The sequence below is a fragment of the Ruegeria sp. HKCCD7181 genome (assembly GCF_057221055.1).
Map to the genome: position 1 here is coordinate 1 of NZ_JBWVBC010000016.1, position 57,671 is coordinate 57,671.

At 56.0% G+C, this 57,671-nt stretch carries 48 protein-coding genes; 36 read left to right on the top strand and 12 right to left on the bottom strand.

The genetic code is table 11. The features are described from left to right. Window positions 1-119: 119 nt before the first annotated feature. Window positions 120-956 (top strand): hypothetical protein, encoded by an 837-nt coding sequence (locus tag AC2TCY_RS21455; RefSeq protein WP_480850608.1) that lies wholly within the window; start codon window positions 120-122, stop codon window positions 954-956. Window positions 957-1,114: 158 nt separating this feature from the next. Here the strand turns inward: AC2TCY_RS21455 and AC2TCY_RS21460 are convergent, their stop codons facing one another. The 4 genes from AC2TCY_RS21460 to AC2TCY_RS21475 all read right to left on the bottom strand — a co-directional run bounded on the left by AC2TCY_RS21460 (window position 1,115) and on the right by AC2TCY_RS21475 (window position 5,799). Then, a complete protein-coding gene (locus AC2TCY_RS21460) occupies window positions 1,115-1,891 on the bottom strand; it encodes an SDR family NAD(P)-dependent oxidoreductase (RefSeq protein WP_480850610.1) in 777 nt (258 codons plus the stop codon). 58 nt (window positions 1,892-1,949) lie between these two features. Further along, window positions 1,950-2,891 (bottom strand): ABC transporter permease, encoded by a 942-nt coding sequence (locus AC2TCY_RS21465; protein ID WP_480850611.1) that lies wholly within the window; start codon window positions 2,889-2,891, stop codon window positions 1,950-1,952. A gap of 33 nt (window positions 2,892-2,924) precedes the next feature. Then, window positions 2,925-4,439 carry a sugar ABC transporter ATP-binding protein gene (locus tag AC2TCY_RS21470; protein WP_480850613.1) on the bottom strand — a complete coding sequence of 505 codons (1,515 nt, stop codon included), beginning with the start codon at window positions 4,437-4,439 and terminating at the stop codon, window positions 2,925-2,927. 61 nt (window positions 4,440-4,500) lie between these two features. Beyond that, a complete protein-coding gene (locus AC2TCY_RS21475; RefSeq protein ID WP_480850615.1) occupies window positions 4,501-5,799 on the bottom strand; it encodes a sugar ABC transporter substrate-binding protein in 1,299 nt (432 codons plus the stop codon). A gap of 385 nt (window positions 5,800-6,184) precedes the next feature. Between AC2TCY_RS21475 and AC2TCY_RS21480 the strand changes: the two genes are divergently transcribed. Further along, window positions 6,185-6,580 carry a MarR family transcriptional regulator gene (locus AC2TCY_RS21480; RefSeq protein WP_480850616.1) on the top strand — a complete coding sequence of 132 codons (396 nt, stop codon included), beginning with the start codon at window positions 6,185-6,187 and terminating at the stop codon, window positions 6,578-6,580. 317 nt (window positions 6,581-6,897) lie between these two features. Here the strand turns inward: AC2TCY_RS21480 and AC2TCY_RS21485 are convergent, their stop codons facing one another. After that, a complete protein-coding gene (locus tag AC2TCY_RS21485; protein WP_480850618.1) occupies window positions 6,898-7,191 on the bottom strand; it encodes a hypothetical protein in 294 nt (97 codons plus the stop codon). Window positions 7,192-7,389: 198 nt separating this feature from the next. On the opposite strand from AC2TCY_RS21485, the gene AC2TCY_RS21490 reads away from it, so the two are divergent. Continuing rightward, window positions 7,390-9,111, top strand: coding sequence for an ABC transporter substrate-binding protein (locus tag AC2TCY_RS21490; RefSeq protein ID WP_480850619.1), 1,722 nt, complete (start codon window positions 7,390-7,392; stop codon window positions 9,109-9,111). Here the strand turns inward: AC2TCY_RS21490 and AC2TCY_RS21495 are convergent. After that, entirely contained in the window at window positions 9,105-10,727 is a 1,623-nt protein-coding gene (locus AC2TCY_RS21495; RefSeq protein ID WP_480850621.1) for an FAD-dependent oxidoreductase, read from the bottom strand. The genes AC2TCY_RS21490 and AC2TCY_RS21495 overlap by 7 nt on opposite strands. 247 nt (window positions 10,728-10,974) lie before the next feature. Here AC2TCY_RS21495 and AC2TCY_RS21500 point away from each other — a divergent pair, with 247 nt between their 5' ends. The 21 genes from AC2TCY_RS21500 (at window position 10,975) to AC2TCY_RS21600 (ending at window position 35,010) form a co-directional block, all read left to right on the top strand. Then, a complete protein-coding gene (locus tag AC2TCY_RS21500) occupies window positions 10,975-12,132 on the top strand; it encodes a substrate-binding domain-containing protein (protein WP_480850622.1) in 1,158 nt (385 codons plus the stop codon). Between the two features lie 57 nt (window positions 12,133-12,189). After that, complete coding sequence (locus AC2TCY_RS21505) at window positions 12,190-13,269, top strand: aldo/keto reductase (protein WP_480850624.1); 1,080 nt, start codon at window positions 12,190-12,192, stop codon at window positions 13,267-13,269. Window positions 13,270-13,284: 15 nt separating this feature from the next. Then, complete coding sequence (locus AC2TCY_RS21510; RefSeq protein ID WP_480850625.1) at window positions 13,285-13,809, top strand: VOC family protein; 525 nt, start codon at window positions 13,285-13,287, stop codon at window positions 13,807-13,809. 370 nt (window positions 13,810-14,179) lie between these two features. Beyond that, window positions 14,180-15,538 carry a M24 family metallopeptidase gene (locus AC2TCY_RS21515; protein WP_480850627.1) on the top strand — a complete coding sequence of 453 codons (1,359 nt, stop codon included), beginning with the start codon at window positions 14,180-14,182 and terminating at the stop codon, window positions 15,536-15,538. Between the two features lie 52 nt (window positions 15,539-15,590). Then, window positions 15,591-16,499: an NAD(P)-dependent oxidoreductase gene (locus tag AC2TCY_RS21520; protein WP_480850628.1), complete on the top strand. Its 909-nt coding sequence runs from the start codon at window positions 15,591-15,593 to the stop codon at window positions 16,497-16,499. Then, a complete protein-coding gene (locus AC2TCY_RS21525; RefSeq protein ID WP_480850629.1) occupies window positions 16,496-17,950 on the top strand; it encodes an NAD-dependent succinate-semialdehyde dehydrogenase in 1,455 nt (484 codons plus the stop codon). The genes AC2TCY_RS21520 and AC2TCY_RS21525 overlap by 4 nt, the downstream gene beginning before the upstream one ends. Before the next feature lie 24 nt (window positions 17,951-17,974). Beyond that, on the top strand, window positions 17,975-20,170 hold the full coding sequence (locus tag AC2TCY_RS21530) for an alpha-ketoacid dehydrogenase subunit alpha/beta (protein ID WP_480850630.1): 2,196 nt from the start codon (window positions 17,975-17,977) through the stop codon (window positions 20,168-20,170). A 1-nt stretch (window position 20,171) separates the two neighbouring features. Further along, window positions 20,172-20,717 carry a VOC family protein gene (locus tag AC2TCY_RS21535; RefSeq protein WP_480850631.1) on the top strand — a complete coding sequence of 182 codons (546 nt, stop codon included), beginning with the start codon at window positions 20,172-20,174 and terminating at the stop codon, window positions 20,715-20,717. Window positions 20,718-20,729: 12 nt separating this feature from the next. Continuing rightward, window positions 20,730-21,998 carry a pyruvate dehydrogenase complex dihydrolipoamide acetyltransferase gene (locus tag AC2TCY_RS21540; protein WP_480850633.1) on the top strand — a complete coding sequence of 423 codons (1,269 nt, stop codon included), beginning with the start codon at window positions 20,730-20,732 and terminating at the stop codon, window positions 21,996-21,998. A 328-nt stretch (window positions 21,999-22,326) separates the two neighbouring features. After that, complete coding sequence (locus tag AC2TCY_RS21545) at window positions 22,327-23,457, top strand: substrate-binding domain-containing protein (protein ID WP_480850634.1); 1,131 nt, start codon at window positions 22,327-22,329, stop codon at window positions 23,455-23,457. Between the two features lie 65 nt (window positions 23,458-23,522). Continuing rightward, window positions 23,523-25,013, top strand: coding sequence for a sugar ABC transporter ATP-binding protein (locus tag AC2TCY_RS21550; RefSeq protein WP_480850636.1), 1,491 nt, complete (start codon window positions 23,523-23,525; stop codon window positions 25,011-25,013). 13 nt (window positions 25,014-25,026) lie between these two features. Continuing rightward, window positions 25,027-25,989 (top strand): ABC transporter permease, encoded by a 963-nt coding sequence (locus AC2TCY_RS21555; RefSeq protein ID WP_480535095.1) that lies wholly within the window; start codon window positions 25,027-25,029, stop codon window positions 25,987-25,989. Then, complete coding sequence (locus AC2TCY_RS21560; protein ID WP_480850637.1) at window positions 25,989-26,963, top strand: ABC transporter permease; 975 nt, start codon at window positions 25,989-25,991, stop codon at window positions 26,961-26,963. The genes AC2TCY_RS21555 and AC2TCY_RS21560 overlap by 1 nt, the downstream gene beginning before the upstream one ends. 17 nt (window positions 26,964-26,980) lie before the next feature. Continuing rightward, window positions 26,981-27,760: a glucose 1-dehydrogenase gene (locus tag AC2TCY_RS21565; protein WP_480850639.1), complete on the top strand. Its 780-nt coding sequence runs from the start codon at window positions 26,981-26,983 to the stop codon at window positions 27,758-27,760. A 17-nt stretch (window positions 27,761-27,777) separates the two neighbouring features. Beyond that, complete coding sequence (locus tag AC2TCY_RS21570) at window positions 27,778-28,545, top strand: SDR family NAD(P)-dependent oxidoreductase (RefSeq protein ID WP_480850641.1); 768 nt, start codon at window positions 27,778-27,780, stop codon at window positions 28,543-28,545. An 11-nt stretch (window positions 28,546-28,556) separates the two neighbouring features. Next, complete coding sequence (locus AC2TCY_RS21575; protein WP_480850643.1) at window positions 28,557-29,624, top strand: 2,3-butanediol dehydrogenase; 1,068 nt, start codon at window positions 28,557-28,559, stop codon at window positions 29,622-29,624. After that, window positions 29,621-30,457, top strand: a complete 837-nt coding sequence (locus tag AC2TCY_RS21580; RefSeq protein ID WP_480850644.1) for an NAD-dependent epimerase/dehydratase family protein — start codon at window positions 29,621-29,623, stop codon at window positions 30,455-30,457. The genes AC2TCY_RS21575 and AC2TCY_RS21580 overlap by 4 nt, the downstream gene beginning before the upstream one ends. Then, window positions 30,454-31,455 (top strand): Gfo/Idh/MocA family protein, encoded by a 1,002-nt coding sequence (locus AC2TCY_RS21585; RefSeq protein ID WP_480850645.1) that lies wholly within the window; start codon window positions 30,454-30,456, stop codon window positions 31,453-31,455. Before AC2TCY_RS21580 ends, AC2TCY_RS21585 begins: the two co-directional genes overlap by 4 nt. Beyond that, window positions 31,452-32,450: a zinc-dependent alcohol dehydrogenase gene (locus tag AC2TCY_RS21590; protein ID WP_480850646.1), complete on the top strand. Its 999-nt coding sequence runs from the start codon at window positions 31,452-31,454 to the stop codon at window positions 32,448-32,450. The genes AC2TCY_RS21585 and AC2TCY_RS21590 overlap by 4 nt, the downstream gene beginning before the upstream one ends. Window positions 32,451-32,518: 68 nt before the next feature. Then, window positions 32,519-33,913: a dihydrolipoyl dehydrogenase gene (gene lpdA / locus AC2TCY_RS21595; protein ID WP_480850648.1), complete on the top strand. Its 1,395-nt coding sequence runs from the start codon at window positions 32,519-32,521 to the stop codon at window positions 33,911-33,913. 260 nt (window positions 33,914-34,173) lie between these two features. Beyond that, window positions 34,174-35,010 (top strand): hypothetical protein, encoded by an 837-nt coding sequence (locus tag AC2TCY_RS21600; RefSeq protein WP_480850608.1) that lies wholly within the window; start codon window positions 34,174-34,176, stop codon window positions 35,008-35,010. Window positions 35,011-35,531: 521 nt separating this feature from the next. Here AC2TCY_RS21600 and AC2TCY_RS21605 read toward each other — a convergent pair. The 5 genes from AC2TCY_RS21605 to gntH (AC2TCY_RS21625) form a co-directional block, all read right to left on the bottom strand. Beyond that, complete coding sequence (locus AC2TCY_RS21605; RefSeq protein WP_480850650.1) at window positions 35,532-36,212, bottom strand: IS6 family transposase; 681 nt, start codon at window positions 36,210-36,212, stop codon at window positions 35,532-35,534. Window positions 36,213-36,588: 376 nt separating this feature from the next. Further along, window positions 36,589-38,172 (bottom strand): sulfatase-like hydrolase/transferase, encoded by a 1,584-nt coding sequence (locus AC2TCY_RS21610; RefSeq protein ID WP_480850651.1) that lies wholly within the window; start codon window positions 38,170-38,172, stop codon window positions 36,589-36,591. A 433-nt stretch (window positions 38,173-38,605) separates the two neighbouring features. Beyond that, complete coding sequence (locus tag AC2TCY_RS21615; RefSeq protein WP_480850653.1) at window positions 38,606-39,730, bottom strand: HupE/UreJ family protein; 1,125 nt, start codon at window positions 39,728-39,730, stop codon at window positions 38,606-38,608. 151 nt (window positions 39,731-39,881) lie between these two features. Beyond that, a complete protein-coding gene (locus AC2TCY_RS21620; RefSeq protein WP_480850654.1) occupies window positions 39,882-41,669 on the bottom strand; it encodes a hypothetical protein in 1,788 nt (595 codons plus the stop codon). 88 nt (window positions 41,670-41,757) lie between these two features. After that, window positions 41,758-42,954: a guanitoxin biosynthesis MBL fold metallo-hydrolase GntH gene (gene gntH, locus AC2TCY_RS21625; RefSeq protein ID WP_480850656.1), complete on the bottom strand. Its 1,197-nt coding sequence runs from the start codon at window positions 42,952-42,954 to the stop codon at window positions 41,758-41,760. 114 nt (window positions 42,955-43,068) lie between these two features. On the opposite strand from gntH (AC2TCY_RS21625), the gene AC2TCY_RS21630 reads away from it, so the two are divergent. The 12 genes from AC2TCY_RS21630 to AC2TCY_RS21685 all read left to right on the top strand — a co-directional run bounded on the left by AC2TCY_RS21630 (window position 43,069) and on the right by AC2TCY_RS21685 (window position 56,201). After that, window positions 43,069-43,638: a TetR/AcrR family transcriptional regulator gene (locus AC2TCY_RS21630; protein ID WP_480850657.1), complete on the top strand. Its 570-nt coding sequence runs from the start codon at window positions 43,069-43,071 to the stop codon at window positions 43,636-43,638. A 223-nt stretch (window positions 43,639-43,861) separates the two neighbouring features. Then, entirely contained in the window at window positions 43,862-44,977 is a 1,116-nt protein-coding gene (gene gntH / locus AC2TCY_RS21635) for a guanitoxin biosynthesis MBL fold metallo-hydrolase GntH (protein WP_480850659.1), read from the top strand. A gap of 728 nt (window positions 44,978-45,705) precedes the next feature. Next, the gene (locus tag AC2TCY_RS21640; protein WP_480850679.1) at window positions 45,706-46,821 is read left to right on the top strand and encodes an MHYT domain-containing protein; all 1,116 of its coding nucleotides are present in this window, start codon (window positions 45,706-45,708) and stop codon (window positions 46,819-46,821) included. A gap of 113 nt (window positions 46,822-46,934) precedes the next feature. Further along, on the top strand, window positions 46,935-47,789 hold the full coding sequence (locus tag AC2TCY_RS21645) for an FAD binding domain-containing protein (RefSeq protein ID WP_480850660.1): 855 nt from the start codon (window positions 46,935-46,937) through the stop codon (window positions 47,787-47,789). A gap of 12 nt (window positions 47,790-47,801) precedes the next feature. Further along, window positions 47,802-48,296: a (2Fe-2S)-binding protein gene (locus tag AC2TCY_RS21650; RefSeq protein WP_058281632.1), complete on the top strand. Its 495-nt coding sequence runs from the start codon at window positions 47,802-47,804 to the stop codon at window positions 48,294-48,296. After that, window positions 48,293-50,719 carry an aerobic carbon-monoxide dehydrogenase large subunit gene (locus tag AC2TCY_RS21655; protein ID WP_480850662.1) on the top strand — a complete coding sequence of 809 codons (2,427 nt, stop codon included), beginning with the start codon at window positions 48,293-48,295 and terminating at the stop codon, window positions 50,717-50,719. Before AC2TCY_RS21650 ends, AC2TCY_RS21655 begins: the two co-directional genes overlap by 4 nt. Before the next feature lie 44 nt (window positions 50,720-50,763). Beyond that, a complete protein-coding gene (locus tag AC2TCY_RS21660) occupies window positions 50,764-51,639 on the top strand; it encodes an AAA family ATPase (RefSeq protein ID WP_480850664.1) in 876 nt (291 codons plus the stop codon). After that, on the top strand, window positions 51,636-52,817 hold the full coding sequence (locus tag AC2TCY_RS21665; RefSeq protein WP_480850666.1) for a vWA domain-containing protein: 1,182 nt from the start codon (window positions 51,636-51,638) through the stop codon (window positions 52,815-52,817). Before AC2TCY_RS21660 ends, AC2TCY_RS21665 begins: the two co-directional genes overlap by 4 nt. Continuing rightward, window positions 52,814-53,593 (top strand): XdhC family protein, encoded by a 780-nt coding sequence (locus AC2TCY_RS21670; protein WP_480850667.1) that lies wholly within the window; start codon window positions 52,814-52,816, stop codon window positions 53,591-53,593. The genes AC2TCY_RS21665 and AC2TCY_RS21670 overlap by 4 nt, the downstream gene beginning before the upstream one ends. Beyond that, window positions 53,586-54,194, top strand: coding sequence for a nucleotidyltransferase family protein (locus tag AC2TCY_RS21675; RefSeq protein ID WP_480850668.1), 609 nt, complete (start codon window positions 53,586-53,588; stop codon window positions 54,192-54,194). The genes AC2TCY_RS21670 and AC2TCY_RS21675 overlap by 8 nt, the downstream gene beginning before the upstream one ends. A gap of 109 nt (window positions 54,195-54,303) precedes the next feature. Beyond that, complete coding sequence (locus AC2TCY_RS21680) at window positions 54,304-54,759, top strand: SRPBCC family protein (RefSeq protein WP_480850670.1); 456 nt, start codon at window positions 54,304-54,306, stop codon at window positions 54,757-54,759. Window positions 54,760-55,316: 557 nt separating this feature from the next. Then, window positions 55,317-56,201 carry an ankyrin repeat domain-containing protein gene (locus tag AC2TCY_RS21685; protein WP_480850671.1) on the top strand — a complete coding sequence of 295 codons (885 nt, stop codon included), beginning with the start codon at window positions 55,317-55,319 and terminating at the stop codon, window positions 56,199-56,201. A gap of 546 nt (window positions 56,202-56,747) precedes the next feature. Here AC2TCY_RS21685 and AC2TCY_RS21690 read toward each other — a convergent pair. Beyond that, window positions 56,748-57,557, bottom strand: a complete 810-nt coding sequence (locus AC2TCY_RS21690; protein WP_480850673.1) for a hypothetical protein — start codon at window positions 57,555-57,557, stop codon at window positions 56,748-56,750. Window positions 57,558-57,671: the final 114 nt, after the last annotated feature.

The following is a 57,671-nucleotide window of genomic DNA, read 5'->3' on the forward strand; positions in this document are numbered from 1 at the left end:
CACGTCCAGCCCGGCAGTCAGATTGTTTCAAAAGACGGAATGATTGTGATGGGGAAACGAAATGTGCCGCGCTGTCGTAACAGCAGGTTCCGAGGGCAGTACTTGTCAGTGGGGGGACAATGGATACTGAAACGACACGATTAAGTGTTTCGAGCGAGACGCTCATTGTGCCGGTGTTCGGCAACCCCGTCTCCGAGACCGACTATCCAGTCTTGTTAAGCGACCGGGTTGCACAGTTTGGTCATAGCACGCTCTTCATTCCAGCGGATGTCCATCCCGATGGTCTGCACAAGGCGCTCGAGGGATTTCGGCACTTGCGCAATTTGGCAGGTCTCGTAATCACGGAGCCGCATGATGCCACTGTTCTGGAGTATGTCGATCACATTTCGGAATCTGCGAAATTTGTGGGGGCGGCAAATATCGTGCGGGTCGAAGCTGACGGGGCTTGGGTTGCTGACGTGACAGATGGCAAAGCGTTGGTGCACGAGCTCTGGCGATCTGGTGTAATCGTAAAAGAGAGCGCAATTCATATTTTCGGATGTGGAAGCGCTGGTGCGGCTGTTGCTCATGCTGTGGTACAGGCCGGGGCCGCCGAGGTCTCGGTTTCGGACTGTCGAGTTGAGAAGGCCGAGACCCTCGTATCCAAATTGTCCAAACAGGGGCTGCCTACGACATTTCGGGTGGGTACAGGCAACATCCGGGCAGCCGATATTGTTATCAACACTTCATCGACCGAAACGCAGGGCAGGGGTAGTGTCGATCTCGTGAGTAAGCATCATGTATTTGTTGAGATGGCCGGTGAATCGGAGCCTCTCAAAGCTGAATGCTCAACCGAATGCGCCGCCATTTCGAATATTCGAACGGTCAACAGTCAAGTTGACGCGATCCTCGATTTCCTGGGGATGCTTCCTATCACATACGATATTTCAACGGTCACTCGGCAGATATGGTTCTGAAGGTGTAGATGCATCCAGTCATGTTGCTTGCAAACCAGCAATGGCAGATTGAGGCCGGCAGGGGGCGTCGGTTCCGGTTCTGTTGCCGAGTTTTAGTAGGCTGAAGAGATTACTCCTTCCTTGAGGGCTAAGCAGTGTCGGTTGAAAACAAAATTTGGCTAAGCCGCAGAATACCCGGCGTCCGCCATCAGAAGCTGGCCGGTGATCCCACTTGCGGCGTCTGAGGCGAGGAAGGCAACCGCTTGGGCGATCTCGGCAGGTTCAAGGAGGCGGCTCATCGGAATATCGTCGATCCAGCGCGCCATGACCTCGGGCTGCTCGATCCCTACTTTTTGAAGCATTTCAGTGTTGGTATAGCCCGGCCCAACAGCGTTCACCCGAACACCGCGCGCTGCCCATTCCACTCCGGCAACCTTACAGAAATGTGCGACACCCGCCTTGGTGACGTCATATCCAATGTGAAGCTCTGGACGCACGGCCTTGACTCCGGCGATCGATGAAATCGCGACGATCGACCCTTTGCCCTGATCCAACATGATATTTCCGAAAGCGCGGGCCACGAAAAACACACCGTCCAGGTTGATTGCCATCACACGGCGCCAGTCTTCATCGCTGTGATCTTCGGTGGAGCTTTCATAGGCCACACCTGCATTTGCGACAACAATATCGACACGGCTATGTTTCGCCTTCACACGATCTGCCAGATCCTGCACGGATTGACTGGAGGTCACGTCAATCCGTTCACCTTCGGTCGAAAGCCCCTCGTCAGCGAGTTTTGATGCGGTCTCGTCGACGAGATCAAGCAGGTCGGCCATGACGACATGGGCACCCATTTCACCCAGTTGGCGGCTGATCGCCTCGCCAATCCCGCGGGCCGCGCCGGTGACTACTGCGATCCTACCTTCAAGCGAAAATATGTTCAGGTTCTTTACCACTTTGACCTCCGTAACATGATTGAACTTTCCGTTCGCACAGGCTTGAGCCTGTAATTGATTACTTGACAACTTCATCTGCGGAACCGCGTTGCATGGTGATCAAGACCGCCAGGATTACGACCGCTCCGCGGATACCTACTTGGAAAAAGGGATCGACTTGCAACAACGTCATTCCGTTGGCCAACACGACGATCACGAGCACGCCGAACACCGTGCGCAGCGGACCACCAACTCCGCCAGATAGGAGCGTCCCGCCCAGAACCACGGCAGCGATTGTATCCAGAAGAAAGCTGTCTCCCATTCCCGGCGAGGCCGAGAAGGTGCGAATTCCAAGCAGGATACCTGCAATCGCGGCGATAATCCCAGCAACCACGAACACCAGTATTTTCAGTCGTACCGTGTTGATACCCGACATCCTCGCTGTCCGCTCGTTGTCGCCGACCGCGTATATATACTGCCCGAATCGGGTGTACCGGGCGACAAAGGCACATAAAAGCAGGATCGCAATCGCCCAGAAGCCGATCTTGGGTATGGTTCCCCACACAACGCCACCTGCAAGCGCGCTTGAGATCGGGGTGGACCAGGGAAGAGGACGGCCGCTGGAAATGATCAGGCCGATACTTTCGAAAATAAACAACGATCCCAGGGTCACGAGAAAGCTGGGTAATTTCAGAACGGCATTCAGGATGCCATTGAAAGCCCCGCAGCCGGCCCCGGCAAGCAGACCGACTAGTATGGCAGATTCTCCCATTACCGGGATCAGGGAGATGGTTGAGATCGCCGACAGCGTCATGATCGCTCCGACACTCAGATCAATTGCTCCGATGAGAATTACGAACGTTGTACCCATGGCCGCGACCAACAGAACCGAAGACTGACGCACAATATTCCATAGGTTGGGCCAGGTCAGAAATGCCTCATGCATGATGCCAAAGAAAGCAATTAGGGCGACGGCCGCGATAATCGGGGTAAATCTGCCAATGTTTCGGAAGTTTTGCATAGCTTTGGTCCTTGGCTGCCGCGGTGCACACGGTCAGAACATCATGTGGATTACGTCGTGTTCACTGGGCTTGTTTTCTTTTGGCGCAGGCACCGCATTCGAAAGATGGCCTTCGGCAAGAAACAGGATGCTGTTCGACATCTCGATCAATTCAACCAGGTCGTCGGAAATCATCAGAATTGCGCCTCCGGCATCGGCGAATTCGCGCAGAAACCCGTAAATTTCTTCTTTGGCGCCGGCATCGACACCGCGGGTTGGGTTGTCGACCACAAGCACTTTCGGGTTCTTTGCCAACCACTTGGCCAACACGATCTTCTGTTGGTTGCCACCGCTCAGGCTTTTAACCAAAGAGTGGGTGCCGGGTGCTTTAACGCGAAACCGTTCGCTTTCTCTGCGACCCGCAGCGCGCATGGCCCTGCGGTTGAGAGCGCCAAATCGTTCGAACGACGGCAGCGATGGCAGCAGCATGTTAGCCTCGATCGACTGCCCAAGCATCACGCCGTCCAGGTGCCGGTTTAGCGGTATGTAGCCGGACCCCAGCGCAATACGCGCATCCGTGGGCAGGCCTGAGGCTTCGGTGCCACAGATTGTTACCGAACCTGTTGAGGTCTCGACGCCGAAAATAGCGCGGCCCAGCTCAGTTTTTCCGGATTGCACCAAGCCTCCGACGCCAAGAATTTCTCCCGACTTCAATTCGAAGGACACGTCCCGGAAACGATCCGAACTGAAGTTCGTAACTTTAAGGACGACATCACCAAACGCCGCGACCTGCCGGTCGGTCGAGTAAAAGTCTGCGACCCTTTCCCGCCCCACCATTAATTTGTGCAATTGGCCTTCGGTTGGGCTGGTCAGATCGTCCGCAACGACTTTTCCGTCCTTTAGAACGAGCACGCGATCTGAAATCCGCAACACCTCTTCCAGACGGTGCGACACGAACAGAATTGAGGCTTTGAATTTCGATTTCAGCAGATCAACGATGCGATAGAAAACATCTAGCTCGCGCCCGGAAATCGAGGCCGTCGGCTCATCCAAAAGCACCAGCGGATTTCTGATATTCAACAGCTCGGATTGCGCGATCACGCGGGCAATTTCCACGATCTGACGCGTGCCAAAGTTTAACGTGCCGGTGATCGCAGAGGCATTGATATCGACGTCGAGTTCTCTCAGAACGTGTTCAGCGCGTTCCCGCATTTCAGAAAATTGCATGACACCACGGCGCACGAAATGTTGCTCGAGGCCGAGGAACATGTTCTGACAAACCGGATAGACCGAGATTAGCGCCTGTTCCTGATGAACGCGGAACACTCCGGCGCTTGTGGCCTGTGTCGGCGTGTAGAACTCCACTGGCTTTCCGTGCAAAAGGTATCTGCCGTCAGAGGGGGGCTGAATCCCCGACAGAATGTCCATCAGTGTGCTTTTTCCGGCCCCGTTTTCACCAACGAATCCCAGTGTTTCTCCAACTCCGATCTCGAAGCTCACGCAATCGAGGGCACGAACGCCTGGGTAAGACTTCGTGATGCTTTCCAGCTTGATTAGAGGATTGGTCATCGGCATTTCCTGACAGGAGAGGGGACCGGCCGGGGCCGGTCCGCCTGATGTGTCTGAATGATCAGGACTGCAGAACTGTCTTTTTCGACTGCGTCAAATCCACAACCTGGCTGATGGCGCCCGGTGCAAAGTGATCACGATACATCGCGTTGAGCTTTTCGACATTGCCCGCGTCAATCGACGCCTGAACCTCGGCAGGTACCGAGAAGTTTCCGGGCTTGGTTGCGTTCATGCTGTCGATTTTGCTCCAGAAGTCGGTTGGATCGATGATTTCAACGCCCCAGGGGATAGTCCAGTTGTCCCCATTGGCCGCCCGCGACATCGATTTGAAGTCGAAAGGCAGTTCCTTGGTTACGTCCATCAGTTCGAGGTATTTCGAGGCTGCTTCGGGCGTATCCACGAAGAGGGAGTCGAAATACTGCATCCGCTCAAGCGGATCGGTTTCAACGCCTTCAAGATCGTCTACCAACCGAACAACCGAATAACCGGTCATAAACGGTGCATTAATCGACACCGTGCCAAGTGCGCTGGCATCATCGCGGACGCGCACCAGCATTTCGCCGGTCGCATCAATTCCACCGGTGACAATCTTGCCGGTCAGCCCGCGTTCGCGCAGAACGTCGAGCACAGCAATTGCGGTGTCCGCGTTGTAAGAGACGATTGCTCCGACATTGGGGTTGGCCGTCAGCATGTTTTCGACCACAGGCCGCGCTGCTACCCGGTTCTCGCCGCCATTCTGTTCGGCGATCATGTTAATGCCGGAATTATTGGCCAGCGCTGAATACACGCCAGCGGCGCGACTGTCAGCCGAGAAATTACCCGGCAGACCGGCAACATACATGACGTCACCTTCGTTCCCCATATGGTCGAACAAGGCCTGTGCCATCGCCCCGGTGCCCCGGATGTTATCCGGTTGGCTATACAGCAAATAGGCCCCGTGGAACTGCGTATCCAACGGATGAACCCAGGCGGCTGTCGAGTGCGCGTTAGCAATCTTGATACCTACATTTGCTGCTACAGCCGCCAGCGCCTTCATGATTTCGGCGTTCTGCGCAAAAGTCACTACCGCGTTGACTCCTAGCGACGGTGCCTGTTCGATCTGCGCAATCTGCTTTTCAACCGAGTCAGCGTAGGTCTGCGAGATATAGTCCAGCCCCATTTGCGCGCAGGCCTGTTTTGCGCCTGCGTCCCAACCTTGCCAGTACTCATTAGCAAGGGTGGGGAACGTGTTCATGACCGTTATCTTGTCGTCCGATCCCCATGCGGTTTTGGTCATAAGTGCCGGTGCAGCCAGAATTGCACCGCTTGCTACAACACTGTGTTTCAGCAGCGTGCGTCGGTTCATTTTTCTCGGGTTCATTGCTTCCTCCTCCGTGTCGAGCTGTTGTTTCGACAGAGGCATGCAATCAGAAACCGGAGGCATTCAGGGCGGTAATGTTATCCAATGAGGATATCCGGCGGTACACAGTACATGGCCGCAGACCGACCATCTGGTAAATTCGGAATGTCCAATTTGAATAAGTCATTGGGATTGAAAACGGGCTGATTGGATACGCTCCTGCAGGCAAGAAAACTGTATTTGGACTAATAACGGTTGCCTCGTGAATGCTCATGAAACAGCAAGGCTTCTGAAGCTCGTAAAAGAGTTAGGGGAGTGTTTTGAAGGGTCTGTACAGGGCTTTGAGCCGAACTCGGCATTGTATCTTCTGTAGCATTTGGTCGTTGCGCATTTGACGAACCGACCGATGACGGCCACCGAACTCATCGCCAGTTCCGGGCTGCCCTATACGACCGGCCACCGTCGGATAAAGGAGTTGGAGTCCTTGGGTCTAATCACGCGCAGGCCCAAAGCACAGGGTGCAAAATCCGATTATCTTTTGCCGACATCAAAGCTTCTTTCAGAGTTTGAAAGGTATGTTCGGTCGGTGAAGGGCGTAATCTCAACGTCGGTGGGCTTCAGGGCCAAGGATAAGGATCAGGACGACTATTATTTTGGAGGCGCAGCGGCAATCAACGATCTGATGCCACCCAGTCTGCTTCACACCAGCGAAGAAATGACCGCAAAAGGGGCTTCGGTTTCTTCTGCACGACGACAATTATTTCCAATCATTTCGGCACATGTGGTCCGATTTCAGAACTAAGCTTGCATCGAAAGGCGACCTTGATCTGTTGCAGTTGCCGCAGATGTAATAACGCTCTCGACAGCGCGGTACGGCAGCAGGACTCGCCCTTTGACATCGTTGCGGTCAACATGCGCTGGCTCAGGGAGTTCGTTGAGCGTGACGCGATCATTTAGTCTGGACGACTTCATTTCAGAGGGCAACTTGAACTCTTTCGATTACCTTCCGGCCGTATGGTCCACTGGCACCTGGAAGAACCAGCAATATGGGGTTCCGATTTATTGCACAGTCGAGTTTCTTGCCGTTCGCAACGACGTCGTTTTGGGTTTAGGACTGGCTTATCCGGCGGCGCTAACATCGTATTCAGAGTTCCAGAGTTCCAGAGTTCCAGAGTTCATCTGGCTGTCATCAGGGAAAATGACCAAGCGTATTCCCAACGCGGGCATCTGGGTGTTCATCGCACCATTCTTGGTGTTCTCGTCCTTGCGGTGCTTAAGAACGGTCTTAACGTCATTGGTGTTCACCACTACTGGCAGACCATAGTGACTGGGCTGAGCGTCATCATCGCTGTAACATTGACGCTCGATCGGTCCCGTTTGGCATTCGTAAAGTAAGCCGATGGACAAACGCATTTCACATCAATTTGCGGTTCATCCGCGGCACAGTCTGCGCATCACATTGTAAGCAAGAAAATCCAATTTGGATATTCATTGCATCCAATTCGTCAGAACTTTGATATTATGTTCTGAACGGCAACGCGTTGTGCAGCTGAAAACCCTCCCTGGACTTGGCGCCGGCGCATTGCTGGCGCTTTTTTTTGGAGAGTCGCGGTGCCTATCTCTAATCTCAAATCGGATATCACTGACCATGAAGTCATAAGGATCATCAGGTTCCTCTCGCGAACCAGAGCCCCGTTCAATGAATTGGTACGGGGTGGGCCTGGGGATCCGTCGTGGAACCTGACATCTTTCTTGGTGACGTCTTACCTAAAGGGTGAACCGGTCACGATTTCAATGCTCATCGATGCGGCAGAAGTGCCTTATGGAACGGCTCAGCGACGCATTCATGCCATGATTGAGGATGGGCAGATCGTAAAGGTCGCGCGCTCGACAACAGGCAAATCCTTTTACCTGCAGCCCAGCCCTGAGATGTATTCGGCATTTGTCGACTATGTCGTTAAGGTCAAGTCGTTGTTGGCCGAAACAGTTGGGCTAACCGGCGTAGAAAATGCGGATGAGTTCTATTTTGGCGGCGCAGATTTTGCGCGGGACATTTTGCCTCCACCGCCCTTGCAATCTCAACTGGCCGAGAGCGATCAGGAGCTGAAGTTCTTGTTGCACAACGATAATTACTTCTCGGCCATGCGTAACATGTGGGCAGACTATCGAAACAATCTGGGGTCCAGAAAGAGTTTTTCGTTGCACTTTCTACCCGACCTGCACGAACGCCTGCATGAGTTCCTGCCCAAATCTGAGTTTGATGTGGTGACGCTGAATATGCCCTGGCTGGGTGAGTTTGCCGAAAAAGGCATGCTGATGCCACTGGACGAGTTCATCGATGAAACCAATATCCGCGTGATGGATTTCCACCCGGCGGTTTGGGCGTCAGGCACCTGGGGCAGCCGGCAATACGGTGTTCCGATTTACGTGACGATCGAAGCGATGGCCGTGCGAAAGGATTTGTTTTCCGAACATGAACTGCCTCATCCCAGAACATTCGATCAGGTGATCGAAACGGGCCGGCAATTGCAGGACCCATCCCGCGGTTTCTTTGGTGTCGCCTGGAACGCCGCGAGAGGGATGCCGATCGCCTCAAGTTTCATGATCCTCATGGGCTGTTGCGGGGCACCAATTCTGAACATCCCGCGTGCGCGGCGGTATCACAATTGGGCCGATCTCGCTGGCAACAGTCTCCGTCCGAAGATCGACAGCGAAGAAGGGCAGATCGTTCTGGATTACATGCACCGCCTAGTCGAAATTTCGCCACCTGATATCCTGAACATGGACTGGAACCGCCGGATCGAAGCGTTTCTGGAAGGTGAGGTCGCCATGGCCTATTGCTGGACCATGCGGGCGGCGCGGTTTGATTATGATATCGGCTCCATGGTCAAAAAACGCTCTGAGCTTATTCCTCAGCCCAAAGGTCCAATGGGTATGAGTGCGAATCCGACCGGGGGCTTTCTGTTAGGCATACCGGCCAACCTGCCAAAATCGCGCGCTAAGCTGGCATTTGAGGCAATTGCCTGGATGGCCTCACCAGAGGCGATGAAGCGGCACGTCACGAATGGTTTGCCGGTTGCGCCTCGGTTCTCGGTTGCCGCAGATCCAGAGGCCGCCGCGGCTTCGCCCATTGTTCGGTTCGTCGACCGGTTGTCGCAACGGGGAATGCTGTGTACCTGGCAGCGTCCTCCGGTTCCCGAATATCGTACAATCGAAAGCATACTTGGAGTGCGGATACATGATGCACTGTCCGGCGCATTGTCCGACAAAGAGGCGTTAGCGATGGCCCAGACTGAAGTTGATCGCGCCATGCAGGAGAACGGACGTTATTGAACTTGACCCGTTGGTGTCCAGTCAATGCCATAAGTATCTCTGAAATAAGCTTGGAAATAGTCTTGAAACGCCGGGAATGCCGAAGCCAGCTTTAGGAATTCCTGTCGATCCATCACCAGAACTTCGGTAGCATCAAGGGCGCGTACAGTTCCTGCGCGCCGGCTTTCCCCAAGTATCATCCTTTCACCGAAATGCCCGCCTGCTGCGATTTCCCGGGTGGTCAACTCACCGGTATTGGCATCCTTCATTCGAACTTCGACCCGGCCACTGATAATGGTGTAAAAACCGTCTGCCCGATTTCCCGCTTCGAAAATGCGATCTCCGGCTCGGTAGTGCGCAATTTGGGTATGGCTGTTCTCGGGCCTAACATCCTGAACAATGCTTCGTGGCATCAGACCGTCCAACACCCAATTCAGAAAGACTTTCAGTTTTGCAGATGGCCCGGGTAAAAAGGACAAGTAGAAGCCGCGCCATAGCAGCCATGCTGGAAACCCCGTCAGCGTCAGGCCCATCACTTCGACAACGCCCCGTTTGCCGCCCAAAGACGCCATTGCCCCCTTTGATTTGTAGCTGAACGGACGGGGCTGCTGCCCAGCCAGTTTTCTGCGGATGTTTTCCGCCACTGTCCGTGCCTCACGTACTGCAAACTGGGCCGTAGGCGGTGCAAATTCCTTCGGAGCGCTCGCATCTTCGACCAACGGAACTAATGCGCAATCACCGAGGGCCCAGACATCCGAAACGCCTGCAACCGCGAGCGAACGATCAACTACGATCTTGCCGCGTTCGCATCGGGCGTTCATTCCGCGAACGACACCAGATGGTGCATTGCCTATGGTAGCAATAACCGTCCGTGTGCCGATAACATCACCGTTTGTTGTTACGATTGCCGTACCGGTTGCACTGGCAACACCGGTTGACGTGTGGACCTCGATGCCGCGCGCGGCCAGCTTTTGGGCCGCGTATTGGCGCAGACGCGGGGGCAGTTCGTTGAGGATATTGTCTGCATATTCCAGCAAAATGACTCGAACCTCGGATGGGTCGATAGAGGGGTAATATTTCAAAGACCGGTCAATCAGTTCTTTGATCTCGCCTACGGTTTCAACTCCGGAAAACCCGCCGCCGATGACGCAGAAAGTAAGGGCCTCCTGCTTGACTTCGGGCAGTTGCGTGATGTCGGCGTGCTCCAGTTTCTCGATGATATGCGCCCGCAATCTGCTCGCATCTGCCAGCGTTTTCATCGCAAGCGCGTGGTCCGATAGACCGGGTGTTCGGGACAGGTCCGTAGATTGCCCCAGGGCTATGACAAGCTGACCATAAGCTACTTGTGTCGGGCGCCTTTGGACACCTTGAAACACGGTCACAGTCTTTGCGTCGAAATCGATGGAATGAACCCGCGCTTTCCTTGTCTTGACGTGTTTCAACAGCCCGCGCAGCGAGGAAATGGCATGTGCCGCAGTGATTGAACCAGCGGCAACCTCAGGTAGCAGTGGTTGAAACACGAAGAAATTCTGGTCGCTGATCAGTTCGATTTCAGCGGGTTTTCCCAGATGTTTCACAAGCGATTTCGCGGCAAATAAACCTGCAAAACCGCCACCCAGAATCACGATGCGGGTCATTGTCTCTCCTTCCGTTGAACACTTGATACCGGTCGCAGCCAGTCGGGCGGGCGGCAAAGATATCCATTTCAGGCAAGTTCAGTGCAGGTGCAGCAAGCCGTTCGGATGTCTCGGTTTCCTATCGTTTCCGAGAGAGAAAATCCCATGCGGATATCTTTGTCGCCCGGTCCCCACAAACGTCTCCAACAATATTCGCAGCTTCACGAATGCCTTGTTCGGCTGCCGTGACCACGCAGGAGGAGACACCATGAAATCGCATTCGCGCATTAAGACGCTCGCCACGGCAACCTTGGCGCTTTTGATGAGTTTGCCCGCCGCAAACACAGCCGTGGCCGAGGACAGCGCGGGGTACGCAGGTAAACCCCGCACATTGCTGTGGTCGAACCGGGACATCGAGTATGTCGACACGTCGGAATACGCCAAGGAACCGCCCTATGTCGTCGGTTTCTCGAATGCTTCGATTTCAAATATCTGGCGGGTCGGGATGCTGCATTCGATCCAGCAAGCCGCAGCAGACAACAGTGATCTGATCGAGAAACTGATTATCACCGACGCAAACGATGATCCCTCAAAGCAAGTGTCCGACATTCAGGATCTGCTGCAACGTGATGTCGATATCCTGATCGTTTCGGCAGCCCAATCCGAAGCATTGGACCCCGTTGTGACCCGCGCAATGCGCAGCGGTGTGCCGGTGGTTATGGTCGATCGCCGGGTGACCTCTGACAACTTCATCTCGTTCGTAACTGCCTCAGACCATGCGCTTGGCCGGTTCGAGGCCCAATGGATGGCTGAAACACTTGGCGGCAAAGGCAATGTCGTCATGCTGGGCGGCATCGCGGGGGCCAGCCCGGCAGAAATCCGGATCGCGGTTGCCAAACAAGTGTTCGCTGAGTTCCCCGAGATCAACGTGATCGACCTTCAATACACCGATTGGAGCCCGGCCAAGGGCAAGCAGGTCATGGCCGCGCTGATCCAGAAGTATGGCAAGGACATCCACGGCGTCTGGTCTGACAGCGGCTTGCAAGGCTCGGGCGCGTTAGAGGCGTTTGTCGAAGCCGGGTGGGAGGATGGCAGCATTCCTCCGATCACCTGTTCAGATCTCAACGGCTGTGTGAAGCAGGCGGTCGAGCATGACGTCAAGGCAATCAATTTTGACTACCCGCCGGCTATGGGTGGCGCATCCGTCAATGTGGCGCTGGACGTGCTAGCCGGCAAACCAGTTCCCAAGCAATACGAAGTGAACGCACAGATTTCGATTACCGAAGGAGATGAGACCCACTCCGTCAAGGCCGACATCTGGATGGAAGACTATGCCCGGCTTGACAGGCCCAATGATCTGATCCTGTCGACAGGCTTGGGCCCGGACTACGATCCCACGACGTTCAGCGCCGACTACCCCAAATAAACTCATTTCGGGCGAGCCTTTGGGGCTCGCCCTTTCTTTATTGAGGAGGACAACGCCATGCCATTTGACCCTACAGAATTGCGCCAGATCGGACGCACGAAACTCAAGACCAACCTCCTTGGCCTGGGGACCGTCCAGATTGGCGGTTGGCCGCGTCGCCTGCCGGAAGAGGACGCTGTAAAGGTTCTCGATGCCGCGTGGGATGCCGGTTTGCGCACGTTTGATACGGCGCCAATGTACGGCATGGGCATGTCCGAAGAACGGCTGGGGCGCTACCTGGCCTACAAGCCCAAAGAGTCGTTTGTGATTTCGACAAAGGTCGGTCGTATCGTCGAAGACGATCCTGACAACAGCGAACCAACGGGCGATGACGAGTTCTGGAAGGGCGCTCCGCCCCGGAATTACCATTTTGATTTTTCGTATGATGGCGTCATGCGTTCGGTTGAACACAGCCTTGAACGCACCGGGCTGGGCAGGTTCGACATGTTACTGATCCATGACGCCGATGACCATCTCGATGAAGCCCTTGGCGGGTGTTACAAGGCGCTCGACCAACTGAGATCCGAGGGAACGGTGTCTGCCATCGGGGCGGGTATGAACCAGAACCCGGCGCTGGCGCGGATGGCGGCTGAGGCGGATATGGACGTGTTTCTACTGGCGGGTCGATACACGCTCTTGGATCATTCGGCGCTGACTGAGTTGTTCCCGATCTGCGAAAAGCGTGGCACGACCATTCTGATCGGCGGCGTGTACAATTCCGGTGTCCTGAATACTCCGGTCGAGGGGGCGTCGTTCGACTATGTGCCGCTGGATGAAAACTGGCGCGCCAACGTTCTGGACCACGGTGTGCGCGCACCTGCGGATCATGAGACCGGCGAATACTGGTTGAAGCGGGCGCAAGCGCTGAAGGCCGTCTGTGACCGGCACGACGTGCCACTTTCGACCGCCGCAATCCAGTTTTCAGCGGCACATCCTATCGTATCCAGCATCCCCGTCGGGGCCGGGCGCCCCGAACGGTTCGAACAGAATATTGCCGCTCTGAAAGCGGACGTACCCAACGATCTCTGGGCGGAATTGAAGCACGAGGGTCTGATCGCAGATGCGGCTCCGATCCCTGCTGAGACGGAAACCGTTTAGGGGAAAGGCAGTGACATGAGCAAAGGAATTCCCGGCCTCGCAGGAAGTGACCACATTGGCTTCACTGTTCCGGATATCGAAGAGGCAACTAGGTTCTTCGTAGATGTGATCGGGTGCGTTGAACTGTTCGAGGTCGGGCCTTTTGTGGCGCATGACGACTGGATGACTGAGCATCTGAACGTCCATCCGCGTGCTGTCATCGAAACCCTCCGCATGCTGAAATGCCGAAACGGGCCTGCTTTTGAGATCTTTGAATATTCGTCGCCCGATCAAAGGGAAAAGTTGCCGAAAAACAGCGATCATGGCGGGCATCATCTTGCTTTTTATGTTGAGGATATGGACGCGGCGGTTGCCTATCTCAAATCTCATGGCGTGCGGTTCCAAGGAAAACCGAGTTTTATGGAGGAAGGTCCGAGCAAAGGGCTAACCTGGGTGTATTTTCTGGCGCCTTGGGGCATGCAACTTGAACTTGTCAGCTATCAGGATGGACTGGCATATGAAGCCACATCAGACGAAATTATGTGGTCCCCGAAATCGTAGGTGATCCGGTCGTTGGACCCGACCACGATTGAAATGTATAGGCAGCAAGCTTTGCTGAAGTCGCCGGTGCTTTGCCCCGACCGAAATCCCTATCGGATAGATTAAAGTTTATGGTCGACTTCTATTTTCACATGGCACCGCGAATTCGATGTTTTTCAAGCGTTTTTAGAAAATTGGATGCACCTTCTTCTGTCACGGCCTGCCGAATATCGAAATTGGATATCATCACAGCACATCGCCCACAGCCCCTCTGCAATATTGGGAATCATAGAAAACGATCCCTGAGAATCCGGGGGTCATTCGCCCAACAGTGGGTCTTGGTTTCTGACCTGTGACCCCATCATGAAAGATAGTGAGAGAGAGGCGCGAAATGGCGATTGAGACCTATGGCACCATGGCCGTGGATTGGGAAAACCGCATCAACTTTGACCGGTTGCGGACTGAACGCCTGGCCCGCGTCAAAGAGAAACTCGAGCAGTCGGACATGGGTGCCTTGTTGTGTTTTGACATGACCAATGTGCGCTACATCACAGGCACCCATATCGGCACTTGGGCACAGGACAAGGTGTCCCGCTGGACGCTGCTGCCGCGCGGCGGAGAACCGATCCTGTGGGACTTCGGATCGGCTGCAAAGCACCATGCGTTGCATTGCGACTGGATGGGCGGGGAAGAGCGGTCCCGCGCGGGTATCCCCTTGTTGCGGGGCGCTATGACGCCAAACATGGGTCGGGCTGAGGAAACCGCTGACAAGATTGTTCGCGAGCTGGAAATACATGGCTTGAAGAACGAACCGCTTGGGATCGACCTTGTTGAACCCCCCATCATGTTCGCGCTGCAGGAACGTGGCGTGAAAGTCGTCGATTGCCAATGGCTTATGCAGGATGCACGCGTTATCAAGACGCGGGATGAGATCAGCCTGCTGACCCACGCCTCGGCCATGGTGGATTTCACCTACGAGGAAATTTACCGCGCCATCCGCCCCGGTGTTCGCGAAAACGAACTGGTCGGGATTGCGTCGAACTTCCTCTATAACAACGGATCAGAATACGTCGAAGGCGTGAATGCGATTTCGGGCGAGCGATGCAGCCCACACCCGCATGTCTTCTCGGACCGGGCGCTACGCCCGGGTGACCCGGCTTACTTCGATATTCTGCACAGCTACATGGGATATCGAACCTGTTACTACCGGACCTTCGCGGTGGGTAGTGCAAGCCGTGAAATGCAGGATGCCTATAAGCGATGCCGCGATTATCTCGATCAGGCGATCGCAATGATCAAACCCGGTGTGTCCACCGGCGAAGTCGCAAAGGTCTGGCCAAAAGCCGAAGAGTTCGGGTTCCCCAACGAAGAAGCCGCGTTCGGATTGCAGTACGGCCACGGGCTTGGGCTGGGAATCTGGGAGCGACCGGTTATCAGCCGTCTGGTCTCGATCGACCATCCGGAGGTTATTCAGGAAGGCATGGTCTTCGCGCTGGAAACTTTCTGGCCCGCCAAAGGCAGCCACCATGCGGCCCGTATCGAAGAGGAAATGGTAGTCACCAAGGACGGGGTTGAAGTCATCTCGAAATTCCCGGCCGAAGAGCTCTTGGTTTGTGGCCGCCAATATTGGTCCGGGCACGACATGCTGCCGGGTATTCGCCACAGCGAATCTCATTTCAACAATCACCGCGTTTTCCCGCAGGCCGAAAACACGACGCAGCCGCGTTTCGGCAAAACCTGGGAAGACTAACTCCTGATGAAACCCTGAACCCGCGATTGGGTCCAGGGTCCGAGAGGCAAATATGACAACGCGAATAGGCTGGATCGGGCTCGGTAAAATGGGCGCTCCGATGGCGATCAACTTGTGCCGGGCCGGTGCCAATGTGACCGTGTTCAACAGAAGTCCTGACAAGGGCAAACCCGTTCTCGACGCGGGCGCGGCGTTGGCACCCAAGGCCAGTGTGTTGGCCGCTCAGTCGGATATCCTGTTTACCATGCTGTCGGACGACTGCGCCTTGCGCCAAGTTCTCTTGGGCGACAAAGGCGCTCTGAAAGAGATGCGCTCGGGAGCCATTCTAGTTGATATGAGCACAGTATCCCCGTCCGTATCGCAAGACATTGCCGACGCGGCGGACGGCTACGGTGTGCGATATCTTCGGGCCCCTGTTTCCGGGTCGGTTGCTCTTGCGCAAGCCGGGACTCTGGCCGTTATGGCGTCGGGACCGAAGGGGGCCTTTGACGACTGTCTCGACGTCCTGAAGGCGATGAGTGCACGCCAGTTCTATGTTGGAAGCCACGAGCAGGCGCGGGTTCTGAAGCTGTCGATCAACATGATGGTGGGATTCACTGCTGCCATGATGGGCGAAGCCTTGGCGCTTGGGCTGAAAAACGGGCTCGATCGGGCAACCATGCTGGATGTGATAGGCGCAAGCGCCATTGCGTCGCCATTGGTTAGCTACAAGCTGGACGCGTTGAAAGCGAGGGATTACTCACCCGCGTTCGAAGTCACGCAAATGGCCAAAGATTTCGATCTGATACTGGAGGCCAGCCGTCAATCTGCCGTTCCAATGCCGCTGGCCGCACAGGTCCGCGAAGGTTGGAGCGAACTGATCGCCGATGGTGACGGCGAAACGGACTTTTTCAAATACGTCGAACTGGCCGCGCGACGCGCAGGCGTAACACTTCGCAAGGGCACGGAGACGGCGGCATGACTCTGAACCCGGACCTCATGAAGCACACTTGTCTGATCGGCGGCCGATGGCGACCCGCCGGGGCCGGTGGAGTGGTTTCCGTAGACAACCCGTCAACCGGTGCAGTTCTCGGCGCGGTGCCGAATTTCGGGGCCGAGGAAACGCGTGAGGCGGTCGCTTCGGCTCAATCGGCTTTGGCAGAATGGAAGGGCCGCACGGCCAAGGATCGCGCCGCGATCCTACGTCGCTGGTACCAACTGATTATTGAGCATACAGAAGATCTCGCAGCGATCATGACAGCGGAGCAGGGCAAACCGCTGGCCGAGTCGCGGGGAGAAGTGGCTTATGGTGCCAGTTTTATCGAATGGTTCGCCGAAGAGGGTAAGCGCATATATGGCGATGTCATCCCAAGTCCTTGGAGCGATCGGCGTATTGTTGTTGTGAAACAACCGGTTGGGGTTGTTGCTGCCATCACACCATGGAACTTTCCCATTGCCATGATCACGCGCAAAGTCGGGCCGGCATTGGCCGCAGGCTGTACCTGTGTCGTCAAGCCCGCTTCCGCCACACCGTTTTCTGCCTTGGCGATTGCAGCACTTGCGCAAGAGGCTGGCGTACCGGATGGCGTGCTGAACGTCGTAACAGGATCAGCACGCGCGATCGGCGGCGAGCTGACGGCCAATCCGACTGTCCAAAAGGTGACGTTTACAGGGTCGACCGGCATCGGAAAGGTGCTCTTGCGTCAAAGCGCCGATACCGTGAAGAAAGTCTCGATGGAGCTGGGCGGCAACGCGCCGTTCATCGTGTTTGATGACGCGGATATCGACGCCGCTGTGGACGGCGCTATTGCGTCGAAATACCGAAACACGGGGCAGACCTGTGTTTGCACCAATCGAATACTTGTGCAGCGCGGCGTACACGACGCGTTTGTCGAAAGACTGGTGGCGCGTGTGAACGAACTGGTTGTTGGGGACGGATTCTCCGATGGCGCTCAGCAAGGGCCATTAATTGATCTGTCGGCGGTCGAAAAAGTCGAAGAACACATTGCCGATGCGTGCTCGAAAGGGGCTTCGGTCGCCGCAGGCGGCGGGCGCCACACGTTGGGTGGGTCTTTCTTTCAGCCGACAGTCTTGACCGGTGTCACGACGGATATGGCCGTCGCGCGGGAAGAAACTTTTGGGCCGCTGGCACCGATATTCACATTCGACAGCGAAGAAGAGGCAATCAGGCTGGCCAACGACACCGAATTTGGCCTGGCCGCCTATTTCTATTCCCGTGATATCGGCCGGATCTGGCGCGTTGCCGAGGCGCTTGAATACGGCATGGTCGGGATCAACGAAGGCATCATCTCGACCGAGGTCGCGCCGTTTGGCGGGATCAAGGAAAGCGGCGTGGGACGGGAAGGCGCCCACTACGGAATCGAGGAATTTGTCGAGACGAAATACCTGTGCATGGGCGGGCTGAACGCCTGACCTTTGCCTGCGGAGTAGAGCACAATGCCGAGAACAACGAAAATCAAGCCAATGGCCGACTGGGTGGATATCACCGCCACCGAAGCCGACTGGGACAAGCTTGGCAAAGCCGAAGCGATCAAAATGCACAACCATTTGCATCTCGTGCGCGCGTTCGAAGAGATGGTGCTGGAAATGGATGCACAGGGGTTGATCCATGGCCCGGCACACAGCTCGATCGGGCAAGAGGGAGGCGCGATTGGATCGATCTCACCCTTGAAACCCGGAGATCAGGTCACCGGGTCCCATCGAGGCCATCACCAGTTTGTCGCTAAGGCTTTGGCATATCTTGATCCCGGTCACGTCGATCCGCTGACGACCGATTTGTCGGGCGAAGTTCTGCAATTGCTGCAGAAATCCCTGGCCGAAATCATGGGGCTGGCGCAGGGCTATTGCAAAGGCCGTGGTGGCTCGATGCATTTGCGCTGGGAAGAGGCGGGCGCCTTGGGCACCAACGCCATTGTTGGCGGTGGCGTGCCATTTGCAACCGGGGCCGCGTGGACCAAAAAACGCAGCGGCACTGACGAAGCGGTGTTTTCCTATTTCGGCGAGGGCAGCGCACATATCGGTTCGGTCCCTGAGGCAATGAATCTGGCGGCGCTTTGGGATTTGCCTGTTTGCTTTTTCATTGAAAACAATGGGTTCGCCGTGGCGACCACGGTCGAAGAAGAAACGCGCGAAACGCGAGTCTCATCTCGCGGCCTGGCTTTCGGCATCCCGTCTTTCCGGGTTGATGGCATGGACCCGGTCGCGGTGCGCGTCGCGACCGAACGCGCTTTGGATATCATGCGTTCGGGCAAAGGGCCGACGGTTATCGAAGCCGTGCTCTATCGCTTTTTCCATCACGGCGGCGGCGTTCCAGCCAGCGCCTTCGGGTACCGCAGCAAAGAAGACGAAATCACATGGCGCAAACGCGATCCACTTTTGGTGATGCTGGACGGTTTGAAAACACGCGGATGGCTGGACGATGACGGCGATGCCACGTTGGCCACGCGTGCCAAGTCCGCGATGCAATTGGCGGCCTCGGCGCTTACGGTTGAGGAAGGCAATAAACGCACTGTCATCGAAGCGCTGTGGCCAGACACCGCAATGCGCGACGCAGGATTGCGCGGAGATTTGAGTGAACTGGACGGCAAACGCTTCGAAGAACAAGAAGAATTCTCGGGTACGTTGGCACCTGTCAGATATGTGGATGCCGTTGCCGAAGTGATGAACCGGCGCATGGCCGAAGATGACCGCATCTTTTGTCTGGGCGAGGACATTCATCGCCTGAAGGGCGGGACCAATGGTGCCACAAAGGGACTTTCCGAAAAATATCCGGACCGGATCATTCCAACCCCCATAGCCGAGGCAGGATTCAGCGGGTTGGCCGGTGGCGTAGCGATGTCAGGCAAATACCGTCCGGTTGTCGAATTGATGTATCCCGATTTTGCGCTGGTCGCAGCGGATCAGTTGTTCAACCAGATTGGCAAGGCGCGGCATATGTTTGGCGGCGATACCGCGATGCCAATCGTGTTCCGTACAAAGATCGCGATCGGAACTGGATACGGATCGCAGCACTCTATGGATCCGGCTGGATTGTTTGCGCAGTGGCCGGGCTGGCGCATCGTCGCGCCGTCGACCGCGTTCGACTACGTAGGGTTGATGAACAGTGCTTTGGCCTGCGACGACCCTGTTCTGATGATCGAACATGTGGGTTTGTACACGCAAAAGATGCCCGGGCCGGTCGAGGACTATGACTATTTCATTCCGCTTGGAAAGGCCAAGGTGGTACGGGAAGGCAGTGCGATGACCATCCTGACTTATTCAGCAATGGTTGAAGAATCCCGCAATGCGGCCGAGGCACTTGGGCTGGATGCCGAGATCATCGACTTGCGCTCTCTGGACCGTGCCGGCATCGATTGGGAGACCATCGGTGAAAGCATCCGCAAAACCAACAATGTAGTGGTTGTCGAGCAAAGTCCGCTGACCGTTTCTTATGGTGCTATGCTTACTGACGAATTGCAGCGCCGGTTCTTTGACCATCTCGATCAACCTGTTCAGCGGGTGCACGGCGGCGAGAGCTCTCCCAGCGTATCAAAAGTGCTGGAGAGGGCCGCCTTCGCGATGGCCCCCGAGGTCGAAGTCAGGCTGAAACAGATGATGATCGATACGGGCCGCGGGGCCTTGGTCGGGGTCTGACATGGCTGGCGACAAACCAAACAGGATGCCGGGGCTGCGCGGAGTCGAGCATGTGGGCTTCACCGTGCCCGATCTTGAACAGGCGACTCGTTTTTTCGTCGACGTGTTGGGGTGCGAGGTATTTTACGACCTCGGTCCGTTTCAGTTCGATGACGATTGGATGTCTCGTCAGTTGAACGTCCACCCCCGTACAGTGATGAAGAAACTGCGTTTCTTTCGATGTGGGCACGGCCCGAATTTTGAGATCTTTGAATACGAGGCACCGGACCAACGGAAGGCCCAACCGAAAAACAGTGACGTCGGCGGACACCATCTGGCCTTTTACACTGATGACTTCCACGGGGCGTTGAATTGGTTGCGCGACCACGATGTCGAAATACTGGGCGAACCAGTGTTGCGCCATCAAGGACCATCAGCGGGGCAGACCTGGGTTTACTTTCTTGCACCTTGGGGGATGCAACTGGAACTTGTGAGTTTCCCCGATGGCAAAGGGTATGAATTGACCACCGACCGGCGTCTTTGGATCCCGGTAATCCCTTCCGAATGAACAGGTAAAACCATGCCCATTGAAATCACTATGCCGGCTCTTTCCCCCACCATGGAAGAGGGCACGATCGTTTCCTGGCTTGTCTCCGAAGGGGAGTACGTAAGCCCGGGTGACATACTGGCCGAAATCGAAACCGACAAGGCGACGATGGAATTCGAAGCAGCGGATGCCGGGACCGTAGCGAAAATTCTGGTGCCCGCGGGCGCTGAAAACGTGGCCGTCAATACGCTGATAGCCTTAATCACCGAAGACGGTGAAGACGCCGCAAGTATAGAATTCCCAAATCAAAGTACACCTAAACCGCAGGCTGAATTTGACAATTTGCAGAGCGCTTCGGAACCAAAGCCAGACATCGGACCTGAGGCGGTTCAATCAAATGGCCGGGTTTTTGCGTCACCTCTGGCGAAACGGATCGCCGCAGACAGTGGGGTTGATCTTTCAGGTGTCTCTGGCACAGGTCCCAAAGGACGGATCGTTCGGCTGGATGTCGAGAATGCGTTGAAGCAATCTAAAGAAACATCACTTCCGAAGGAGCCAGAAACGTCTGAATCAGAGCAGGTTTCGGGCCTGTATCCTGAAGGCAGCTACGATGTTGTCGAACTGGACTCTATGCGCCGAACGATTGCGCGGCGTTTGACCGAGGCGAAGCAAACTGTTCCCCATTTCTACTTGCGGGCGGACGTTGAACTGGATGCGTTGTTGGCGCTGCGGTCGCAACTCAATGCGGCAGCACCGAAAGTAGAGGAAACCCCGTCCTTTAAGATTTCGGTCAACGATCTGGTTATAAAGGCGCTTGCTCTGGCTCTGGCAGAAGTACCGGATGCCAATGTGACCTGGGCAGACGGCAATCTGTTGCGTCACCGGGCCGTTGACGTCGCCGTTGCGGTCGCGATCGACGGCGGGTTGATCACGCCGATCATTCGGGACGCCCAGGGAAAAAGCATCTCAGCCATTTCGACGGAAATGAAGGACCTTGCCGCACGGGCCCGGGCACGCACTCTAACGCCGGAAGAGTTCCAGGGCGGGACAACTTCGGTATCCAATCTGGGTATGTTTGGTGTGGATTCGTTTGATGCTGTAATCAATCCTCCGCAGGGAACGATCCTTGCTGTTGGCGCAGGCACGCGCCGCCCTGTTGTTCGCGGCGAACGGGTCGAGGTTGCAACCGTGATGACGGTGTCTCTGTCCGTCGACCATCGAATGGTGGACGGTGCAGTTGGCGCAGAGCTTCTTGCAGCTTTCAAACGTTATGTCGAAGCACCGTTGACGATACTCGCCTAATGTATTCTTTGATCCCGGCCTGAAGGCAACATTTGGCCTTCGATGTCGGGTACGCCGCATCGCACCTGCTCCCCGGCGCGATGCGGCTTTAATATTTTAGTAACTGACAATGGTTGGAAAGGCGCCATGACAGGTGTCGCGCCGCCTGACGACATCACCTGCAATATCCATAACGGATAACTTCGGGACCATCTGTTTCCTGCCAAATCGTAACCTTTTTTCATACACCCGTGTGCCGATTCTGAGAGCCACCGAGGTTGGGGCAAAGCGGAATGGGGGAGGATCTCAAAATTGCGGTCCGGCACGTCTGAAGTTGGAGGAGAACCCAATGAAAACCCTAAGAATTGCAGCCACAATGGCTGTGACTTCAATCGCTGCAACCGCAGTAGCGTCGGACGTCTATACCGGCGCACCGCGAACATATCTGTACAACCCGGACGTCGAGGTCTGTTTCAACGACACCTCGCAATACGAAAAGGAAGGACCCTACACGATCGGGTTCTCGAACGCCGGGCTTGGGGACAGCTGGCGTGTTGTCATGCAGCATTCGGTTATGACCGCCGCTGCAGAGCATCGGGACCAGATCGAAAAGCTGATCATCACAGATGCCGGTCATGACGATGCAAAACAGGTCGCGGATATTCAGGACCTGATTTCGCGCGGTGTGGATCTGCTGATTGTTTCCGCAAATACCCAACAGGCCCTGGACCCCGCCGTTTCTCGTGCAATGCAGCGCGGAATTCCTGTGGTCATGATGGACCGCCGGATCGCCTCAGACAATTTCGTGACCTTCGTAACCGCTTCAGACGCGATGATGGGGCGGCTCTTTGCACAGTGGATCGTGGAAAAGCTGGATGGTGAAGGGAATGTCGTGATGCTGGCCGGTCAGGCCGGATCCAGCCCTTCGGAAAACCGCGAAAAACCTGCGCGTGAAGTGTTCGCGCAGTACCCCGGCATCAATATTCTGGAAACTGTTTATTCCGACTGGTCGCCAGTGAAGGGCAAGCAGGTCATGCAGGGCATGATAGCCAAATACGGTGAAGACATTGATGCCGTGTGGTCTGCCCACGGTCTGCAGACGCCGGGCTCGGTCGAGGCGTTTCTCGAAGCCGGGTGGGAACCCGAGAATATTCCTCCGCATACTACGGCGGATGTGAACGGGCCGCTGCAAATGGCGATCGAACACGGCATACCGATGCTTGAGGTCGGTTATCCTCCGGCGATGGGCGGAATTTCGGTTGGCGTCGCACTGGACGTTCTGGCCGGTGCACCGGTGCCTTGCATCTATGAAATCAACGCTCAGATTGCAGTTTCCGAAGGCCACAATACGCCTTCCATTCAGACCAACCTGCGCCTGACCGACCTTGTCGTGCCGAACGGCGCTCCGGACATGCTGGTTACCGGCGGTATGGGTCAGGACTACGATCCGACGACCTACACCGTCGACTATCCCAAGTAAGCCGTCACCACTCAAACCGGGCGGGGTCCTGTAGGACCCTGCCCAACCCACAGCTGAGGCCAGACATGCTGACACTCACTTCCATATCCAAATCATTCCCAGGCGTAAAAGCTCTGGATCAGGTCGATCTTGATGTCCGCGCCGGTGAGATCCACGGACTGCTCGGTGAAAACGGAGCCGGCAAGTCGACGCTAACCAAAACGATTGCCGGCGTTTACCAGCCCGATGAAGGTCAGATCGAGTTTGACGGCGAAATCATTCACTGGACAGCGCCGGGCGATGCCAAAGAGGCGGGCATTCATGTCATCTACCAAGAATTTGTCCTGTTCCCGCATCTCTCGGTCGCCGAGAACATCTTTTTGGGAAATGAACGTCGAAATGGACTGGGTCTGATTGATTATGCGCAAACACGCCGGGACGCGCGTGAGCTTTTGCAGCGCCTCGGCGTTGACATCGACCCCGACCAGCTTGTGTCCGAACTGACCGTCGCTGACCAACAGATGGTCGAAATTGCCAAAGCAATGGTTCACAAGGTTAAACTGCTTATCCTGGACGAACCAACTGCCGTGATCTCGGGCCACGAGGTTGAGTTGCTGTTCAAACGTCTCGAGGCTTTAAAAGCGGATGGCGTGGCCATCATCTATATTTCGCACCGATTGGAAGAGATCTTTGAGATCTGCGACAGGGTCACGGTTCTGAAAGACGGTCAGTACGTGGCCGGTAAGGATATCGGCGAGATTGACCGGGACCAATTGATCGCCTTGATGGTTGGCCGTGATATGTCCGAACTGTTCCCTATCAAGGAATACGATGCACCTGCCGGTGACGTTGTTCTGCGTGCTCAGAACATTTCGGTGAATGGGCGGGTCCATAATGCCAACATCGAACTGAGAGCTGGCGAGATCACCGCCTTGGCTGGAATGGTCGGTGCCGGGCGTACGGAGTTGGCGATGGGCATCTTCGGTGGCCTGCCTCTCAAGTCCGGGACCGTTGAGATCGACGGCGAGACCTACTCTCAAATGAAACCCGCTCTGGCGATTAAAAAGGGTATCGGTCTCGTTACTGAAGACCGCAAGGGGCAGGGGTTGGCGATGCAACTGGATGTTGCTGCAAATGTGACGGCCTCGGATTTGGGCTCGGTCACACAATCCGGTCTCATCAACTTCGCCAAAGAGTTCAAGATCGCGGAGCAGGAAATTGGGGAATATCAGATTGCCTGCCGCGGACCACGCAACCCGGTTGCAACCATGTCAGGCGGCAACCAGCAAAAGGTCATCGTCGCGCGTTGGGCGCGTACATGCTCCAAAGTTCTGATTCTGGATGAGCCCACTCGGGGCGTTGATGTCGGTGCGAAAACCGAAATCTACCGGATTATGCGGGAACTGGCGGCCAAGGGGATCGCGATCCTGATGATCTCATCCGAGCTGCCCGAAGTTGTCGGAATGTCGGACCGGGTCGTTGTGATGCGCGAAGGCGTCGTCACCGGTGAGTTGTCGAAAGACGCGCTCTCAGAGGAAGCAATCATGCAGCTGGCAACCCAGCAGGAAGCAGCGTGAGGGAGGACGAAACATGACGGAACTTGCTTATCGCTCTTACAACTTTTTCACCAAACGGCAGTCCGGATTGCTGGTTGTCATTGGCCTTTTGGTTCTGTTGTTCCTGTTTGGCGCATTCATTTCCGGCAGATTCAGCTCTGCATCGAACCTGTTGAACGTGTTTGAACAGTCAACCGGGCTGGCATTGGTCAGCCTTGGGCAGACAATGGCGGTGCTGACAGCAGGGATCGATCTGTCGGTTGGCTCGATGATCAGCCTGCTGAGCGTGCTCCTGTCCGGCACGATTGACGGCGAAGCGACGCGAGTGCTTCCGGTGTGTCTGGGCATCATGGTATTGGGCGCAGCTATCGGAAGCCTGAACGGCCTGACTGTTATCTGGCTGAAGGTACATCCGCTGATCGTCACCCTCGGCATGGGTGCACTGCTGCAAGGGGTTACGCTGCTGTATACTCTGGGACCGGCAGGTTCGGTTCCCTTAGAATTTGACTTTGTCGCCTACGGACGGGTTGCCGGGCTTCCGGTAGGTGCGGTTTTCACGATTGTCCTGTTCATTCTGGTGGCTCTGTTCCTTCGGTATGTACCGTTTGGCCGGTTTATCTATGCCGTTGGCGACGATGAGGCCGGTGCCCGCCTGATGGGTCTTCCACGCAAGCGCGTGCTTGTCTTTGTCTATGCGTTTTCCGGCTTCTGTTGCGCACTGACTGCGATCTACCTTGTTGGTCGGTTCGGGGTAGGCAATGTCTACACCGGGCAAAACTACACGCTTGCGTCGATCACTCCGGTGGTGGTCGGAGGCACCCTCCTGACCGGAGGTCGCGGTGGTGTCATCGGGACTCTGTTCGGGGTCTATCTGATCTCGCTTTTGAATAACCTGCTGAATTTCATGGATATTTCCACGCACTATCAGCTTATCATCCAAGGTCTGATCATCATTCTGGCCGTGTCCGTTTATGTCGAGAAAAAGAGGGCTGTGTGATGCAACAAGCCGTGAACGCTGAAATGTCGACCGCAAACCAGAAATCCAAGGCAATAAAGGAGCTTGGTGCCCGCTATGGTATACATCTGGCGCTTGTCGCCCTGATCGTAGTGTCGGGCATCGTGTCTCCGGCCTTTCTGTCGGGCAACAACATCTCGAACATGCTTTTGCAAGCGGCGCCGCTTGGTATCGTCGTGATTGGTCAGGCTTTTGTGATCCTTGTGCGCGGTCTGGACCTGTCAGTGGCCTCTATCATGGCGACAGCAGCCGTTGTTGCCACGGCCTTCAACGGCCAGCCCGGGGATGTCATACCCATTATCCTGATCGCATTGGGTATCGGGCTGTGCACCGGCTTGATCAATGGCCTGTTGGTTACCAAGCGCGACGTATCCCCGTTTCTTGCCACGCTTGCGACCATGATCGTTTTGCAAGGGTTACGTTTTGCCTACACGCAAGGCGCACCATCCGGGAATGTACCGCATTTCTTCCGGATCATTGGTGCCGAGACCTTCTATGGGCTGCCGTACAACGTGGTCATTCTGGCGATCCTCGCCGTCATCTTCTCGGTCGTGCTACATAAGGCGGCCTTTGGTCGGCAGGTCTATATCACCGGCGGCAACCCCAAGGTCGCGCAACTGGTCGGAATCAACGCGGATCGGGTCACCATCATCTGCTATGTTATTTCGGGTGGCCTTGCTGCCATTGCCGGACTGGTCCTGTCAGGGTTCGTCGGCATCGTGGACAACTGGGTTGGCCGCGGGTTCGAGCTGGACTCCATCGTGGCAGCCGTCATGGGAGGCATTGCCCTGTCTGGCGGACGCGGCAGCATTCTGGGTGGCCTGGTTGGCGCCGCAATCCTGATCGTCGTGTTCAACGCAGTTCTGCTGTTCGGAATGCCGGTTCAGTTTCAGATCATCATCAAAGGCATCGTGATCGTTATCGCGGCCGCCTTCTACGTCAAACGCGGCGCTTGAGGCGCCAGGAGGAAGAAATGGGTAACGACGTTACAGGTAAATCGATCATCGTGACCGGCGCGGGCCGTGGAATAGGAGCCGGAATCGCAAAAGATCTGGCTGAGAAAGGCGCGCAGGTTTGCGTTGCGGATCTGAACGAAGACGCCGCGAAAGAGGTGGCCGCCAAGATTGGTCATGGGGCCATAGGTGTCGGCGTCAATGTAGCCGACCGGGCATCCACCCGCGCGATGATCGGCGCAGCAGTAGCGGCATTCGGCAAGCTTGACGTCATCTTCAACAATGCCGGGATCAGCCAGACCTGTCCGTTCATGGAAATCGTTGAGGACGACTGGCAGCGCATCATGGATGTGAACGGCAAGGGTGTGTTGATCGGTACGCAGGAAGCGGCCCGGCAATTCATCGCGCAGCGTACGCCGGGCAAGATCATCAATACGGCATCGATTGCCGCGAAACAGGGCTATCCGCTCTTTGCTCACTACTGTGCCTCGAAATTCGCGGTTGCCGCGCTCACTCAGGCCGCGGCACGCGCTCTTGCCGAGCACAAAGTCACGGTGAATGCATTTGGACCCGGGGTCGTCAAGACCGAACTGTGGGAACAGCTAGACCGCGAGTTCATCGAACGGGGCGTCACCGAAAAAGAAAACGAGGCGATCGACGGGTTCTCGGAATCCATTCTGTTGGGTCATGCTGCGATTCCAGCCGATATCGTGGGAACGACGACGTTCCTGGCCTCCTCAGCCTCCGACTACATGACCGGCCAAACCGTCATGATCGACGGCGGCATGGTTCTGATCTGAATAGAAGGACAAAGACAATGGGACGTACACAAGACCAGATCGCCATCGTTACTGGTGGTTCGCGCGGGATCGGTGGAGCCACGGTAACGCGACTGGCTGAAGAAGGCGCGAAGGTCACGATCTTTGACGTGATCGAGGAAGCCGGGCAGGCCCATGCTGAAAAACTACAGGGCAGGGGGTTGGATGTTGACTTCATCAAGGTTGATGTCACCAACGAAGAGAACGTGCAGGCGGCCATTGATGAGATGATTGCCAAGCATGGAAGGCTCGACATTTTGGTGAACTGCGCGGCGATCACCGGCGTGAACAAATTTGCCCATGAGGTCGAAGCCGAAGAATGGGATAAGGTCTTTGATGTGAACGTCAAAGGCTCGTTCCTGTGCACCAAATACGGCGTTCGGCCGATGATGGAGCAAAAGAAGGGCGCAATCGTCAATTTCTCGTCGATCTACGGTCTGATCGGCAACGACGACTTGCCACCGTATCACGCCACAAAAGGCGCGATCCTCTCGATGACCAAAACCGATGCGATGTGTTACGCGCGCCATGGCATCCGGGTGAACACCGTGCATCCCGGCTCGACCATGACCGAAATCTTTATGCAGGCGGCGGAAACATATCCCGAAGGCAAACAAGCTTACCTCGACATGATGGGCAAGCTTCATCCACTCTGTCTGGGAGAGCCGGTTGATGTGGCCAACTGTGTTGTGTTCCTCGCCTCAGACGAGGCCCGCTTTGTTACAGGAGCAAGCCTGGCCGTTGATGGCGGCTATACAGCGCAATAAGGAGACAAGATATGCGTGCCGTCCGCTTTCATAACGCCAAGGATATCCGCGTAGAAGAGGTGCCCGCGCCCGACAGCAATCTGGCCGCTGACGAAGTGCTGGTGCGACCAGGGGCCTGCGGGATTTGTGGAACCGATTTGCACGAATACATCGCAGGCCCCATCGTGACCCCGGAAACGCCGCATGTGTTTACAGGGGCCACGAACCCTCAGATTCTGGGCCACGAATTCGTCGCGGTGGTCGAAGCGGTCGGTAGCAATGTCAGCCACGTGAAACCCGGCGACAGGATTTCAGCTCAGCCCTTGATTTCGCCTCGGGACGACTATTTCGGACGGCGTGGACAATACCATCTGAGTGACAAAATGGCATGTGTCGGCCTCAGTTGGGCCTGGGGTGGCATGGCCGAACAGGCGGTGCTGCCGGGCTATTGCGCACAGCCTGTGCCGGATGCGGTGTCTGATGATCAAGCCGCCATGATCGAGCCAGCTGCGGTCGCAATGTATGGGGTTGATCGTGGCCAGATCGGCGCGGGATCGACCGTGTTGATTTCGGGCGCCGGACCGATCGGAGCGTTGACGGTGATCTGCGCCCGCGCTGCCGGAGCAAGCCTGATCATCGTCTCTGAACCGAACCCAAACCGGCGGCGGATCATCCAAAAGATCGACCCAGCTGTTGTCGTTGTCGATCCGGCAACCGAAAAGGCGGGCGATGTCGCCAGAGATCTGACCGAGGACCATGTCGGCGTAGATGTCGCGCTGGAATGTGTTGGTCTGGAGGTATCGCTGAACACATGCGTCGGCGCAGTGCGCAGGGGTGGCAAGGTTGTTCAGGTGGGGCTTCACATGAAACCCGCCAGCATTGATGCGATGCTTTGGGCGCTCAAGGATATCAGTGTCGAAGCGACGTGGTGCTATCCAACTTATGTCTGGCCTCGTCTTGCGGGTTTGATCGCCGCGGGAAAACTGCCCGTGGAAAAAGTGATCACTGGTCGGATCGATGCAGATGACGTGGTCGACAAAGGGTTCGAGGCCCTGTTGGACCCAGGCGGTGAACACCTCAAGATACTCGTTGAAACATGACCCGGACAGCCCTGATCATAGGCGCTACCGGCCTGTCCGGTAGCCATCTGGCTGCTCGCCTGAGCCAATCCGGAGGTTGGTATGTCTACGGTTTGTCCCGCAGGGGAAAGGACGTGCCTGGCATCGACATGCCCCTCGCCGTAGTTCTGACGGACGAAACAACCAGTGTGGCGCTGCTGTCTAAACTTACCGATGTCACCCATGTCTTTTTCTGCACATGGTCAAGGCGGGAAACGGAGGCCGAAAACTGTCGGGTGAACTGGGCGATGGTCCGCAACGCGCTGAACATGGCCGTTACGCTGGCCGTTTACGCGTCCATCTGCGCAGAAACAGGGCGGCCGTTTCTCTTCCCCGGATCGAAGGCACAATACCCTTCCGTAGCAGACATCACTGATGCCCGCTTACTGGCTCAACACCCGGAATGGTCCGCGACAACGCCGGTCGCCGCAAACACCGCCTTCAACGTAGTGAACGGGGATCTGTTCCGATGGGAGTGGATATGGGGCCAGATCGCAGGCTGGTTCGGGCTCAAGGATGCAGGCGCACCTAAGCAGGTCACGCCGTTGAAAATCCAAATGGAAGACGCAGGTGAAATTTGGCCCCGGATCGTGAGCAAGCACGCACTGCGGGATCATTCTGCGTCGAAGCTGGCCTCATGGTGGCACACGGACGCTGATCTGGGTCGCGAGATCGAATGCTTCAACGACATGCGCAATAGCCGTCAGGCCGGGTTTTGTTCTCATCAAAACAGTGCCCGTTCGTTCTTTGACGTTTTTGAGGCGCTTGTGAAAAACCGGATCATCCCGGCTCCGATTGGAAAGGAAATAACATGACCGTCAAAATCGCCATGATCGGACTGGGTTGGTGGGGGCAGAAAATGGTTTCTGTCCTGCAAGCCGCGCCGGATGAGATTGAGGTTGTGCGTGCGGTAGAACCAAACCTCAGTGCGGTGAAAGGATTCGCGCGCGAAAAGGGGCTGTTTGTCACGACGGAATACGCGGATGCTCTCAACGATCCAGAGGTTGAGGCGGTCGTTCTGGCGACTCCGCATTCTCTGCATGAACAGCAGATCGAACAGGCGGTTGCTGCCGGAAAACACATCTTTTGTGAAAAGCCGCTGGCCCTCACGAAAGCAGGCGCTGAAAAAGCCGTGCGCTTATGCGAGGAAGCGGGCTTGGTTTTGGGCATGGGTCATGAACGTAGGTTCGAACCGGCCATGGCCGAACTGCTTGCCATGGCAGATTCAGGAGATCTGGGGCGTGTCCATCAGATCGAGGCCAATTTCAGCCACGACAAATTCGTGTCACTTGATCGCGACAACTGGCGCCTCAAGGCCGATCAGGCCCCAGCTGGCGGAATGACCGCTACCGGTATTCACCTGCTGGACTTGTCGGTGCGACTGCTCGGTGAGGCGGAAAGCGTTCTGTGCCATTGCGAAAACCTCTCTACCGATCTGCCGCAGGGCGACACCGTGGCGGCCTTCGTAAAATTCAAAAATGGCGGTACGTCTTATGTCTCGGCCTCTCTGGCGAATCCATTCGCCTCGCGATTTGCGGTCTACGGATCAAAGGGCTGGGTCGAAATCCGCGATAAGGCTCATGTCGAGGCACCGGACGGATGGGTCGTCACCAAAGGACTGGTGGATGCGCCCATTACAGTCGAGGAAATCCCAACAGCAGAAGCGGTGAAGTTCAACCTGATCGCCTTTGCCCACGCGGTCGAAGGTAAAGATTCCTACCCAATTACATCTGGCCATCTGGTCAACAACATCGCGCTGCTCGAGAGCGTTTTCAAATCGGCCCAAAGTGGAAAGATCGAGAAAATCGCATGACGAATTCAACGATGAAAGCACTTGTATTCGAAGAACCCAAAAAGCTTGTCGTCTCATCTCAACCCGTTCCCGAGATTGACGCCAACACGGTTCTGGTCAAAACGCGAAAGGTCGGCATTTGCCACTCGGACTATGAGTTGTTGGCTGGGCAATACATCATTCCGATCAGCTATCCCGTTGTTCCGGGCCATGAGTGGGTCGGCGAGGTTGTTGAAGTAGGAAAAAACGTAACTGGGTTTGCGCCGGGTGACCGCGTAGTTGGCGAATGCGTGATCAATACCCCAGAACGCATTCACCATTTCGGATTTTCGATGAACGGCGCGGATCGGGAGTATTTCACGGCCCGACCCGAGTGGCTGCACAAATTGCCGGACGAGGTCGACGATGCCAAGGGCGCTCTGATCGAACCATTCACATGCGGTTACTATGCGGTCTTGCGCGGAGGCGGCACAAACGCCAGCGAAACCGTCGTCGTTTCTGGTGGTGGTACAATCGGTTTGGTTTCAGCGGCCGCGGCGATTGGCATGGGCGCGCGCGTGATCGTTGTCGACCCGATCCCGCTGCGACGCGAGACGGCGTTGAAACTCGGTGCGGATGCGGCGGTCGACCCGACCGACGGGAACCCTGTTGAGGCAGTGCAGGAATTGACCAATGGCGGGGCCGATCTGGTGATTGAGGCCGCAGGCCACGCGTCGTCGCTCGCCAATGTGTTTGACTACGCGCGCCCGGAGGGACGGGTGTCCATGGTCGGTATCAATATCGGTCAGAAATTTCCTGTAGAGCTTGGCCTCATCCAGATCAAGGACCTGAAAGTAAACGGCTGCATCGGATCGCCGGGCGTCTGGCCCGGAGCCATTCGATTCCTCGGTCGGACGGGGCTGGACCTGTCACCAATCCAGACTCATGTGTTCAATCTGGATCAGGCGGCTGAGGCGTATGAGTTGGGGAAAGAGCCGACACAGGCGGTAAAAGTCACGCTCGACATAGCAAACTGAAATCTTTCAACTAACGACTTGGATACGGCTGTTTAGGCGGCTCATTCCTAGACCTCACGGAGTCAACGATGTCGCCTAATCCCTATGATCTGATCGTAATCGGCGCTGGTCCGGGCGGCTATGTTGCGGCTATCCGCGCGGCGCAGCTGGGGTTGAAAACGGCCGTTGTCGAACGCGAGCATCTAGGGGGCATCTGCCTGAACTGGGGCTGTATCCCGACCAAGGCGCTGCTGCGCTCGTCTGAAGTGTTTCACCTGATGGAACGCGCCAAGGATTTCGGACTGAAGGCGGACAAGATCGGTTACGATCTGGATGCGGTTGTAAAGCACTCTCGGGGCGTTGCAGGGCAGCTGTCCGGCGGCATCGGCCACCTGTTGAAGAAAAACAAAGTCACCGTTGTGATGGGTGAGGCGACGATCCCTGCCAAAGGGAAGGTCACCGTCAAAACCGACAAAGGCACCGAAGAACTAACCGCCAAGAACATCGTTCTGGCCACCGGTGCACGGGCACGCGAACTGCCGGGGCTCGAAGCAGATGGTGATCTGGTTTGGACCTATAAGCACGCGCTGCAACCGCCTCGGATGCCCAAGAAACTGCTGGTTATCGGATCGGGCGCGATCGGTATCGAATTCGCCAGTTTCTACAACACGCTGGGCGCCGACACGACTGTGGTCGAGGTGATGGACCGCGTGCTGCCGGTCGAAGACGCCGAGATCAGCGCGCTGGCAAAAAAAGCCTTCACCAAGCAGGGCATGACCATCATGGAAAAGGCGATGGTCAAGCAGCTAGACCGCGCCAAGCGCCAGGTCACGGCCCATATCGAGGTCAAAGGTAAGGTCGAGAAACACGATTTCGACACAGTGATTTCTGCCGTGGGTATCATAGGCAATGTTGAAAACCTGGGGCTTGAGGCTTTGGGCGTGAAGATCGACCGGACCCATGTCGTGACGGATGAATTTTGCCGTACCGGTGTCGAGGGGCTCTACGCCATCGGCGACATCGCGGGCGCGCCTTGGCTGGCGCACAAAGCCAGCCACGAAGGCGTCATGGTCGCCGACCTGATCGCCGGCCAGCACGCGCATCCAGTCAAACCGGAAAGCATCGCAGGCTGCACCTATTGCCAGCCACAGGTCGCGTCGGTTGGATATACCGAAGCAAAGGCCAAGGAACTCGGCTACGACATCAAAGTTGGCCGCTTCCCGTTTATCGGCAACGGCAAGGCGATTGCTCTGGGTGAGCCGGAAGGTCTGATCAAAACTGTGTTCGACTCCAAGACCGGTGAGTTGCTGGGTGCCCACATGATCGGCGCCGAAGTAACCGAACTGATCCAGGGCTATGTCGTGGGTCGCCAGTTGGAAACCACGGAAGAAGACCTGATGAATACCGTCTTTCCGCACCCGACGCTGTCCGAAATGATGCACGAAAGCGTGCTCGACGCCTATGGGCGCGTAATCCACATGTAGAAGGATCGTAAACAAAAACGACGTATTTGACGCAAACTTCGTGACAGATTGCGTCAAAGTCTCTGGTCTGTGCTGATCATCCAAGCAACGAACACGGAAATTGAAATCCACGTTAAACGCCAAGTGGAGATCAAATCGACTCACGTCCAGCCCGGCAGTCAGATTGTTTCAAAAGACGGAATGATTGTGATGGGGAAACGAAATGTGCCGCGCTGTCGTAACAGCAGGTTCCGAGGGCAGTACTTGTCAGTGGGGGGACAATGGATACTGAAACGACACGATTAAGTGTTTCGAGCGAGACGCTCATTGTGCCGGTGTTCGGCAACCCCGTCTCCGAGACCGACTATCCAGTCTTGTTAAGCGACCGGGTTGCACAGTTTGGTCATAGCACGCTCTTCATTCCAGCGGATGTCCATCCCGATGGTCTGCACAAGGCGCTCGAGGGATTTCGGCACTTGCGCAATTTGGCAGGTCTCGTAATCACGGAGCCGCATGATGCCACTGTTCTGGAGTATGTCGATCACATTTCGGAATCTGCGAAATTTGTGGGGGCGGCAAATATCGTGCGGGTCGAAGCTGACGGGGCTTGGGTTGCTGACGTGACAGATGGCAAAGCGTTGGTGCACGAGCTCTGGCGATCTGGTGTAATCGTAAAAGAGAGCGCAATTCATATTTTCGGATGTGGAAGCGCTGGTGCGGCTGTTGCTCATGCTGTGGTACAGGCCGGGGCCGCCGAGGTCTCGGTTTCGGACTGTCGAGTTGAGAAGGCCGAGACCCTCGTATCCAAATTGTCCAAACAGGGGCTGCCTACGACATTTCGGGTGGGTACAGGCAACATCCGGGCAGCCGATATTGTTATCAACACTTCATCGACCGAAACGCAGGGCAGGGGTAGTGTCGATCTCGTGAGTAAGCATCATGTATTTGTTGAGATGGCCGGTGAATCGGAGCCTCTCAAAGCTGAATGCTCAACCGAATGCGCCGCCATTTCGAATATTCGAACGGTCAACAGTCAAGTTGACGCGATCCTCGATTTCCTGGGGATGCTTCCTATCACATACGATATTTCAACGGTCACTCGGCAGATATGGTTCTGAAGGTGTAGATGCATCCATGCGCAATCCAGGTTCGGGATATAGCCCGCGTGTGACGTGAACGATACTTAAGCCGCGTATAGGCTGATGGATTGGATGCCCCTCCTGCCGGTTAATATTGAACCGGAGCGCCCAATGAGGGTCGCGATAGCGAGGAAGTACCGATGGAAAGCATACATATTTTGGGCATTGACTTGTCAAAGCGCTCGTTCGCCATCTGCGGCACAGATAACTATGGTTATGAAAAACGATCAAAAACGCAAAAGCGAAATTATGTTAAATGTATATGAGATCCGCTGTGTGATCAGCGAACTTCATTCCCATACGCATCAACGGCAACACCACAACGTGCACATTGATGAACAGACGAACCTCCGGCGAAACAAATTTTCCATCTATGCCCAAGAAGTTGGCAAAAAACGCGTCTCACGATATGGACCTTATTCCTGTTTCGATTTGCAGCGGCAGGGATGTGTCGCAAACTTTTAGGACAGCCAGAGTTAGCGACTTATTAGACGCACCTATCATGCGATCTCGGCAAATAGTCGAAAACCAGACGTCGTAGTGCTGGGGAATTGCTGCTTCCGGATCATGTTGGCGACCTCGATGCCGTCCAAAGTAGCCGAGGCGGATCTGAACGAATTGAACCCACACATGTGCCGGATGCGACGCTTGATGAACCGGTGATCCTGTTCGATCATGTTGTTCAAATACTTGGACCTGACTGTTTGGATTTTGGCTGGGCAGCCAAACCGAGTAAGGATTTTGTTCACTTCTCGAATGCCTGCCGCGTTGGCTCCACTTTTGTCGATGACGATCTTGCCTGGAATTCCGTTAGAAGACAGCGCTTTGGCAAAGATCCTGGCGGCTGCCGGACGGTTCCTCCGCTCAGACAGCATGAAATCAAGGGTATTTCCAGCTTTGTCGACTGCCCGGTAGAAGTACATCCATTTGCCGCGAACACGAACATATGTCTCGTCCATGCGCGAGGAACTCAGCGTTGGGCGTTTCTTTGATTGCGCTCTCGCTGCAATCATCGGCGAATACTTCACAACCCGCCTGTTGAGAGTCGCGTGGTCAACGTGAACACCGCGTTCGGCCATGATCTCTTCCAAATCACGATAGGACACTGTGTACCGCAGATAGAAGTACACAGCGTATAGAACCGCATCCTGAGGAAAATGGCAGCCTTTCAAGGAAATCATGCTGAAACCTGTTGGAAAACAATACGCGGACAACAAACTACGGAATCTGCAGGCTCGTCAATCCAGACCCAAAGTTTGCGACACAGCCAATGGACCTGCTTCGCGCGGAGTGGCGCAATGCGACGGATGCAGAACGTAAGCGCTATGAAAAGGAGGCATAAGACGGGGGTTGTCGAAGGACCACTTTTGGGAAGCTGCAGCGCAGCGGAGCGCCGCTTAAGCAACGGCAGGTTTGGGCCGTCGGTAGTAGAAGCTGGATGAATCCAATGTGCTAAATCCAACGTTGACAAGGCACCATTTCACGGGACTGCTGCGCTGCCTCTGAGGTCGGCAGTGAGCCCAAGTTAGACGTTGATTTGGTCCTTCGACCAGAAGTTCAATCGTGCGCAGTCAGTGTTGAATCTTGTGCCGTCATTGGTGGGCGGTGCGGAAACTCGGCGATGCGCTCATTATGGCTTTGCAATAGAAATTGCATTGGCGCGACGGCATAAAGACCGGGATAAAGCTGGCCATATTTTTCGCCGGGATCACGACGAATGTTGTAAAAGTCCATGCCCGGCAATCCGCCATGGCCTTCCGTGATGTGGATTTTGAAATCCTCGTAGCGGATCGCCCCAAGCGTTGGACCGCTGTAGTAGGACACAAAGTTCCGTCGACCGTGGCCCTCACCATTCAACAACAGTGATGTCTGATCAACTCCATCGGTGATCCGGTCATTTGGAATTCCCTCCATTGCGCCACCCAATCGCGCCGCTGTGGTGAAAAGGTCAGTGACATGAAGTACATCCTTGGGATCTTGCCCGGGTTCGATCATTCCCGGCCACCATGCCATTGCCGGTACACGGACGCCGCCCTCCAATATGTCACCCTTCGCCCCTCTAAGCAGGGTGTACCCCGCTGTCGGCCAAAAGGCGTACATTGGACCATTGTCGCTAATCCAAACAACTAAGGTGTTTTCGGCTATCCCTTCAGCTTTCAACGTGTCCAGTAGGCGGCCGACGTGGGTACTGTGCATCGCCATGAAGGATGCCTGTCGGTTGTTCTTGTCAACGCTGGGTGCTTTCAGAAACTCTTTTGAGGCCGAAATTTGCAGTGCGTAGGACGCCCAATAGATATAGAACGGGCTTTCGTCACCGGCTTGGTCAACAACATATTGCGTTATTTGATTGATGGACTCGTTTTCAAAGGCCTCTTGTCGTTCCGGCGACAGGGCACCGGCCACTCCATCGATTGGTGTTCGGCCTTCACCTTTTCGTCCGACATATCCGCCGACCGACATGTCGATCCCAGTGCGTTCGAAATAGGTCTCGTAGCCAGGAAAATCGGCAAATGGTAAAGTTCCATTTTCGTCTTCAAAGGCCGCCTGCCACCAATCCGGGGCACCGTTGAATAGCCCATAGTAGGCGTAATCATAGCCCTGATTTTCCGGCGCATGCTCGGGCAAGTCGCCCAGATGCCACTTGCCCCACATTGCGGTGTTATAGCCTTGTTCAGACAGGATTTCGGCTGTTGTGACCTCTTCCGGTGAAAGACCATCCGTCATTCCAGGCCAAAGCACGGACAAGAGCCCGGTACGAACAGGATGCCTGCCAGTGTTAATCGCTATCCGCGTCGGTGTGCAGGACGGTTCGGCATATGCTGACCAAAATCGCATACCTTCAAAGGCCATTTGGTCCAGTTCGTCAGAAGGCATGCCACGATGTCGGCCGCCACCTTGCCAGCCCAACTCACCCCAACCGATATCATCTGTCAGAATGTAAATGATGTTGGGCTTCTTTCCGAAGCGTTGCTTCAGCGCTTCCAGTTTCGCGTTTATCTCGCCGTCTTCGGCTGCCCACGCTTCAGCGTTGCGTTCTGCAAAGTCCAATTGTGGTCCATCTGGTTCGATTGCCAACGCAGGAATTGCTGTAAACAACATTGCAACCGTTGATGTCATTGTCATTGTAACTGTCAATTTCATTGCGACCTCCCCAAAGTTATTCAAAAAACCCAATATAAGGTCGCCGAGCGCACCAACCTGAGTCAAGGTGTGTGAAATTAATCTGGTACAGCAAAACTTTGGACGACAGCTTTGTCCGCTAGGCCGACCTTGATGCCGCCTGAACCGACCCGATGACCAACTGAAACCGTCAGATGACCGGTTCGAGCCCACATTGACCGGTGCTGCGCGAAACCCCAATGACAGCAATGCGCAGAAAGCAGACTTTACAAAGTCTGGCGTGCGGCCCTAACCCATCTGCGGTTCAGCTTCTGCTTCGTCAGACGAAGGTAGATAGTACAGTACGTTACCTATGTGCGGTTCGCTTTCCGATACCAGTCGTGGCCGAAATCGCGGCAGCATCGAAAAAAGACCAAACCGAACGCTGTCATAGGGTTGGAAGCAGTATTCCTTTCTAAACCGCAATCATCGATAGAAAGTCTATTCCCCGTTCGAAAGTCCACCAACTTGCGATAGCTGCACATCCGATTGCAATCGAAACTCTCAACGACATTTCGGGTGTCGGACCTAGTTTCGCGAAGAAGTGCAGCACTGGCCAGATCACCAGAACAATAGCGAGCTGACCAACTTCAACGCCAACATTGAACGCCAGTAAGCTCTGCCAGATGTTGGGCGACGTCACCTGAAGTATTTCATGTAAAACAAAACTGAAGCCCAAGCCATGAAGAAGACCCATAAGTACCGTTACGACAAAGACCTTTTTGTTAGAGTTCCTTTCCAGCTTGTCCCGTCTAACGGCCAGAAAGGCCGCGTAGACGATGGACATGGCAATCCCAGTTTCGACAAATGGCACAAACCAGGCTCCTGACGGCACATACCCGAAAAAACCAAGGGACAGAGTCACGCTATGGCCGACCGTAAAGCCGGTGACTCGCCACAGTAGTGCGTTTAAACCGGGAGCACCAATCACCAGGCAGACAACAAACAGCACGTGGTCGATGCCTTCCACAATGTGTCGCAGGCCTTCCCAAACGAAAGTTACGATCCCTGAGAACCGGGACCTGGAAACCTCAACGGGATCATCCAGCAGACCTCGGGCTCGAAAGACAAGCGGATCGCCGGATCCATAATCCAGAATGAGATTTGCGGTCATTTCCTGATCAGGCAGGCCTGGGTCCAAAGAACTGGAGATGGCGTAGGAGGTCGGTGCCCTTCCCAATTCATACCGGAGTGTAACATCCACAATGACGTCACCAACATAAACAGGCTGGTCATCCTGTATGGTCTTTTCAGCTGACACCGATTGTTTGGCTTCGCTCAGCGTCGCAAAACCCGGTTCCTCGCCAACTTTGTGAATAGTCACGGATTCAACGTCGCCCAGAACGCGCGTACCCGCGATTTCGATGATCGTACCGGTTTCCGCGATGCGCCCAAGCCCAAGAGGGTTTTCAGCAATTTGTGAGGTGTCGACAAAATGAACCGCCAGACCTTCCTCAAGGGCATTTGTCGTGAAAGGAGCCGCTTCAGGAAGGCCGTCCTCATCCTTTTTGCCGATTTTGTCCGCCACAAGGTAGGGCATGGGCATTCGCAAATAAATGCGCAGACCGTCGCTTGTGTGTTCTACGTGAAAAATACGAACGTTGAGGTTCAGCAGAAAATGCGCCTGGCTAGCAACCGCAGTTAAGATCAAACTGGCCGTTATCCAAATCAAAAATACCTTGTTCAGTCGGTTAAACATCCGGTGCGCGCGCCTCTATTACAGTGATACCTGTAAGCTTCCAAACCCCTTTTTCGGGACGGAACTCAACCCTTGCCCGATACTCCACCCGACGACGATGATCATGGCCCCAGTGACCGGCCCGAGCGTCTACAATCCACTTGGCAACACCTTCGAAAGCACCGGTTGTCCCAATGTCGCCTTCAACGATAGCGACTTCGGTTACTTCGGCGATCTGTGCGCGGCTTCCGCCTGGCACTCGGATGGCGAGGTTTGTTTCGAGTTCAGTGGCGACGTCTGCGAGGGACGTGTTCCTGACAATTGGCTTCAGCGCTTTTCTACGTGCTTCTGGTGAAACCTCAAGCGCGGCCACATACGTGCTCGCCAAAAGCTGTGAAAAAGTCTCGGAAGCCATCTGTTCGCTGGATTGATCGGCTATTGGATTTTGAAACGGAATTTGCATTTCTTGTCGAAGGGCGACCCCCGCAATTAAACAGCTGAACGACAGAAGGACGAACCCGATCCGCCGGATTCTCCAGGGCGACAAAAGCGCCCCTACGCCGGCGCCAAGCGCAACAGCGACAGTCAGCGCGGACCAAATCGGTAGAAAGAAAACTCCCTTCACCTGCACCGACATAACTTCGGGGTCGACGTAGCGTTTCAAATGATTGATCCAACTTACCTCCGGATCGTCCGGAGTGGCCCAATCCAAGAAGGGACCGGCAACATCCGTCAACGTCACGGGCACATGCTGAATGGTTTGGTCGAACATATCCCATGTGACGGACGCCTCTTCGGGTAATGTCGAGATCGGATAAGACAATATCAAGCCTGCAAAAGTCGTATCGGCCAGAAGCGTCGGGGCCCCCTCAACAACTTGAACTCCTGCCTCGCCCAGCGTTAGAAATGCGCCCCTGACAGAGGTGGGTTGAACCGGCTCCCCCGCGATGACGACCGGATTACGGGTTTCGAACGAGTCCAGCGCGGCGTTGAGTATTGTCCCCTGCTGAGATGGGTCCAGCCAGGAACCCGCGTCCAGATCCATGTCTATCCAGGGCGCAAGTTCCCGCAGCCGGATAAGGACCTCGTGGCGGATTTCGCGTGGTGTCACATACAGATAAGACGTTGTGCCGCTTTGAGCTGACCGATTGAGATTCACATTGGTAAACGCAGTGAACCATGGGTCGGACCAGTCAATCTCAAGTCGCGCGTCACTATCAAAGTAACTGAATTTGGTGACAGGGACGGCGCGATCAAAAACCATGAAACCGATTGATGTGGCGGGCTTATCCTCCTTGGGTGTCGGCGGGCGAAGGATCAGGGTCTCGGGGCGCACGCCGTCAAAACCGAAGAAAGCTTCGATGTAGATAACTTGCGGGTTTTCAGGAGGAGCAGGAATTGTGCGCCCGGTAATGGGATCGGTTTTTCCTGCCAAGGGGGATGCGCGGTCAATTCTCTCACGGCTTTCGGCAGTCACAAATTCGTACGAAAAAGATGATCCGTCGGCGCGGCTTATCGAAATGCTTTCGGGTTCGCTGCCAAAAGTAGCTTGATGTGCCGCTACTGGGGGGAGATCCTGAAATACCTCGGTAGGCAAAAACGATGCAAAAACTTCAAAATCCTCGGGGTAGACTTCCAGCTCAAGTCGAACGCCATCGGTTTCCACCCGAAAGATTGCGATGTTTCTGGCGACCTCCGCCCCACTATACGGAATGACATCACCTTTTGCAGAGCTGCCTATCATTAAAGCGGCGAACAACGTCAGAAGGCATCGGATTTGGATCAACAATTTGGCCAGCATCCTTCGCGGCATCAAACTAAGTACAGTAACCGTGTCACTTCCGTCTTGTGCAGCTCATTTTCGAGCCGCACCAAAACGTGTCACTACGTCAGTTTTGATCGGGCATAGGCGGTGGCGTGTAACCGTCCCATTTACCTGCTTTGACCTTGTCGGAGGGTTCTTTTTCCTCTGAACGCTGTGCATTGATGTACTCGTCGCTTACCGCGGGCGGCAACGCATAATCATCTACGCTCGCCTCGCGTACGACAATCTGGTCTTTGGTTACGTTGATCACCTGAAGATCACGTGCCAGCGTGAGTGGTCCATCGTAGGTCGACCGCACACCCTCCAAAATCGCCTGATAGTTTTCTGGTGAAAGCACGGAATGATATCCCAATGCCATGCGCGGCTCGACGGCGGACATTACCTTTCCGAATGCCGCTGGCTCGGAATGGACACGCGTGGCGACATATGTGGCTTGCGTCATGTCCCAGCCAAAGTACGGTGCCAGCGCCTCAGGTGGCAGGAAAGCCTCGTGGGAAGCAAGATCCGCTCCTTTGGCATATTCGACATACCACTTGTTCGGGTAGGTATCTCCGCCGAAAACGTATTTCAGCCCATTCCACTCAAGAGAATAGCTGACCGAACCGTCGAGACTATGGATTGCAGGCCAGGAACGAATGGTGACACCGTTGTCTTGATAAACGATTTCGTTTTCCTGCATGTAGTCGAACTCGGTGACTTCAAGCTTGGCGCCCTCATCCGGCAACGCACCCGTACGTGTAGCAAGGTCCCACGCATAAGCCTTGGACATACCCTCAACGTAGGCTTTGGTTCCAAGCTCATCTTCTGATCCCGAAGGGCCAAAGATGCGAAGCGGTGTATACCGACCTGATAGCCAACCACCAACATGCAGCCCCATAAAGTCCCCGACATGATCAACGTGCAGGTGGCTGAAGAAAACTTTATCGATTTTCGCAAAGTCCGGGCGCAGCGAGAACAAGTTACCCGTTGATCCGGTGCCGACGTCGAACAGAAAGACATCACCGTTGCCCAATTCCACATAAAACGAAATTGAAACAGCGGCCTTTGTCTGGTTTGGCATACCTGTCCCTAACGCAGTTATCCGCATCTCATCTTCGCCAAGTATTTCAGTATTTGGGAAATAGGATGCCGGATAAACGCCATCTTCAATGGGGGCAGCCGTTCGACCCGTGGGCAACATGTTCTGCGCTGCGGCGGTTCCAGCTGCCGCGATCCCCATTGCAAGAACCAAAGCCGTTGCGGAATTGAGCAAGCTTTTCATAGTTCCCCCTCCATTCTGAATTAGTCATTCAGCACACAAATTCGTGAGCCCCCCATTCTCCGTAGACATCTCTACGGTAGGTCCATAGACTGCTCTATGTCAACAGAGGTGTCTATGGAAGCTGAACCAAGGATAATTGAAAAACGGGGAAAGGCGTCACGGGAAGATTGGCTGCTTGCGACACTAGACGTTCTGAGGGAGCGAGGAATCGAGGGTGTAAAAGTTGTTGCAATTGCCCGCAGGCTTGGCCTGACAAGCGGGAGTTTCTACTGGCATTTTCAGAACTTAAAGGATCTTCTCGACTCAGTTTTACTATTTTGGGAAGACGCTCTGACTGGACATATCATCGAAGACGCACTTCAGTTCCAGGGGCCGCCTGAAGAGCGGATAAGGGTATTGATGCATCAGGTTATCCGCGAAGACGCTTCCAGGCCGGATGGAGCTATCGCGGTTTGGGCAAAATCCGATGCCGATGCCGCGCAATGTTATAAGCGTGCAATGAAACGACGATTTGAGTTTTCTGCGTGGCTTTTCGAAGAGCTCGGTTTTGCGCCCCCTGATGCCGAGATTCGAGGCCGGATGATGGTCATGACCCTGATGGGTGAGACAACGAACGATCTGAAACTGCATGAAAACTGGCCGAGTGTAATAGACCGGCACTGGCGAGTTTTGGTGGACAAATAACTTCCGATCAATTGGGTTGAACAAACGCCATTTTCGATCAGTTTCTTGGCTTGTACCTCCGACCTGATTGAAGCGTTGGTTTTGCACGCGTCGTTGTCACACGCAGTACTCTTACGCGTCCGTCCCGCGTCAAAGCGCAGTCGTTCGACTTCGGGCTGATAGCATTTCGTAGTATCCTTATCGAAATCAAAAAGGTTTGGGGGGACTAAGGGTGCGATTGAATATGATATCAACTCTAGGCCTGGCATTTGCTTCGATATGCTCACCTGCGGCTTCTGACAGTACGCTGGAGGCGCGAAAGTTCTATTATCCGAATACTGAACCACTTGGTGAAGCGGAGATGCGCGTTGTCTCGCTGGGTACTGGAACGCCCAACTTTCGACGCTCCCAAGCGTCTGCATCATGGTTGGTCGAACTTGGGAACGGTGACAAGTTTCTATTTGATGTCGGGACTGGTTCGTTAGCCAATTTGGCAGCCTTGGAGATTCCCTACACGTATCTCGACAAAGTGTTCATCAGCCATCTGCACGTAGATCATATCGGTGACCTGGATGCGCTTTTTGTCGGCGGATGGGTTTCCAACCGGACGGTACCTTTACAGATCTGGGGGCCAAGTGGATTGAAACCGGAGTTTGGAACCGCGGCGGCAATGGATGGGCTTCAAAAAATGCTGGCGTGGGACGTTGCTGGCCGCCGCGGAAACATGCCCTCGGCGGGAGGCCATCTAAAGGTAACTGAGTTCGACTATTCGAAGACGCAGGTGGTTTATGAGAACGATGGCGTGGTCATACGATCCTGGCCCGCGATACACGGCATTGATGGATCTGTGTCTTACAGCTTGGAATGGAACGGGCTTAAGTTTGTTTATTCGGGTGATACCAACCCCAACAGATGGTTCGTCGAGAACGCCAAAGAGGCTGATCTTGTCATCCATGAATGTTACCTAACGGTACAACAATTTATCGACATAAAGAACTACGATCCCGAACGTGCTCGTTTGGTTGCAACGGTAGTTCACACACCACCGGATGCATGCGGGAAGTTATTCGCGACAATCGAGCCGCGACACGCGATTGCCTATCATACGTTTGCCGATTTCGACATCGCCCCCGATACAATTGCGGCAATTCGAATGACCTATGATGGGCCGCTTACCTTGGCTCAGGATATGCTAGTCTGGAACATTTCGGCAGAGTCAGTAACCGTTAGAAAAGTAGTAGGATCAGACAATCCGTTGCCAGTTGACCCCCCGATACCCGCCGGACCTCCTGACCCAAGCGAACGAACAGAATTGTCAGGTTGGCTCAACGCAGGCCGCCTCGACCTTGGCCAGGACTAACCTGCGAGAAGAAATTCTTGCCAAGCTGGGTTTGAGAAATCGGTAAAGCTCATATACTTGAGGTGAAGAACCTTTTGCCAATTCTTCGGCAAGGGTTCGCGTTTTCTGCTCTTGGATTGTAGGGCCAGGTCGCGGCGGAAGGCTGGCTTGGCTTCAGCCGAAATCCGCTGAACTAAACGACCGGCCAGGGGAAATCTGCCGCCTGCCGAATGATCGCTATCGCAAGCGCAAAGGTTTTCTGTGTGAGAGAAAGCTGCGTGGGTAAAAGGCGGGGCCGTTGCGCGTCTCGATTGTCGAAGCTGAACGCCGCGAAAAGGCTATACGAATTTCCGCGCGATCAACGCGGATGAAGAACTGGTTCAGTGAAATCCGCTGCGTCGCAGAATTTTTCGCCCCGCAGCTGCGACGATTTTCTGCGTCAGCAATAACTGCGTGAGCAAAAGGCCGTTTTGTCCCGCTGAGCCGACCTTCGTCCCTTCGTTGTTTTCAGTGCTCGACGCAAAGCATCGGATGGCCGCTTGGGGCCCAAAGTACCGAATGCTGCACAGTGCATGAATGTCTTTTATCGGAATATTGCATTTGAGTTTCTGCAGCTCCGGCGTATCAACCGCAGAAAATTCAGTCGTTCAGAATTGCGGCTGTAGATGACCGCGCTCCAACGCAAGAAATGAAGGCCGTGCGAACGGCACTGATTGCAAATCGCTCCAGTCTTGGCCATCCTTTTCGGCATGGAGTTTCTGACCGTCGACCATAGCAGCTTCCTGATCGCAATGTCCTGCGTCGTGGCACTTGTCGCGGGGTTCACCGGTCTTTCGCTCACCCGCGACCTGTCAGAAAAGCCGATGTTCCAGAAAAAAGCGTCGATCGCGCTTGCGTCCATCGCCTTGGGCGGCGGTATCTGGGCAATGCATTTCGTAGCCATGCTTGGTTTGAACCTGCCGATCCTGTTCTATTATGACGCGGCCATCACGCTGGTGTCGGCACTGTCAGCGATCCTGCTTGTTGGCGCGGCCCTGATCCTGTTGCATTTCGCCGACCGCACACCGTTCATCATTTCGCTGTCGGGTTGCATTGTTGGGACCGGCATTCTGGTCATGCACTATATCGGCATGGCCGGCCTGGAACTGTGCCGCGCGGTCTATACGACATCGGGCGTCGTCTTTTCTTCCATCGTGGCCATCGGGCTGTGTATTCTTGCCTTCTGGATTGCCTATGGAAAGCGCACGAACCGCAACATCGTGCTTGGGACGATATGCTTTGCGTTTGCCGTTTGCTCGGCACATTTTCTGGCGATTGCGGAAACCAATTTTGTGCAGGCGTCCACCGCAGCTGAGTTTGGCCCCAGCATGAGCAATGAAACGCTGGCGCTAGGTGTGATCTTCTTCAGTTTCGTGATTTTCGGCGCGTGCCTCTGGGTGAGCGTGACATATCTGGTCACGCCAGGATCAGAAGAGGAGCGTCAGCAAGTGGAGCCCGCGCCGGAACTGAAGGCGGATCTGCAGATCCCCTGCGAAGCGGATGGCAACAAGGTCTTTGTCAGGGCAAGGGACTTGGTGTTCGTGCGCGCTGATGGGCATTACACACAGATCTATACTGAGACCGAACGGCTATTCTGTGTCTGGCCGATCACCATGGCCTCCAAACGGCTCTTGCCGTTGGGGTTCCTGCAAACCCATCGCAGCTACTTGGTCAACCCGGCGCGTGTCTCGCGCTTCGAAAGAAACAAGGACAAGGGACGCTGCCTTTTCGACGGGGGCGATCTGCCGCCCGCACCCGTCAGCCGTTCCAAACTGAAGGCCGTTCAAAACGTGCTTGCGTCGCAAGGCGGCGCAGTTGGTGCGTGAGCAGGCGCATTTCGTGCAAAAGACCTGTGTTTTATTGATTTTCCGGTGATGTGGCATGTGGCCGTATGCAATCTCGCTCCGACACTGAACATTCGCTTTAGGGAGGAGAGCCGATGATTCCAGCGGCATTTGAATATCACCGTCCTCAGGATATAGCCGGTGTGCTGGCCGTTCTTGAAGAACACGGAGACGATGCGCGCGTCATGGCGGGTGGGCACAGTTTGATCCCGATGATGAAACTTCGGATGGCCGAAGTCCCGCACCTGATCGACCTCCAGGATGTCGGCGGCATGTCGGATATCGACATCAGGGCCGGCAGCATCCGGATCGGCGCGATGGTCACGCAGGCAGATATCATCGACCATGCCGAGCTTGCGGATGCAGCTCCGATCCTGCGCGAGGCCGCCTTGCTGATTGCTGATCCCCAGGTCCGCTACATGGGCACCGTCGGTGGTAACGTCGCAAACGGCGACCCGGGCAATGACATGCCGGGGCTGATGCAATGCCTGAATGCGGTATTCACCGTGGTCGGCCCGGATGGCGAGCGTGATATCCCCGCGCGGGAGTTTTACGAGGCCGCCTACATGACCGCACGCGAGGATGAAGAAGTGCTGACCGCCGTGACCATCCCAGCACCCGAGGGCGGCTACGCCTACGAAAAGCAGAAGCGCAAGATCGGCGACTACGCCACAGCCGCCGCCGCGGTGCAGATCGTCAAGGACGGCGGCAATTGCGTCAGCGCATCCATCGCGATGACGAACCTCAGCGACACGCCGGTTTATTCCGAGGATGCAGGCGCTGCGCTGGTGGGAACGTCTGTCGATGCCGCCGCACTCGATGCGGCAGTGGCTGGGATGCTGGGCGATATCGACCCGACCGAGGACAACCGCGGCCCCGTTGCATTCAAGAACCACGTGGCGGGCGTCATCTTGCGTCGCGCCATCGAGCGCGCCTGGTCGCGGGCGTAGGGGGAACACATCATGTCAAAGAAAATGCACATCAAGCTGAACGTAAACGGCAAGGACGAAGAATTCCTGGCCGAACCACGTGAACTGCTAATCTACACCCTGCGCGAACGGCTGAACATCACCGGTCCGCATATTGGCTGCGAAACGTCCCATTGCGGGGCCTGCACCGTCACCATCAACGGCAAATCTGTGAAATCCTGCACCATGTTCGTGGCACAGGCCGATGGCGCCGAGGTGACAACAATCGAAGGCATCGGCGGGCCGGACGACCTGCATCCGCTGCAAGAGGCGTTCAAGGAACACCACGGGTTGCAATGCGGTTACTGCACGCCGGGTATGATCACTCGGGCGACCAAGCTGCTGGAAGAAAACCCCAACCCGACCGAAGAAGAAATCCGCTTTGGCATGGCCGGCAACATCTGCCGCTGCACGGGTTATCAGAACATTGTGAAATCCATTCAGGCCGCCGCGGCCGAAATGAATGCAGCCAAGGAGGCCGCAGAATGAAGGATGATATTTCCCGCGAAGAACGTGTCGACAATCTCAAAGGCATGGGCTGCTCGCGCAAGCGGGTCGAGGATGCGCGCTTTACACAAGGCAAGGGCAACTATGTCGATGACATCAAGCTGGACGGCATGTTGTTTGGCGACTTTGTCCGCTCTCCCTACGCCCATGCGCGCATCAGGAGCATTGATACTGCCGCTGCGCTGGAAGTACCTGGTGTGCTGGCTGTCCTGACCGCGGCTGATCTGGAGCCGTTGGGCCTGCACTGGATGCCAACGCTGGCTGGCGACAAGCAGATGGTGCTCGCTGACGGCAAGGTTCTGTTCCAAGGTCAGGAAGTGGCCTTCGTCGTAGCTGAAGATCGCTATGCTGCCGCGGACGGGATCGAACTGGTTGAGGTCGACTACGAGGAACTCCCCGTCATCGTCGATCCTTTTGAAGCGCTGCAATCCGACGTTGTGCTGCGCGAAGACCTAGTTGGTGAAGACGGCTCCCTGCCGGACGGCGCGCACGGGCCGCGCAAGCATCACAACCACATTTTCACGTGGGATGCGGGCGAAAAGGATCCCACAGAAGAGGTCATCGCCAACGCCGAGGTCGTCGCGATCGAAAGCATGTATTACCACCGCACCCACCCGTGCCCGCTGGAAACCTGCGGCTGTGTGGCGTCGATGGACAAGGTCAACGGCAAGCTGACCCTGTGGGGCACCTTTCAGGCGCCCCACGCGATCCGGACGGTCGTGTCGCTGATCTCGGGCATTGAAGAGCACAACATCCGCGTGATCAGCCCTGATATCGGCGGCGGCTTTGGAAACAAGGTTGGCGCGTACCCGGGCTATGTCTGCTCGGTCGTGGCGTCGATCGTCACGGGCAAGCCCGTGAAGTGGATCGAAGACCGGATGGACAATCTGATGACCACCGCCTTTGCCCGCGACTATCATATGACCGGCAAGATCTCTGCCACCAAGGACGGCAAGATCACCGGGCTGCATTGCCATGTGACAGCCGACCACGGCGGTTTTGATGCCTGCGCCGATCCCACCAAGTTCCCGGCGGGCTTCATGAACATCTGCACCGGCTCCTACGACATCCCGACGGCCTATCTGGAGGTCGACGGCGTCTACACCAACAAGGCCCCGGGCGGCGTGTCCTATCGCTGCTCGTTCCGGGTGACCGAGGCGGTTTACTTCATCGAACGCATGATCGAGGTCCTAGCTATTGAGTTGAACATGGACGCAGCCGAGCTGCGCCGGATCAACTTCATCAAGAAAGAACAGTTCCCGTATACGGCCGCCCTTGGTTGGGAATACGACAGCGGCGACTATCACACCGCATGGGACAAGGCGCTCAAGACCGTCGATTACGACGGGTTGCGAGCCGAACAAGCCCAGAGGGTCGAAGATTTCAAGGCTGGAAAGACGCGCAAGCTGATGGGCATTGGCCTGAGCTTCTTTACCGAAATCGTCGGTGCTGGCCCGGTCAAGAACTGTGACATCCTTGGGCTTGGCATGTTCGACAGCTGCGAAATCCGCATCCACCCGACCGGATCAGCGATTGCTCGACTAGGGACCATCAGTCAGGGGCAAGGCCACGCGACAACCTTTGCGCAAATCCTCGCCTCTGAGATCGGCTTGCCTGCCGACAGCATCACCATCGAGGAAGGCGACACCGATACAGCGCCCTATGGCCTTGGCACATACGGGTCACGCTCCACCCCTGTGGCAGGTGCTGCCACGGCCATGGCCGGCCGCAAGATCCGCGCCAAGGCGCAGATGATCGCGGCCTATCTGCTCGAGGTTCACGACAATGACGTGGAATTCGATGTCGATCGGTTTGTCGTGAAAGGCGCGCCTGAAAAGTTCAAGACAATGAAGGAAATCGCCTTTGCAGCCTACAACCAAGCCATTCCGGGAATTGAGCCGGGGCTTGAGGCCGTCAGTTACTACGATCCGCCGAACATGACCTATCCGTTCGGAGCATATGTCTGTGTGATGGACATCGACGTGGACACGGGTGTGCCGGAAATCCGCCGCTTCTATGCGCTGGACGATTGCGGCACGCGGATCAACCCGATGATCATCGAAGGCCAGGTGCATGGTGGTTTGACCGAGGCCCTTGCTGTCGCCTTGGGGCAAGAGATTGCCTATGACGACATGGGCAACGTCAAGACCGGCACGCTGATGGACTTCTTCCTGCCAACCGCATGGGAAGTGCCGAATTACGAAACCGACTACACCGTCACACCAAGCCCGCACCATCCCATCGGAGCGAAGGGCGTGGGTGAAAGCCCGCATGTGGGCGGCGTGCCCTGTTTCTCCAACGCGGTGCAGGACGCGTTCCGCCCGTTTGGCAACCGGCACACCAACATGCCGCATGATCACTGGCGGATTTGGCGCACGGCCAATGAGCTTGGCCTGCACGACTGACCCTTTTGGTAGGGCGGGGCGACCCCCGCCCTACGGAGACACGAATGACCTGGACTGACTTGAAAACCGCGCTGGCTATCCAAGGCTATGTGGCCTCAGACGATCTGGCCGTTGCGTTGCAACTGGCTCTGTCGCTGTGCCGTCCGCTGTTGCTGGAAGGGGCGGCAGGTGTCGGCAAGACCGAGATCGCCCGCACGCTGTCTGCGGTGATGGACACGCGCCTGATCCGGCTGCAATGCTACGAGGGCCTGGACGCGGCGCAGGCCATTTACGAATGGAACTACCAGCGACAGCTGCTTACCATACGGGCGGCCTCCGAGGCTGGCGAATCCGGCAAGGCGGTCGAAGATCGCATCTTCTCCAGCGACTTTCTACTGGAGCGCCCGTTGCTGGCGGCCATCACCCAAGACACGCCCCCGGTCCTCCTGATCGACGAAATCGACCGGGCGGATGAAGAGTTCGAAGCCTACCTGCTGGAAGTCCTCTCGGACTATCAGGTGTCGATCCCCGAGCTTGGCACGATCTCCGCGACAAGCCGCCCTGTCGTGATCCTGACCTCGAATGGCACCCGCGACCTGTCCGACGCCCTGCGCCGCCGCTGCCTTTATACCTACGTGGAGTATCCGGACCGTGCGACCGAACTGGCGATCCTCAAGGCCCGCTGCCCGGAGGTCGAGGCGCGGCTGGGTGAGCAGATCGTTGGTTTTGTGCAAAAGCTGCGTCAGGAAGAGCTGGAGAAAACCCCCGGCGTTGCCGAAATGCTGGATTTTGCCGCGGCGTTGATGGGGCTCGGCATTGCCGATTTGACCGACAACCCTGCGGTCCTGCAATCGACGCTGACGACGTTGCTGAAAACCCAAAGCGATCAGGCCCAGATCACGCCAGAGGTGACAGGGCGCATCGCAGGCAAGGCCGCATGAGCCGGGTGACGAAATTCGCAGGCCGCGACCCCGGACCTGCCGCTCGGGTCGCGGGCTTCATCGCCCATCTGCGTGAAAACGGGTTGCGGCTTGGTGTGGCGGAAGCGGACCTGGCCATGGCGGCCCTTGGCGAGGTGGACGCAATCCGCCCAGACGACAGCCGCCGCGCGCTGCGTGCGGTCTGCACAGGCTGCAAGGAAGAATCTGAACGGTTTGACGATCTTTTCGACAGCTATTGGATGGATATGGGCCGTGTCAGGCAAAAGGTCGTGCCCACCCCGTCTTCCAAGGTCAGTGATGACGTGCATTCCTCGCGCGATGCCAAGGGCGAAAACGCTGGCGCATCCGGAGCCTCCACTGCCCCTGACGACACAGGCGGGGCGGCGGACAGCGACGGGACCGGTAAGTTGATCGCCACCGAACAACGCAACCTCAACCGGCGTGACTTGCGCGACCTTGTCCGTCCGGAAGAAATCGCTGAAGCCGAAGACATCGCGCGCCGCCTCGGGGCCGCCTTGCGCGACACGAGATCCCGCCGTCGCATTGCCGCGCGCAAAGGTGATCGGTTGCATTTTCGCAAGATCATTCGCCACAGCCTGGCCACCGGCGGGGAGCCACTGCACCTGTTGCGCAGGAGGCGCCCGGACCGCACGCGCAAGATCGTCGCGCTTTGTGATGTTTCCGGCTCCATGTCCGTGTATGCACAGGTTTTTCTGGCGTTCCTCGCTGGCCTGATGCGAGCAGACACGGCCGCCGACGCCTATCTCTTTCACACCCGCCTTGTGCGGATCACCGAGGCCCTGCGTGACAAAGACGCGATGCGCGCGATTGGACGGATGTCATTGATGGCCGATGGGTTTGGCGGGGGGTCGAAGATCGGTCCGTCGCTGAAGCGCTTTGCCGACACCTATGCCAAACGCTTTGTCGATGGGCGCAGCGTCGTGCTGATCTTGTCAGACGGTTACGACACTGAAGCACCTTGTATGATCGCTGCCGCTCTGGCGAAACTGCGCAAACGCGGCTGCAAAGTGGTCTGGCTCAACCCGCTGAAAGGCTGGGCCGATTACGCACCGGTGGCCGAAGGGATGGCGGCGGCCCTCCCTTATCTGGACGCCTTCAAGGCGGCCAACACGCTGGGTGATCTGGCTGCGCTGGAACAAGAGTTGGCACGCCTATGACCCCGGCTGAATTCCTTTCAACCGATCTGGCTGAGGCCGCGAAGGAGTTGCGCGACAAAGACGAACCTTTCGCCTTTGCAACCATCGTGCGCACGGCCGGGTCCACTGCGGCCAAGCCGGGGGCCAAGGCGCTGCTCAGCGCGGATGGGACGATCCTTCAAGGCTGGCTTGGCGGCGGCTGTACCCGTGGCGCGGTCAAACGTGCCGCCCTACAAGCCTTGCAAGATGGGACGCCGCAGCTTGTATCCGTCGCACCAGAGGACTTGCTGGCCGAAAAGGGTGTGGCCGCTGGCGATGAAATGGACGGCACGAGATTTGCCCGCAACGGGTGCCCCTCGCGCGGCACAGTCGACATCTTCATTGAACCCTGCCTGCCGTTACCTCAACTCGTGGTCATGGGCGCATCGCCTGTGGCGCAGGTACTGAGTAACCTTGCCCCGCAGTTTCACTGGTCAGTGGCTTCGACCCCGCCACAAAGCAAACCGCATCAGCGTTCATTCGTGGTGATTGCGACCCAAGGACAAGGTGACCTTGACGCATTGAAGGCGGCGCTGAGCGCACAAACGACTTATGTGGCTTTCGTCGGCAGCCGCAAGAAATACGCGTCTTTGGCCGAAAAGCTTGCCGCTGCCGGGTTTGAACAATCCGCCATTGACGGCGTGAAAGCCCCGGCAGGCCTTGATCTGGGCGCAGTGACGCCCGAAGAAATCGCGCTGTCGATACTGGCGCAATTGGTACAGGATCGGCGCGCCGCGATGAGGCAAACCGATGGGTGATGTGGTTGGAATTATCCTGGCTGCCGGGCTGTCGCGCCGCATGGGCGCGCACAACAAGCTGCTGTTGCCCGTTGGCGGGGTTCCCATGATCCGGCACATGGTCAATGTCTATCGCGCAGGGACGGGCGGGCGCGTCGTAGTGGTCACCGGGCATCAGGCCGACAAGATCGACGGCGCCCTGTCAGGCAGCGGTGCCGAAACCGTTTTCAACGCGGATTTTAGGCAGGGACAGCCCACCTCGGTGGCTTGCGGGCTGCATACGGCAGTTGATACCGATACGGTGCTGATCGGTTTGGGGGATCAGCCGCTTCTGACGCCTGGCGATATCCAGTCATTGCTGGCGGCGCATGCGGCGGCTGACAGCGCGCGCATCTCCATTCCGGCGGTGGATCAGCGCCGCGGCAACCCGATCGTGGTTCCCGCAGCCTTGCGCGCGCGGCTCCTGGCGGACCCCAGGTCCCCGGGTTGCAAAAAGTTCACCCGCACCCATCCTGAACACGTCCAGTTTCACCCAATGGCCTCCCCCGGGTTTTACACGGACGTGGACACACCCGGGGCGTACACCGCTCTCAGGGCAGACATGCTGGAGGACATCACGTGAAGATCATTCGATACGTCGCAGCCCATCTGCGCCACAAGCTCGCGCTTACGCCCGAACAGGCCGACCATATGGCCACCATCAAGTTTCCCTGTTGTTAAAAGGACATCCCATGGAACTGGCAGACGAAATCGTCATCAACTCATCTAAAGAGCAAGTCTACGCAGCGCTGAACGACCCCGAGGTACTCAAGCAGTGCATTCCCGGCTGTGAAGAGTTGATCAAGCACTCTGACACTGAGCTGGAGGCAAAGGTCGTCCTCAAGGTCGGGCCGGTGAAGGCTCGGTTCAGCGGTGACGTCCAACTCGACACCGCAGGCGCACCGGATGCCTTTTCGTTGGCCGGGCAGGGCAATGGCGGTCCCGCCGGGCACGCAAAGGGCGGCGCAAATGTCACGCTAACAGCCGACGGGCCCGACACGACGATCCTGCGTTTCCAGGCGAAGGCCGATATCGGCGGAAAGCTGGCCCAACTGGGCAACCGGCTGATCCAAAGCACTGCCAAGAAACTTGCGGCCAAATTCTTCAAATCCTTCGCTGGTGTGGTCAATGAGGACGCAACCGTTTAGCGATCTCATCTACGCAGAGTACGCATCAGACATCATTGCAAAGAGGAGGCTGGGCTTGCAAAGCCACCGCATCCTCGGCCTGCTACAAGTCTCTTTTCGCCAACCGGGCATCCCTGAGGAGAGCCTAGCTTGATTGCGAGGACCAATTAGCTTGGTACTGTCGTTGCGGGATACATCATCCATTCCAGTATCAGCAATGGCTGAAATCGTGACGGTAGTTCAAGACACGGACTCGCAACCTCATGCCGTGCGATTTGGAGAGATCAGACCTTAGGACAATCTGGGCAAACGTCGGCTAAGTCCGCGATCTGAGTTCGCCGACGACAAACCGTGCACTCGCGGCGAATGTCGGGAAAGCGGGCTGCGACCGCAGAATCTAAACCGTGGGGCGAAGGTCCGGATTGGGCCGTCCTCAACTTAACGAGATGGGCCTGCCAGCAAGATGCTGCGCTGGCTCCGATGGCAGCAGTGGAGCCCATAGGTGTCATAAACATGTGGCTCTGAATTATGCTAACATGTCGGGGATCACGATTTTTTAGGTCGTAATGGAGAGTCTGATGAAGTCTTTTTGTCTTTGGCTGATCTTCACATTGTCACTTGGCATTCAGATTACGTTAGCGAACGCCGGAGAAGTTGCGAATGCAGCACGTTCCGGTGACATCGACAAACTTGTCGAATTACTGGATGGCGGGGCGCCCGTTGATGAGGCCGGAGCGGCCCATCCTTTACATTTTGCTTGCATGTCCGGACAGTTCGAAGCTGCGAGAATTCTGATTGAACGCGGTGCCAACGTTAATGCAGACTCTGCTTTGGGTACGCCACTGAGCGTGGCAGCCAGTCGTAAGCATACTGACATAGTTGAGCTACTTCTGACCCATGGAGCTGACCCTTCCGCTGTTGGTGGGCGAGATGAGCGAACACCACTACATGCCGCTGCTCACGCGGGTGCAATAGATGTGGTGCGCATTCTCCTCGACAATGGTGTCGATCCGGATGCACGTACGAAATTTGGCGAGCCCGCAATTCACCTGGCCGTAAAGCGCAATCATAAAGAGGTGTCGGAATTGCTGCGCGCGTCATCAAATTGGGCGCCGCCACCGCCACCGACCGATGCAGACCTATCCACTATCGACGCGCAGACTAAGCGCGATGCAGTGGATGTGTGTGATGTCTGTCATTCCCTTGACAGCAATGAGTTTGGCAATGGGCCGCCTTTGCTAAATGTCTTCGGAAGCTCGATTGCAGGGGTCGAAGGGTTTAACTACTCAGAGGCTATGAAATCTGAAGGCGGGGTCTGGGATGCGGCCACGCTTAATGCCTTCCTATTTGACCCGAAAATGGCAATCCCCGGGAATGCTATGGGAGCGAGTGGTGACGACTTGAAGGTCGCGGATCAGACAAAACGATGGGCCATCATCGCTTTTCTAAAGGAGTCCAAATAGTCCGAAAGCAATAAGAGGGGAAGGGCCGCTTTGTCCTCAATGTGTCAGTTCAACTGACCCTAATTTTGCTCTCGCGGCGAACGGCAGGTTTGACGGGCCGCATCGCAGCGATCGCCCCGTCGACCAAAGTCCGGAATGGGCCGGGGAATGCGGGGCAGGGGCCTATGCTGTGTCAGCTCCGCGGTCTGCAAAGAGCCCAAAACAACCGATGCTGCACCTCGTGTAAACGGCGGTGAAACGCAGAAAGCCGACATTAACCCGGGAGAGAACGGCCCACAGCTGCTGTCCGAAAAGTTAGTCAATGCTGCGACGCGGTTTTCTGAAAGCGAAGGTTGATAGGCAGCGTGCAATAGATAGCTTCAAGTTGTCGGCAGCGCGGACAAAGCAACCACACAGTTTTCTTACTTTTCTGACGCAGTTTTCCGTTGAGGTTGCCAAACAGGTCTTGTTGTGACGCAGCCCGCCAATCCTGACCCTACGCTGTATGCTTTGGCAATGGCTGGCCATCTGGCTTCACCTCTGAAATTCTGCTCGCATTTCAATGGGTCATGCGACCATATGCTCGGGCTCGGTCTGTCTACCCAAAAGCGGCTTTGGACCTTTAACAAGATAAAGCAGCAGCGTGGTCAGGAAGAAAGATACGGCGAAGGCATAGTAAGTCACTACACCGCCCGTCGTCGGGGTCACTGAAAAAACCAGTAGACTTGCGTTAAACATCATCTGGCCGATCAGCACGACCAGCCCGCTTTTTGTATGCCAGTAAAGGAAAGCGGCCATGGCCGCCACGCCAGTCTGGTTAATCAGCAGCGCCAGGAATGGCAAGTCCGGCACGATGCCGATGTTGAGCACCACATTGGGCGCCCACCACATTGTCCAGACCACGCCTACGATTAAAGCGGCGGAATAAAGCGTGAAGCCTTCTTTCAATCGACGCACGGCATAGCTGATCCAAACGATTTCGCCGATGAACGACCCTACAAAGATGGTCAGTAGAATATCCGGACGTCGAACGAGGCTTACATTCACGCTGGCCTCTGACAAACCGTTTCCAGTAACCACACCCTTTGCAAGCAGGAACAGCACCATGTTTCCCGCGCCCCATAGCAGTGCAACCAGATACCAAACCGGTGACACCCGCCAGTGCAGCATCGGGCGTAGGACGCCCAAAACCCCTGCGCTGCCGCGCGCCAAGAATACTAGCGCGAATAAGGTCGCCCCAAGCAAAAGAAACCGTCCGTGCCCGTAGACCCCAAACGGCAACCAGCCAGCTGAGATTGTAGCCACAAAAACAGAGTTCACAATCAAGATTGTTACAAAGAAAACCCAGATTTCAAATTTCCTAAGATACCGAAGCAATAATGTTCTCCTTCTTGCCCTTTAAGGAGCGAGCCTGAGCGGATAACTGTATGTCGTCCGCCGTGGCCGGGATGAAAATCGAGCGAGCGCCAGATATATACAGCACCCGTTTTG

What these genes read in the sequence shown, in the direction of transcription:
- AC2TCY_RS21455 (WP_480850608.1), top strand. Translation starts at nt 120, where the DNA reads ATGGATACTGAAACGACACGATTAAGTGTTTCGAGCGAGACGCTCATT.
- AC2TCY_RS21465 (WP_480850611.1), bottom strand. Translation starts at nt 2,891, where the DNA reads ATGCAAAACTTCCGAAACATTGGCAGATTTACCCCGATTATCGCGGCC.
- AC2TCY_RS21470 (WP_480850613.1), bottom strand. Translation starts at nt 4,439, where the DNA reads ATGACCAATCCTCTAATCAAGCTGGAAAGCATCACGAAGTCTTACCCA.
- AC2TCY_RS21475 (WP_480850615.1), bottom strand. Translation starts at nt 5,799, where the DNA reads ATGAACCCGAGAAAAATGAACCGACGCACGCTGCTGAAACACAGTGTT.
- AC2TCY_RS21480 (WP_480850616.1), top strand. Translation starts at nt 6,185, where the DNA reads ATGACGGCCACCGAACTCATCGCCAGTTCCGGGCTGCCCTATACGACC.
- AC2TCY_RS21485 (WP_480850618.1), bottom strand. Translation starts at nt 7,191, where the DNA reads ATGCGTTTGTCCATCGGCTTACTTTACGAATGCCAAACGGGACCGATC.
- AC2TCY_RS21495 (WP_480850621.1), bottom strand. Translation starts at nt 10,727, where the DNA reads ATGACCCGCATCGTGATTCTGGGTGGCGGTTTTGCAGGTTTATTTGCC.
- AC2TCY_RS21500 (WP_480850622.1), top strand. Translation starts at nt 10,975, where the DNA reads ATGAAATCGCATTCGCGCATTAAGACGCTCGCCACGGCAACCTTGGCG.
- AC2TCY_RS21505 (WP_480850624.1), top strand. Translation starts at nt 12,190, where the DNA reads ATGCCATTTGACCCTACAGAATTGCGCCAGATCGGACGCACGAAACTC.
- AC2TCY_RS21510 (WP_480850625.1), top strand. Translation starts at nt 13,285, where the DNA reads ATGAGCAAAGGAATTCCCGGCCTCGCAGGAAGTGACCACATTGGCTTC.
- AC2TCY_RS21515 (WP_480850627.1), top strand. Translation starts at nt 14,180, where the DNA reads ATGGCGATTGAGACCTATGGCACCATGGCCGTGGATTGGGAAAACCGC.
- AC2TCY_RS21520 (WP_480850628.1), top strand. Translation starts at nt 15,591, where the DNA reads ATGACAACGCGAATAGGCTGGATCGGGCTCGGTAAAATGGGCGCTCCG.
- AC2TCY_RS21525 (WP_480850629.1), top strand. Translation starts at nt 16,496, where the DNA reads ATGACTCTGAACCCGGACCTCATGAAGCACACTTGTCTGATCGGCGGC.
- AC2TCY_RS21530 (WP_480850630.1), top strand. Translation starts at nt 17,975, where the DNA reads ATGCCGAGAACAACGAAAATCAAGCCAATGGCCGACTGGGTGGATATC.
- AC2TCY_RS21535 (WP_480850631.1), top strand. Translation starts at nt 20,172, where the DNA reads ATGGCTGGCGACAAACCAAACAGGATGCCGGGGCTGCGCGGAGTCGAG.
- AC2TCY_RS21540 (WP_480850633.1), top strand. Translation starts at nt 20,730, where the DNA reads ATGCCCATTGAAATCACTATGCCGGCTCTTTCCCCCACCATGGAAGAG.
- AC2TCY_RS21545 (WP_480850634.1), top strand. Translation starts at nt 22,327, where the DNA reads ATGAAAACCCTAAGAATTGCAGCCACAATGGCTGTGACTTCAATCGCT.
- AC2TCY_RS21550 (WP_480850636.1), top strand. Translation starts at nt 23,523, where the DNA reads ATGCTGACACTCACTTCCATATCCAAATCATTCCCAGGCGTAAAAGCT.
- AC2TCY_RS21555 (WP_480535095.1), top strand. Translation starts at nt 25,027, where the DNA reads ATGACGGAACTTGCTTATCGCTCTTACAACTTTTTCACCAAACGGCAG.
- AC2TCY_RS21560 (WP_480850637.1), top strand. Translation starts at nt 25,989, where the DNA reads ATGCAACAAGCCGTGAACGCTGAAATGTCGACCGCAAACCAGAAATCC.
- AC2TCY_RS21565 (WP_480850639.1), top strand. Translation starts at nt 26,981, where the DNA reads ATGGGTAACGACGTTACAGGTAAATCGATCATCGTGACCGGCGCGGGC.
- AC2TCY_RS21570 (WP_480850641.1), top strand. Translation starts at nt 27,778, where the DNA reads ATGGGACGTACACAAGACCAGATCGCCATCGTTACTGGTGGTTCGCGC.
- AC2TCY_RS21575 (WP_480850643.1), top strand. Translation starts at nt 28,557, where the DNA reads ATGCGTGCCGTCCGCTTTCATAACGCCAAGGATATCCGCGTAGAAGAG.
- AC2TCY_RS21580 (WP_480850644.1), top strand. Translation starts at nt 29,621, where the DNA reads ATGACCCGGACAGCCCTGATCATAGGCGCTACCGGCCTGTCCGGTAGC.
- AC2TCY_RS21585 (WP_480850645.1), top strand. Translation starts at nt 30,454, where the DNA reads ATGACCGTCAAAATCGCCATGATCGGACTGGGTTGGTGGGGGCAGAAA.
- AC2TCY_RS21590 (WP_480850646.1), top strand. Translation starts at nt 31,452, where the DNA reads ATGACGAATTCAACGATGAAAGCACTTGTATTCGAAGAACCCAAAAAG.
- lpdA (WP_480850648.1), top strand. Translation starts at nt 32,519, where the DNA reads ATGTCGCCTAATCCCTATGATCTGATCGTAATCGGCGCTGGTCCGGGC.
- AC2TCY_RS21600 (WP_480850608.1), top strand. Translation starts at nt 34,174, where the DNA reads ATGGATACTGAAACGACACGATTAAGTGTTTCGAGCGAGACGCTCATT.
- AC2TCY_RS21605 (WP_480850650.1), bottom strand. Translation starts at nt 36,212, where the DNA reads ATGATTTCCTTGAAAGGCTGCCATTTTCCTCAGGATGCGGTTCTATAC.
- AC2TCY_RS21610 (WP_480850651.1), bottom strand. Translation starts at nt 38,172, where the DNA reads ATGAAATTGACAGTTACAATGACAATGACATCAACGGTTGCAATGTTG.
- AC2TCY_RS21615 (WP_480850653.1), bottom strand. Translation starts at nt 39,730, where the DNA reads ATGCCCTACCTTGTGGCGGACAAAATCGGCAAAAAGGATGAGGACGGC.
- AC2TCY_RS21620 (WP_480850654.1), bottom strand. Translation starts at nt 41,669, where the DNA reads ATGCTGGCCAAATTGTTGATCCAAATCCGATGCCTTCTGACGTTGTTC.
- gntH (WP_480850656.1), bottom strand. Translation starts at nt 42,954, where the DNA reads ATGAAAAGCTTGCTCAATTCCGCAACGGCTTTGGTTCTTGCAATGGGG.
- AC2TCY_RS21630 (WP_480850657.1), top strand. Translation starts at nt 43,069, where the DNA reads ATGGAAGCTGAACCAAGGATAATTGAAAAACGGGGAAAGGCGTCACGG.
- gntH (WP_480850659.1), top strand. Translation starts at nt 43,862, where the DNA reads ATGATATCAACTCTAGGCCTGGCATTTGCTTCGATATGCTCACCTGCG.
- AC2TCY_RS21640 (WP_480850679.1), top strand. Translation starts at nt 45,706, where the DNA reads ATGGAGTTTCTGACCGTCGACCATAGCAGCTTCCTGATCGCAATGTCC.
- AC2TCY_RS21645 (WP_480850660.1), top strand. Translation starts at nt 46,935, where the DNA reads ATGATTCCAGCGGCATTTGAATATCACCGTCCTCAGGATATAGCCGGT.
- AC2TCY_RS21650 (WP_058281632.1), top strand. Translation starts at nt 47,802, where the DNA reads ATGTCAAAGAAAATGCACATCAAGCTGAACGTAAACGGCAAGGACGAA.
- AC2TCY_RS21655 (WP_480850662.1), top strand. Translation starts at nt 48,293, where the DNA reads ATGAAGGATGATATTTCCCGCGAAGAACGTGTCGACAATCTCAAAGGC.
- AC2TCY_RS21660 (WP_480850664.1), top strand. Translation starts at nt 50,764, where the DNA reads ATGACCTGGACTGACTTGAAAACCGCGCTGGCTATCCAAGGCTATGTG.
- AC2TCY_RS21665 (WP_480850666.1), top strand. Translation starts at nt 51,636, where the DNA reads ATGAGCCGGGTGACGAAATTCGCAGGCCGCGACCCCGGACCTGCCGCT.
- AC2TCY_RS21670 (WP_480850667.1), top strand. Translation starts at nt 52,814, where the DNA reads ATGACCCCGGCTGAATTCCTTTCAACCGATCTGGCTGAGGCCGCGAAG.
- AC2TCY_RS21675 (WP_480850668.1), top strand. Translation starts at nt 53,586, where the DNA reads ATGGGTGATGTGGTTGGAATTATCCTGGCTGCCGGGCTGTCGCGCCGC.
- AC2TCY_RS21680 (WP_480850670.1), top strand. Translation starts at nt 54,304, where the DNA reads ATGGAACTGGCAGACGAAATCGTCATCAACTCATCTAAAGAGCAAGTC.
- AC2TCY_RS21685 (WP_480850671.1), top strand. Translation starts at nt 55,317, where the DNA reads ATGAAGTCTTTTTGTCTTTGGCTGATCTTCACATTGTCACTTGGCATT.